This is a genomic window from Fervidicella metallireducens AeB (genome assembly GCF_000601455.1).
Taxonomy (GTDB): domain Bacteria; phylum Bacillota; class Clostridia; order Clostridiales; family Caloramatoraceae; genus Fervidicella; species Fervidicella metallireducens.
Genome location: NZ_AZQP01000022.1, coordinates 1 through 44,720 on the forward strand (window position 1 = coordinate 1; position 44,720 = coordinate 44,720).

The 44,720-nt window shown below is 32.9% G+C and carries 46 protein-coding genes and 1 pseudogene; 4 read left to right on the forward strand and 43 right to left on the reverse strand.

What is annotated here, in order from left to right; all coding sequences use genetic code 11:
- The 8 genes from Q428_RS07795 to Q428_RS07830 form a co-directional block, all read right to left on the reverse strand.
- The coding region (locus Q428_RS07795; RefSeq protein WP_035379775.1) for a transposase at window positions 1-252 on the reverse strand (252 nt) is incomplete at its 3' end.
- A gap of 83 nt (window positions 253-335) precedes the next feature.
- On the reverse strand, window positions 336-2,708 hold the full coding sequence (locus tag Q428_RS07800; protein ID WP_051515046.1) for a Lon protease family protein: 2,373 nt from the start codon (window positions 2,706-2,708) through the stop codon (window positions 336-338).
- Window positions 2,709-3,052: 344 nt separating this feature from the next.
- Window positions 3,053-4,168 (reverse strand): ABC transporter ATP-binding protein, encoded by a 1,116-nt coding sequence (locus Q428_RS07805; protein WP_035379778.1) that lies wholly within the window; start codon window positions 4,166-4,168, stop codon window positions 3,053-3,055.
- Window positions 4,169-4,199: 31 nt separating this feature from the next.
- Window positions 4,200-6,137, reverse strand: a complete 1,938-nt coding sequence (locus Q428_RS07810; protein WP_035379780.1) for a glycoside hydrolase family 15 protein — start codon at window positions 6,135-6,137, stop codon at window positions 4,200-4,202.
- Between the two features lie 24 nt (window positions 6,138-6,161).
- On the reverse strand, window positions 6,162-7,004 hold the full coding sequence (locus tag Q428_RS07815; protein ID WP_035379782.1) for a sugar ABC transporter permease: 843 nt from the start codon (window positions 7,002-7,004) through the stop codon (window positions 6,162-6,164).
- Window positions 7,005-7,967: a carbohydrate ABC transporter permease gene (locus tag Q428_RS07820; RefSeq protein ID WP_161633608.1), complete on the reverse strand. Its 963-nt coding sequence runs from the start codon at window positions 7,965-7,967 to the stop codon at window positions 7,005-7,007.
- A 78-nt stretch (window positions 7,968-8,045) separates the two neighbouring features.
- On the reverse strand, window positions 8,046-9,266 hold the full coding sequence (locus Q428_RS07825) for a sugar ABC transporter substrate-binding protein (protein WP_035379783.1): 1,221 nt from the start codon (window positions 9,264-9,266) through the stop codon (window positions 8,046-8,048).
- Between the two features lie 211 nt (window positions 9,267-9,477).
- A complete protein-coding gene (locus tag Q428_RS07830; protein WP_035379784.1) occupies window positions 9,478-10,485 on the reverse strand; it encodes a LacI family DNA-binding transcriptional regulator in 1,008 nt (335 codons plus the stop codon).
- Window positions 10,486-10,772: 287 nt separating this feature from the next.
- Between Q428_RS07830 and glgP the strand changes: the two genes are divergently transcribed.
- The gene (gene glgP, locus Q428_RS07835; RefSeq protein WP_035379785.1) at window positions 10,773-12,389 is read left to right on the forward strand and encodes an alpha-glucan family phosphorylase; all 1,617 of its coding nucleotides are present in this window, start codon (window positions 10,773-10,775) and stop codon (window positions 12,387-12,389) included.
- A gap of 137 nt (window positions 12,390-12,526) precedes the next feature.
- Here the strand turns inward: glgP and Q428_RS14500 are convergent, their stop codons facing one another.
- From Q428_RS14500 to hypF, 20 genes are all read right to left on the reverse strand, one after another.
- On the reverse strand, window positions 12,527-13,015 hold the full coding sequence (locus tag Q428_RS14500; protein WP_051515048.1) for a 4Fe-4S dicluster domain-containing protein: 489 nt from the start codon (window positions 13,013-13,015) through the stop codon (window positions 12,527-12,529).
- On the reverse strand, window positions 13,015-13,455 hold the full coding sequence (locus Q428_RS07845; protein WP_035379787.1) for an NADH-quinone oxidoreductase subunit B family protein: 441 nt from the start codon (window positions 13,453-13,455) through the stop codon (window positions 13,015-13,017). Before Q428_RS07845 ends, Q428_RS14500 begins: the two co-directional genes overlap by 1 nt.
- 18 nt (window positions 13,456-13,473) lie before the next feature.
- Window positions 13,474-14,439 carry a respiratory chain complex I subunit 1 family protein gene (locus Q428_RS07850; RefSeq protein WP_035379790.1) on the reverse strand — a complete coding sequence of 322 codons (966 nt, stop codon included), beginning with the start codon at window positions 14,437-14,439 and terminating at the stop codon, window positions 13,474-13,476.
- A 13-nt stretch (window positions 14,440-14,452) separates the two neighbouring features.
- Window positions 14,453-16,369, reverse strand: coding sequence for a proton-conducting transporter transmembrane domain-containing protein (locus Q428_RS07855; RefSeq protein ID WP_051515049.1), 1,917 nt, complete (start codon window positions 16,367-16,369; stop codon window positions 14,453-14,455).
- Entirely contained in the window at window positions 16,366-16,713 is a 348-nt protein-coding gene (locus tag Q428_RS07860; protein WP_035379792.1) for a sodium:proton antiporter, read from the reverse strand. Before Q428_RS07860 ends, Q428_RS07855 begins: the two co-directional genes overlap by 4 nt.
- Before the next feature lie 15 nt (window positions 16,714-16,728).
- Window positions 16,729-17,190: an MnhB domain-containing protein gene (locus Q428_RS07865; RefSeq protein ID WP_051515050.1), complete on the reverse strand. Its 462-nt coding sequence runs from the start codon at window positions 17,188-17,190 to the stop codon at window positions 16,729-16,731.
- A 7-nt stretch (window positions 17,191-17,197) separates the two neighbouring features.
- Window positions 17,198-17,467 (reverse strand): Na(+)/H(+) antiporter subunit B, encoded by a 270-nt coding sequence (locus Q428_RS14505; protein ID WP_051515051.1) that lies wholly within the window; start codon window positions 17,465-17,467, stop codon window positions 17,198-17,200.
- Window positions 17,467-17,715: a hydrogenase subunit MbhD domain-containing protein gene (locus tag Q428_RS07875; protein WP_035379794.1), complete on the reverse strand. Its 249-nt coding sequence runs from the start codon at window positions 17,713-17,715 to the stop codon at window positions 17,467-17,469. The genes Q428_RS14505 and Q428_RS07875 overlap by 1 nt, the downstream gene beginning before the upstream one ends.
- On the reverse strand, window positions 17,708-18,049 hold the full coding sequence (gene mnhG, locus Q428_RS07880) for a monovalent cation/H(+) antiporter subunit G (RefSeq protein WP_035379796.1): 342 nt from the start codon (window positions 18,047-18,049) through the stop codon (window positions 17,708-17,710). Before mnhG ends, Q428_RS07875 begins: the two co-directional genes overlap by 8 nt.
- On the reverse strand, window positions 18,046-18,300 hold the full coding sequence (locus Q428_RS07885; RefSeq protein ID WP_035379798.1) for an MrpF/PhaF family protein: 255 nt from the start codon (window positions 18,298-18,300) through the stop codon (window positions 18,046-18,048). The genes mnhG and Q428_RS07885 overlap by 4 nt, the downstream gene beginning before the upstream one ends.
- Entirely contained in the window at window positions 18,300-18,824 is a 525-nt protein-coding gene (locus Q428_RS07890) for a Na+/H+ antiporter subunit E (protein WP_051515052.1), read from the reverse strand. The genes Q428_RS07885 and Q428_RS07890 overlap by 1 nt, the downstream gene beginning before the upstream one ends.
- Window positions 18,825-18,843: 19 nt before the next feature.
- Window positions 18,844-19,503, reverse strand: a complete 660-nt coding sequence (hypB, locus tag Q428_RS07895; RefSeq protein ID WP_035379800.1) for a hydrogenase nickel incorporation protein HypB — start codon at window positions 19,501-19,503, stop codon at window positions 18,844-18,846.
- Window positions 19,503-19,844: a hydrogenase maturation nickel metallochaperone HypA gene (gene hypA / locus Q428_RS07900; protein ID WP_035379802.1), complete on the reverse strand. Its 342-nt coding sequence runs from the start codon at window positions 19,842-19,844 to the stop codon at window positions 19,503-19,505. Before hypA ends, hypB begins: the two co-directional genes overlap by 1 nt.
- 8 nt (window positions 19,845-19,852) lie before the next feature.
- Entirely contained in the window at window positions 19,853-20,953 is a 1,101-nt protein-coding gene (locus tag Q428_RS07905) for a hydrogenase large subunit (RefSeq protein ID WP_242847801.1), read from the reverse strand.
- Window positions 20,946-21,329, reverse strand: a complete 384-nt coding sequence (locus tag Q428_RS07910; RefSeq protein WP_035379804.1) for an NADH-quinone oxidoreductase subunit C — start codon at window positions 21,327-21,329, stop codon at window positions 20,946-20,948. The genes Q428_RS07905 and Q428_RS07910 overlap by 8 nt, the downstream gene beginning before the upstream one ends.
- A gap of 143 nt (window positions 21,330-21,472) precedes the next feature.
- On the reverse strand, window positions 21,473-22,267 hold the full coding sequence (hypE, locus tag Q428_RS07915) for a hydrogenase expression/formation protein HypE (RefSeq protein WP_242847802.1): 795 nt from the start codon (window positions 22,265-22,267) through the stop codon (window positions 21,473-21,475).
- A gap of 5 nt (window positions 22,268-22,272) precedes the next feature.
- On the reverse strand, window positions 22,273-22,473 hold the full coding sequence (locus Q428_RS15980; protein ID WP_242847803.1) for a hypothetical protein: 201 nt from the start codon (window positions 22,471-22,473) through the stop codon (window positions 22,273-22,275).
- A 10-nt stretch (window positions 22,474-22,483) separates the two neighbouring features.
- Complete coding sequence (gene hypD / locus Q428_RS07920; RefSeq protein ID WP_035379806.1) at window positions 22,484-23,572, reverse strand: hydrogenase formation protein HypD; 1,089 nt, start codon at window positions 23,570-23,572, stop codon at window positions 22,484-22,486.
- The gene (locus tag Q428_RS07925; protein WP_035379807.1) at window positions 23,553-23,780 is read right to left on the reverse strand and encodes a HypC/HybG/HupF family hydrogenase formation chaperone; all 228 of its coding nucleotides are present in this window, start codon (window positions 23,778-23,780) and stop codon (window positions 23,553-23,555) included. Before Q428_RS07925 ends, hypD begins: the two co-directional genes overlap by 20 nt.
- Window positions 23,771-26,032 carry a carbamoyltransferase HypF gene (hypF, locus tag Q428_RS07930; RefSeq protein ID WP_035379809.1) on the reverse strand — a complete coding sequence of 754 codons (2,262 nt, stop codon included), beginning with the start codon at window positions 26,030-26,032 and terminating at the stop codon, window positions 23,771-23,773. The genes Q428_RS07925 and hypF overlap by 10 nt, the downstream gene beginning before the upstream one ends.
- Window positions 26,033-26,604: 572 nt before the next feature.
- Between hypF and Q428_RS07935 the strand changes: the two genes are divergently transcribed.
- Window positions 26,605-27,009, forward strand: coding sequence for a hypothetical protein (locus Q428_RS07935; protein ID WP_035379811.1), 405 nt, complete (start codon window positions 26,605-26,607; stop codon window positions 27,007-27,009).
- Window positions 27,010-27,053: 44 nt separating this feature from the next.
- Here the strand turns inward: Q428_RS07935 and Q428_RS15985 are convergent.
- Window positions 27,054-29,695: pseudogene (locus tag Q428_RS15985) on the reverse strand (calcium-translocating P-type ATPase, SERCA-type).
- 173 nt (window positions 29,696-29,868) lie between these two features.
- Here Q428_RS15985 and Q428_RS07950 point away from each other — a divergent pair.
- Window positions 29,869-31,500: a putative manganese-dependent inorganic diphosphatase gene (locus Q428_RS07950; RefSeq protein ID WP_035379815.1), complete on the forward strand. Its 1,632-nt coding sequence runs from the start codon at window positions 29,869-29,871 to the stop codon at window positions 31,498-31,500.
- A 120-nt stretch (window positions 31,501-31,620) separates the two neighbouring features.
- Here the strand turns inward: Q428_RS07950 and Q428_RS07955 are convergent, their stop codons facing one another.
- From Q428_RS07955 to surE, 13 genes are all read right to left on the reverse strand, one after another.
- Window positions 31,621-33,558 (reverse strand): bifunctional 4-hydroxy-3-methylbut-2-enyl diphosphate reductase/30S ribosomal protein S1, encoded by a 1,938-nt coding sequence (locus Q428_RS07955; protein ID WP_035379817.1) that lies wholly within the window; start codon window positions 33,556-33,558, stop codon window positions 31,621-31,623.
- Window positions 33,559-33,650: 92 nt separating this feature from the next.
- Complete coding sequence (cmk, locus tag Q428_RS07960) at window positions 33,651-34,304, reverse strand: (d)CMP kinase (protein WP_035379819.1); 654 nt, start codon at window positions 34,302-34,304, stop codon at window positions 33,651-33,653.
- Window positions 34,305-34,340: 36 nt separating this feature from the next.
- Window positions 34,341-34,706, reverse strand: a complete 366-nt coding sequence (gene aroH / locus Q428_RS07965; protein ID WP_035379821.1) for a chorismate mutase — start codon at window positions 34,704-34,706, stop codon at window positions 34,341-34,343.
- Between the two features lie 12 nt (window positions 34,707-34,718).
- The gene (locus Q428_RS07970) at window positions 34,719-35,942 is read right to left on the reverse strand and encodes a BaiN/RdsA family NAD(P)/FAD-dependent oxidoreductase (protein ID WP_035379823.1); all 1,224 of its coding nucleotides are present in this window, start codon (window positions 35,940-35,942) and stop codon (window positions 34,719-34,721) included.
- 10 nt (window positions 35,943-35,952) lie between these two features.
- Window positions 35,953-36,564 carry a histidine phosphatase family protein gene (locus tag Q428_RS07975; protein ID WP_035379825.1) on the reverse strand — a complete coding sequence of 204 codons (612 nt, stop codon included), beginning with the start codon at window positions 36,562-36,564 and terminating at the stop codon, window positions 35,953-35,955.
- A gap of 272 nt (window positions 36,565-36,836) precedes the next feature.
- Entirely contained in the window at window positions 36,837-38,204 is a 1,368-nt protein-coding gene (gdhA, locus tag Q428_RS07980; RefSeq protein WP_035379827.1) for an NADP-specific glutamate dehydrogenase, read from the reverse strand.
- Window positions 38,205-38,753: 549 nt separating this feature from the next.
- Complete coding sequence (locus Q428_RS07985) at window positions 38,754-39,635, reverse strand: MurR/RpiR family transcriptional regulator (RefSeq protein ID WP_035379829.1); 882 nt, start codon at window positions 39,633-39,635, stop codon at window positions 38,754-38,756.
- A 7-nt stretch (window positions 39,636-39,642) separates the two neighbouring features.
- On the reverse strand, window positions 39,643-40,179 hold the full coding sequence (locus Q428_RS07990; protein WP_035379831.1) for a 2-oxoacid:acceptor oxidoreductase family protein: 537 nt from the start codon (window positions 40,177-40,179) through the stop codon (window positions 39,643-39,645).
- Window positions 40,172-40,954 carry a 2-oxoacid:ferredoxin oxidoreductase subunit beta gene (locus tag Q428_RS07995; protein WP_035379856.1) on the reverse strand — a complete coding sequence of 261 codons (783 nt, stop codon included), beginning with the start codon at window positions 40,952-40,954 and terminating at the stop codon, window positions 40,172-40,174. Before Q428_RS07995 ends, Q428_RS07990 begins: the two co-directional genes overlap by 8 nt.
- 8 nt (window positions 40,955-40,962) lie before the next feature.
- Complete coding sequence (locus Q428_RS08000) at window positions 40,963-42,087, reverse strand: 2-oxoacid:acceptor oxidoreductase subunit alpha (protein ID WP_035379833.1); 1,125 nt, start codon at window positions 42,085-42,087, stop codon at window positions 40,963-40,965.
- Window positions 42,084-42,293, reverse strand: a complete 210-nt coding sequence (locus Q428_RS08005; protein WP_035379835.1) for an indolepyruvate ferredoxin oxidoreductase subunit alpha — start codon at window positions 42,291-42,293, stop codon at window positions 42,084-42,086. Before Q428_RS08005 ends, Q428_RS08000 begins: the two co-directional genes overlap by 4 nt.
- Window positions 42,294-42,465: 172 nt before the next feature.
- Window positions 42,466-42,528: a DUF4264 family protein gene (locus Q428_RS16660; RefSeq protein WP_152539091.1), complete on the reverse strand. Its 63-nt coding sequence runs from the start codon at window positions 42,526-42,528 to the stop codon at window positions 42,466-42,468.
- A 74-nt stretch (window positions 42,529-42,602) separates the two neighbouring features.
- Window positions 42,603-43,355, reverse strand: a complete 753-nt coding sequence (surE, locus tag Q428_RS08010) for a 5'/3'-nucleotidase SurE (RefSeq protein WP_035379837.1) — start codon at window positions 43,353-43,355, stop codon at window positions 42,603-42,605.
- 160 nt (window positions 43,356-43,515) lie between these two features.
- Here surE and Q428_RS08015 point away from each other — a divergent pair, with 160 nt between their 5' ends.
- Window positions 43,516-44,166, forward strand: a complete 651-nt coding sequence (locus Q428_RS08015) for a hypothetical protein (RefSeq protein WP_035379839.1) — start codon at window positions 43,516-43,518, stop codon at window positions 44,164-44,166.
- Here the strand turns inward: Q428_RS08015 and mnmM are convergent.
- Window positions 44,129-44,720, reverse strand: a 592-nt coding sequence (gene mnmM, locus Q428_RS08020; protein ID WP_341349018.1) for a tRNA 5-(aminomethyl)-2-thiouridylate-methyltransferase MnmM, incomplete at its 5' end; no start/stop codon positions are given. The genes Q428_RS08015 and mnmM overlap by 38 nt on opposite strands.

The following is a 44,720-nucleotide window of genomic DNA, read 5'->3' on the forward strand; positions in this document are numbered from 1 at the left end:
GGCATAGGAGAAATTTATGCTGTGCATAATCCTTGAAATATCAGCTCCGTTGGCATCTATTATCAGATGTAGATGGTTATCCATAAGGCAGTAGCCATATACTCTGAATTCATAGGTTTTTTGATATTTTTTAACTAAGGATAAATAGTTAAGCTTATCCTCATCATCTTTAAACAAATCAACTTCACTTATACTCCTTGCCATTACATGAAAAATGGCATCTTCTTTTTTCTGACGTGCAATCCTTGGCATAAGAAAACATCTCCCTTCAAAGTTTACTCTGAGAATAGTATTTCCTTTGAAGGGAGATGTTATTCATTGGCTCAAAACAACACTTATATGTCCCTGTTCTTCTTTTTTGAAGGGTTACCACCTTTATATTTTTCGAGTTTTTGATTTATTTTTTCATTTATAATCTCCATAATATCTTTTTTTGATGCTTTCATCAGATTAGGATTACACAATATCTCGAAACAATCTTCAATTCTTTCAACGGTATAAATATGAAATTTTCCATTTCTTACAGCATCAATAATTTCGTCTTTTATTATTAATTCATCTCTATTAGAATAAGGTATAATCACTCCATGGGTGCCATCCAAACCATAAATTTTACATATATCATAAAAACCTTCTACCTTTTCATTTATACCCCCAACAGGTTGAATTTCACCCCTTTGATTAATTGAACCAGTAACAGCTATACTTTGCTTAATTTCTATATCACCAAGGCTTGACATTAAAGCTATTAACTCAGCAGCTGAGGCACTATCACCATCTATTCCTCCATAAAGCTGTTCGAAACAGATACTAGCATTAAATGCAATTGGGCTGCTTTGTGCATAATTCTCATACATATAACCCGATAATATCATAACACCTTTGTCATGAATGTTTCCACTCATATTAGTTTCTCTTTCAATATTAACTACTCCTTCTTTTCCAGCATAAGTGACAGCCGTAATCCTGTTTTGCTTGCCAAAAACAAAATCACCATAATCAATAACTGATAATGCATTAATCTCTCCTATTCTGTATCCACTTACATTAACTAAATATTTTCCCTCTTTATACATATTCAGCATATAATCCCTATATAAACTATGTCTTTTATTTAAAGCAATGAGACTTGCCTTAATATGCCTTTTATCAATGACACTTTCACCGTTATTTTTTGAAAAGCAATTTGCCTGATTTATTATGTCAACTATTTTATCCATATTTGCAGTAAAATAATTTTTATTTTCTGCAAGTCTCAAAGAATATTTTAAAATTTCAATAAAACCATCTCTGGTGATATGATTAATGGAATTTTCCGTACAATAATTACTTACAAACCCCAGGGTTTTCATTATCACATTATTATCGTTTTTAAAATCATTTTCAAAATCTGCCTTTATTTTGAATAGTTCCTTAAATTCATCATCATGTTCATATAACAGATAATATAGCTCTGGGCTCCCTAATAAAACTATTTTTACAGTGAGTGGTATTTCCTCAGGTTTTAGGGCTACAAGTGGAATTATATCAAACTGATTTTTCAAATTTTCTATAAAAATTTTTTTACATTTTAAACATTTTTTCAATGCTTCCCAACCTTGATAACTTAGAAGCAACTGCATGACATCAATAACAATAAATCCTCCATTTGCCCTGTGCAGACTTCCTGGTTGTATCATCGTAAAATCAGTTACTAAAGTTCCCTGTTTATTTTCATATTCAATTATTCCAATAAGTTTATGGTATTCAGGTGTATCTTCGTAAACTACTGGTGCTCCGGTTAACTCTTTATTGTTAATTAATATGTTAACTGAATATCTCTTATAAAAATTCTCATCATATCTTTCTTCTGGTTCCTCATAGTCCATAAAAGCTTCTATATTTTCAATTAAATCCATTTTAAAATCATCTATATATTCTGATATTTTAGAGTTGTAGCTATATTTATCTTTCAATTTTTTTATTTTCCTGTTAATTACATAACCTGCAAGCCCCTTATCCATATCATCTAATTTTTTATTCATGTCTTTTTTAATCAATTTAGTTTTCCTGATAACTTCCAGTGCTAATATCTTTAACTCTGAAACCCTCGAATTTATTTCCTCTTTTTCTTCACTTGAAAGTTCATTATAATCCTTTTCGGTCATTTCCTCATCGTCTTTTAAAGGAATAAATGCAAAACCATCGTTTGTACTCTTTACATTAAATCCTTTTTTCTTTGCCTCATCGTAAAGAACTTCTACAGAGTCTAATAATTCCTTTTGATATCTATCTATTACATCACTGCGTTCTCTTTCATATTTATCTCCTGCAAAATATTTAGGTACATCTTCAAATAAACTCTCCACTAACATTTCTATATCATTTTTAAATTCTTCAGCAGTACCTGGATTTAACCTTAATGCAATTGGCTTATTAGCATCTTTAAAATTATAAACATAACACCAATCTTCAGGTGTGTTCATTTTTGCTGCATATTCTTTTAGTTTTCCCATTATATAGCTCTTTTTACCCGTGCCACTTTTCCCAGAAACAAAAATATTATATCCATAACTATCTATTGCTAATCCTAATTCTATGGCTTCCATAGCCCTATCCTGGCCAATCATTTCTTTAAAGGGTGCTATCTCTGAAGTATTTTCGAAGTTAGGTAAAATATCAAATTTTATCTCTAAATCTTCAGCTTTTAATTCCATAATATGTGACATCATATCCCCTCCTTTGCCTTAATATATAATATTCGAATCAAAGCGTTTTAAATAATACTTTTAATAAAAATTTTGCAATAAATATCTTTCAAAACAAAAAAACTATTGGATTACCCAATAGTCAGATTGTTGACAAACTCACTTGTTAGTTAAAGTATGAAAAAGCCCCTTGAAAGGATTTCAAAAAGGCATATTTCATGAGCTCTAGCAATTCTTAGGTTTTGGACTTTAAAAAGCTTAAAATTGCTTACGAAATGAAGGTCTGCCCAAGAAATCCTTCATGGGGCTAATCAATATATTACTTTTCCAACAGCCTAATACATATATGATATGTATACTAACGTTTAAAATGAAATAGCTCTTTCTGTATCCTTATCAAATAAAAGCATCTTATCATAATGAAAATGAAGAGTCACATCATCAAACAATTTTGTTTCTGTCTTTGAATTTACTCTGGCAATTGAAGGAGCTGTGTCTATTTTTACATGTAAATATATCTCTGCTCCCATTAACTCTGTAACTTCTACCTTGGTTTTAATTGAATTGAAGTTACTTGAAAGAGCATCTATACTGGCATCATGCAAATGTTCTGGTCTTATCCCCAAAACAACAGTTTTATTTAAATATTTCCCTTCCCTTAATGCCCTTTGGTGTTTATCTGAAACCTTAAGCTTTGTTCCGTTTTTCATCAATAACACAAGATTTCCTTCATCCTCTACAACAGTAACATCTATAAAGTTAATCTGAGGACTTCCAATAAAACCAGCAACAAACATATTTACAGGATTATCATACAAATTTTTAGGTGTATCTACTTGTTGAATTACCCCATCCTTCATAACTACAATTCTTGTTCCCATTGTCATCGCTTCCGTTTGGTCATGTGTAACATATATAAATGTCGTTTTTAATCTTTGATGAAGCTTCGAAATCTCTGTTCTCATCTGAACTCTAAGTTTTGCATCAAGATTAGATAATGGTTCATCCATTAAAAATACTTTAGGTTCTCTAACCATTGCACGTCCTAATGCAACTCTTTGTCTTTGTCCACCTGATAATGCCTTAGGTTTTCTATCAAGCAAATGTTCAATACCTAAGATTTCCGCAGCTTCTTTCACCTTTTTTTCAATTTCATCTTTAGGAACTTTTTTTAACTTTAAACCAAAAGCCATGTTTTCAAAAACACTCATATGAGGATACAGTGCGTAATTTTGAAAAACCATCGCAATATCCCTGTCTTTTGGAGCTACATCATTAACTAATCTGTCTCCTATATATAACTCACCTGAAGAAATCTCTTCAAGCCCAGCAATCATTCTTAAAGTTGTTGATTTACCACAACCTGAGGGGCCTACTAAAACAATAAATTCCCTATCTTCTACCTCTAGATTAAAATTGTCTACAGCTTTTACTCCACCAGCATAAACTTTATTAATATTTTTCAGCAATAACTTTGCCATTTTATATCCTCCCAACCAATCAGTTTGTTAACTACTGTAATTTTCCTTTTTCTATTAATTTTAAAACCGTTAAAACATACATTGCATGTGACCAAGTTAAAGGTATAATCCAGGCTGGTTCTCCTGTAATTTTATCAACTTGTTCTGGCAAAAGTCCAAGATCAGTAGAATGCTCTGTTGCCCATTCCAATAACCTAACAGCATCATCGTACTGCTCTAATCGTATTTTATACATAGCTAGCCAAAGTGTTGTTAATATCCATGGATTTCCACCAATATAGTTATCATCCTCGTACCTCTTTAATCCACCAACCTCTTTAACCCATAAAGCCTCTTCAACCTTCTTTGCAGTAGATTTCATTTTATCATCAAATGCATCTATCACATTAAATGGCTCTGAAATACCTAAAAGACTAATATCCATGATATCATCTTCAAACTGATAGTATTTTCTATATCCTTTTACTCCTGTTTCAACTGAAACTTTTTTGTTCTCATTTTTTAACTTGTCAAAGGTTTCTTTATCAATTTCTCTTTTGATAATTCTTAAAAAGGATTTATTTTCCTCTTTCCATCCAATTTCCAATATTGATTTTTTCAAAGCTTCAGCTGCCTTTAAATAAATCTCATAATGTTTATCCTTATTTAAAGCCAAGGCTGACTTAGCTGCTGCAAGTAATCCTCCATATACAGAGGCTGCTGAATAAATATGTTCCCCTTTTCTTTCCTCCCATAAATCCATAGACGGTCTGGGAAGTCCTGTTTCTTTATCAATAAATTCAATTAAGAAGTCAGCCCCTTTTTCAATGGCAGGCCACATCTCTTGTATGAATTCTATATCCTTTGTAGCATCATAATGTTCGTACATTCCCCAAATAATTGCACCTGTTTCATCAATTTGAAGACCCCATACCGGTGCAAGACTCCCATCCATATGATATCTTTGTTCCCAGCTTCCATTTTTAAGTTGTGCTTCCTTTGCCCATCTATAAAACTTTTTTGACATATCCGTATATCCTGATTTATCAAATGCTGTTACTATAAATGCTGCATCTCTTCCCCAACAGTAGCCATATCCCCCGCATTTTTCAAACTTCTCATCTACCTCAGGGGCTGCAGCTATAGAACCATAAGTATCATCTGTTAATAATTTAAATACTAATAGTGACCTTTTGTATATTTCTTCTATTCGTTTGTTTTCCAAGTTAATCTTTTTGCCATTTTCTAAATGCGATTTCCAATGTTCTTTTGTTAAATTAAACAATTGCATATAGTCAATTTTTCTAATCCTGTTTAGTTCTTCAATAGCTCTATCATAACCGTCCCCAGCAGAAATAAAAATAGAAATATCTTTAAAATCCCCTGAGTTAATTAATCCTAAATCAAAAATTATACATCCATTATTAGATAAGGATACCTCTACACCATCCAGATTTCCATCACATGCGTCTTGAAAAGCCTTTGAAGTAGTAAATTGACTAATCTCAACGTCGCTGCCTATTGCAAATGCATATCTATGTTTAAAGTGAACTATACAATCATTTGTAAAATCAAAATTTGCTGAACTAAATAATTTAGTATCATGACTTTGAAAAGAAGAATAATATATAAATTTAAAATGTTTATCTTTATTATCCATGTTGTAAATTCTATATTTTCTTACTATTGTATCTCCATCAGGTACTGCAAAGTCAATCAATTCACTTGTGAATTTATATTTTTTTGATTCAGTCCTTGTTAACAGAATATTTGTATCATCAATATATTTCTGTTCACTTAATAACTCATCATCATTGAACCATACAGTATTTTCTGTTTGACCATCTATGAATATACCACCAAAACTTTTATCTATATGTTGTGGATAAGTAATCTGAGGCCACCACAATCTTACTATATCACCTTCTTTATTAAGTGCAGCCAGTAATTTTGAATTTCCTATTAGTGCATTTGTTAAGTATGGTTTCATAAATTTAACTAACCTCCTATAGAATTAACCCTTGACTCCTCCTACTGTTAATCCATTTATAATGTATTTTTGGAACACAAGATATAAAACAGTTAATGGTAATGCCATTATTATTGAGCCTGCGCAAAAAACTCCCCATGAAACAGTTTTAAAATCAGCTGCCCAACCAAATAGTCCCTGTGCAAGGGTATATTTAGATGCATCAGTTAAGAACAGATAAGAAGTTGCATAGTCTGTCCATGGTGCAGTGAAAATAAATATTGCAGTTATAGCCAATGCAGGCTTTGCAAGTGGAAGCATTATCATTGTAAAGACCTGAAACTTACTTGCTCCATCAATAATCGCTGCTTCTTCAATTGACTTAGGTATTGTATCAAAATATCCTTTTAAATTCCAAACTGCAAAGGCCATATTTGCCGCAGACCAAATTAAAATTAAGCTTAAATATGAATTTTTAATTCCAAGATACTTAACAATCAAAAGCTGTGGAACAAGGGCCGCAGTTGTTGGAAGCATCATATATATAACATAGGATGCCAAACCAGCTTTTTTCCCAGGAAAATCAAACCTTGAATAAGCATATGCTGAGAGCGTTGCTAAAGTCAATGAAAATATAGTAGTTCCTGCTGCAAATATAAAACTGTTTTTAAGCCATGTTACAAAGCTAGGATGGCTTAAAACCTGGATAAAATTATCTACCGTTGGATTTCTCGGATAAATTAAAAATTCTGTACTAACAAGAGAAACTCTTTTATCAAAAGCTGTTAATAAAACCCACCAGATAGGAATAAAAGTTAATAAACATACTATAATCAAAAACAAATGAGTAAAGAAATAGCTTACCCTCTCTTTAGTTTTACCCTTCATTTATTCTACCCCCTCGTCAGACAATGCCTTTGTCACTTTCATATTTATTAGTGTAATGATTATCAATATTATAGAAACAATAACAGAGTAAGTTGCTGCCATTGAATAAGCATTTTGTCTTGTTAAAACATTAAACTGATAAGTAGATACTATTTCTGTAGCTTTAGATGGTCCACCGCCAGTTACCATATAGATAACATTAAAATTGGTAAAGGTCCATATTGTTCCTAATATTGTTGCAGGAAGCATTGCCGGTTTTAATAGTGGCAGGGTTATATAACGCAGTTTTTGCATTGCTGTTGCACCGTCAATATCTGCTGCCTCATAATATTCCCTTGAAATACTTTGAAGGGCACCAGTAGCAACCATAGTCATAAAGGGGAACCCTAACCATATATTAACAATAATTACAGCTATAAATGCAATTTTACCATTAGACAGCCAATGTATCGGTTCTATTCCCAATAGCCCTAAAAATTGATTAAAAAATCCAAACTGCTCATGATACATCATTTTCCATACCAGTGCAGTTACAAATTGAGGAACTGCCCATGGAAGAATTATTAAAGTCCTATAGATACCTTTAAACTTCAAATTTTGTCTATTTAATGCCAATGCTATAATTAAACCTAAGGTAACGTGTGCAAAAACATTGACAATAGTCCAAATAAAAGTTCTCAAAAGAACCACGAAAAACTCAGCATCTATACTACCTAAAGCTTTAACATAATTTTTCAGCCCGATAAACTTTACTGTACCATTTCCCATTGTATATAAATTTGCATTAAAGAATGATAAACCAATTCCATATATTATAGGAAAAATGGAGACAGTGAACACTACTAACATGGCAGGTAATATATATAAATAAGCCATTCTGTTTTTTTTCATTCTGTAAAACAACGAATTTCTATTCTTTTTAGTAAGTACAGTGTCATTTATATTGCTAACATCAGTATGCAAAAACATCACATCCTCATAAAAGTTTTAAAAATTAAGTCCGAGGAAATCCTCAGACTTAATAAATGTCTTATTCACCCTTCATCTGTTTAATAGCACTAACAACGGCTTCATTTGCTTCTTAGCTTCTTGCTCAGCTGACTTTCCTGAATCAACTACAGCTGAGATTGAATCCTTAGCAGGCTGCCAAACTTGATTCATTTCTGGTACTACTGGCATTGGTACTCCTAAAGTCGCTGCATCACTGATTAACTTGTCTGTCCACTTTGCTAGCTCAACGCCTTTATTAGCTGGAACTGTTCCAACTTTTTCATTAAACATTTTTTCGATTTCAGCACTTGTCAGGAACTTTGCAAAATCTGCTGCTACTTCTTTGTTTTGTGATGACTTTGGAAGGAATGCCATCTTTCCACCAACGAAAGGTCTTGAGTCCTTTCCTGTTATATCGTTCTTTGGAAGAACTACAGCTCCCCAATTAATGTTTGATTTTTCAATATCAGCAAAACACCATGGTCCATTAATCCAGAATGCTGCTTTTCCCTCAAGGAATAATGCCTGAGCTGTTCCATAGTCAAGTTGCTTTGGAATAACTTTATCTACATTGATTAACTTATTTAAGAATTTTAAATAATCTACATATCCTTGTGCATCTAAATTAGGTGTAACACCATCTTCTTTTAAAGCGCTACCACCAAAACTTTGCAGGAATCCATAAGTATTGTAGAAAGTATTGTTTAAATCAACTGCAATACCACTTTTACCCTTCTTTACATTTTCCTTTGCTATATTTATCATTTCAGTTATCGTTGTTGGTGGAGTACTTACTAAGTCCTTATTGTATATAAGTACTACAGCTTCCATTGATAATGGGAAACCATAATGTTTTCCATTTAATGATGCAATATTATAAGTACTTTCGATGTAATTATCCTTAACGTCAGCTACATAATCATCAATAGGATCTATTAGATTTCCTGTAGCTAAAACTCCTACCCAGTCATGAGCCCCAAAGAAAAGGTCTGGTCCATCACCAGTTTGAAGTGATGCTACTACCTTATCCTTAAAGTTATCATTTGGAGTATAAAGTAATTCAAAATTTACATTTGGATGTGCCTCAGTATATTTTGTAGTTGTTTCCTTTAATGCTTCTTCCTCAGCGCCTGTCCAAGAATGCCATACCTTTAATGTAACTTTTTTGTCTGCATCTCCATTTGTTGATTTTGAACCACATCCTGAAAAAACTCCCAGCATGAGCAGTGCGATTAACACAACACCTAAAATCCTTTTAAAATTCTTTCTCATTAATGACCCCCCTTGATTTTCATTATGCACTTAGTGCAAACGTTTGCATTATCTTCAATTTAAGTATATATTTTATTTACTATAAATGTCAATACTGTTTTTTAATAATTTATATATTTTAAAATTTTTTGATAATTAAAATTACATAAAATCTAGAATAACTTATATTTGTATCTTTGTAACAATTAATCGTTAATCACCTTTTAATCTTTTAACAGGATTCTCTAATAATCAGTTTCGTTGGGACTATTCTCGCCTGTGGAAGCAATTTTTTATTTTGCAGTTTCTGAAATAACAATTCCGTAGCCTCAACTCCCAATTCATATGGGTTAATATCTACTGATGTCAATGAAGGTGAAAGATATTCAGCAGTTGTTATATTGTTAAAACTTAATATACCAATATCATCCGGTATTTTAAGTCCTGCATCCTTTATAGCTTCCATGGCCCCAACTGCCAAAAGATCATCTACAGCCAGGATTGCGTCAGGTAATTTACCTATTTTTATTAAATTTTCCACCGCCCCATAACCGTTTTCTTTAGAAAATTCAGCTGATATAACCAAATCAGGGTTAAATTCAATTCTATTATCCATTAATGCTCTTTTATATCCTTCAAGTCTATCTAAAGAAACTACCATGTTTAATGGTCCAGTTATTATTGCAATTGATTTTCTGCCTTTGTTTATCAAGTGGGTTGTTGCTTCGTATGAAGCTCCTATATTATCGTTGTCAACATAACTTACTTTAGTTCCATTTATAGGCTTTCCAACCATAACAAAGGGGAAATTTTTATCAATAAGCATTCTTAGAGTTTCATCCTCTAATTTTGAGTAAAGCATAATTACACCATCAACCATGCCAGTTTTAACTATTTTATCTATTGTATTGACCTTTCCGATGCCGTCATCTTCTATGGATAAAAGTATATAAAAACCATTTTCATTTGCACTTGCCGATATACCCCTTAGCACCTCAGGAAAAAAAGGATTTGCTAAGGACAAGTGGGCAGATTTTGGCATTATTACACCAATAGTATTCGTTGACTTACTAACTAAGCTTCTTGCTATTGCATTTGGATGATATCCAAGTTCTTTCATTGCTTCATTTACTTTTAATTTAGTCTCTTCACTGATTCTTGGGTCATCAGATATTACCCTTGAAACTGTGGAGGGTGATACCATAGCCATTTTAGCAACATCCTTTATCGTTACTGTCATATACCTCACTCCTTCAATTAAATTCTCATTTTCTCAAAAATCACAAACACAAATAAGATTTTTTATAAAATGCAACGTGATAAATTCAAAATAATAAATAATTACAGGCTTACTTTCAATCATATCATACAAAAATCAACAAAAATAGTCAGAATCTACTAAAGAAAAATATCTAAATTCTGATATTAATTTAATTATACATGAGAACAATTTTTTGTGCAAACGGTTGCACTATTTTCTGATTTATCTTATAATTTGAATTAACAATCTTAATGAGGAGGGTTCCTATGGGGAATAATATGAAATATCCAAGAGTAGCTTATTTTTGTATGGAATATGGTCTTCAATCTGAATTTAAACAATATGCAGGAGGCCTTGGAATACTAGCTGGAGATCATATGAAAGGAGCAAAGGATCTTGATTTACCGATAATAGGAATAGGTATCAAATGGAAACAAGGTTACACAGATCAGATGATTGGTAAAGATGGAAAACCTTACGATAGCTATCACAATTATGAATACGATTTCTTAGAAGATACAGGAGTTAAGGTAACTGTAAAAATCCGTCAGAGAGATGTAGTTTGTAAAGTATGGAAAGTTGAAAAATTCAACAATGCAACTATATATATGCTAGATACAGATATACCAGAAAATGAAGATACATGGATTACTGGCCAACTTTATGGATGGTTTGGAGAAGAAAGAATTGCTCAAGAAATGGTACTAGGAATAGGTGGCGTTCGAGCTTTAAGAAAGCTTGGCATTGATATAGATGTATATCATTTCAATGAAGGACATGCAGTTTTTGCTGCTTTAGAACTTATAAGAGAAAAAATGTCAGAGGGAGAATCCTTTGAAAAAGCATTGGAGTTAACAAGAAAACAAGTTGTTTTCACAACTCATACGCCAATTAAGCAGGGTAATGAAGAACATCCATTAGATAGACTTCAGTATATGGGAGCTTTTAATGGATTAACACTTGAACAAATGGTTTATATCGGCGGAGCTCCATTTAATATGACAGTTGCAGCATTAAGAGTATGTAAGAAAGCAAATGCAGTAGCAAAACTTCATGCAGAAACAGCAAATGCTATGTGGAGCCATGTAGACTACCCTGCTCCAATAATCCCAATTACAAATGCAATACATAAACCGACATGGGTAGATGCTAATATTTTAGCCGATTACAATAATCCTGAAAAACTATGGTCAGCCCATATGGAAAATAAGAAAAACTTAATTAAATTTATCAAAGAACGAAATGGAGTTGAACTGGATCCAGATGTTTTATTAATAGGCTTCTCTAGAAGAGCTGCTCCATATAAGCGAAGCGATTTTATATTCAGTGATGAAAGTATTATACGTCCCCTACTTGAAAATAAAAAATTACAAATAGTATTTTCAGGTAAAGCTCATCCTCTAGATGACACAGGTAAAAATATTGTTTCAAACTTGGTAAAAATGTCAAAGGAATATCCAAATTCAGTAGTTTTCCTTGAGAACTATGATATGGAGATAGGAATGATGCTAACCAGGGGTGCAGACATTTGGCTTAACAATCCTAGAAAACCTCTTGAGGCAAGTGGTACTTCTGGAATGAAAGCTGCTATGAACGGTGTCCTCAATTTAAGTATACTAGATGGTTGGTGGCCTGAAGCATGTAACCATGGTATAAATGGATGGCAAATCGGAGATGGCTTTGAAAGTAAAGATACTAAAGAGCAGGATGCCCATGATTTAAAATCCTTGTATAAAGTGTTGTTAGAAGAGGTTATACCTACTTATTACAATAACAGAAGTAAATGGATTGAAATGATGCAGGAAAGTATTAAATCAACAAAAGATGCCTTCAGCATCGAAAGAATGTTAAAGGAATACTATGAAAAACTTTATATGGCTTAAAAAACATAGCTGTAGCACTAAGAAATTAGTGCTCAGCCTTTCTGATTATTGACATAGATTATTTATAATAAGCCTACGAAAAAGGGCTATCACCTCAGCAAGTGTTACATGCTAAGGCGACAGCCCTTTTATTTATTTTACTTTTCTTCTTTTTTATCCTCAGCCTTTTCTGCTGGCTTTTCTGTAGCAGCTGGTGCTGCCGCAGGAGCCTTTGCTGCAGCAGGAGCTGCGCCTGCAGGTGGTACTGGTGGTTTTGGAGGTAGCTTCTTTATAAACGTGCCTCTAACCATAAAATCTTCTTCATCAGTTCCAACCATAGAATAATCCTTTGTTAGTTCAATTGCCTTTTTAGCACAGAAATCAGCACACATCTGACAGAAAGTACATTGTCCAAGGTAGAATTGGAAAGTAATTTTATCTCCTTCTTCAGTCTTCTCAATTGTTCTTGTTATAGCATCAGGAGCACAAACTCTAATACACATTCCGCAGTTTATGCACTTATCTGCATGAAACTTTATTCTTCCCCTATAGCCCTCTGGAGCTTCCTTTTTAACTAAAGGATAAAGTTCAGTACTTGGCTTTTTTGTTAAAGACGTAATTGCTTCTTTAAGGAAAGGAAATTTCATTATTTACCCCTCCTTTTTGTCTTTAATATTTCTACAGCCTTTGCCAATCCATCTATAATAGCTTCTGGCTTTGGAGGACATCCAGCAATAGAAACGTCAACATCACAATATCTATCAAGTGGACCTTCAACAGAATAGCTTCCGTGGAAGACATTACATGAACGTGGGCAAGAACCAATTGAAACAACAACCTTAGGATCTGGAACCTGTGCTAAAGTTCTTACAAGTCTTTCCTTAGATTGTGAAGTTATTGGACCTGATACCACTACAATATCAGCATGTCTTGGAGTTCCTGCAAGTTTAAAACCCATTCTCTCAGCATCATATCTTGGTGTAATAACTGAAACTAATTCAATATCACATCCGTTACATGAACCTGTATTTATGTGTAACAGCCATGGTGACTTTTCAATACCTTTTTCGATTAACTTTTTGAACATTAAAATCTGCACCTCCTATTACAGTCCTAGCCATACAAGCACAAGACTTAGTAAGGCAAGAGCTGTTGGGTAAGTCCAATAGAACTTAAAAGTTTGTTCAACTCTTAATCTTGCGGTAATAGCTTTAAGAACTGATATTGAAATAAATGTTACAACAACTGCTAAAGCAAATTGTATTAAAACATTTAAAGCAACAAAATTTGTTCCAGCACCGCTTAAGAATAGCGTAACGAACAATGACGTCATAATAAACATCTTAATTGCATGGTTTAATTTAAATATTCCCAATGGAGGTCCACTATATTCAACTAATGGTCCTTCACATATTTCAATTTCAGCTTCAGCTATATCAAAGGGTAAACTTCCTACTTTACAAGGTATTACCAGTAATAAAGCTATAGCTGCTGGAATCATGCTCCATTGTGCTATCATTGGCCCATATTGAGCTTGATAGTCTACAATTGCCTTTAAAGAAAAAGTTATATTTCCATCAAGAGCCATACCTACTTTTCTTCCGATAGTTAAAAGAACTATAACGAGTGGTAACTCATATGAAAGTATTGCAACCATTTCTCTTGATATACCTACTCCTGCATATGGAGAACCTGAAGCAGATCCCCCTATTATCAATGCAACCCCTGGAATAGTTAATAAATATATTATAACTATTAAATCAGCAACAGGTTTATCAAATATGCTGAAATTAAAAATTGGAATGAAAAGTGAAACAGTTACTAAGCTTAATAAACCTACTACTGGTGCTGCTAAATACACCTTTCTGGCTGCATGTCTTGGAATAATTGTTTCTTTACCTAATAATTTAAGAAAATCATATGTCGGCTGAAGAATTGGAGGTCCAATTCTCTTTTGCATTCTTGCTACAAGTTTTCTATCTATACCAGCAATAAGAAGACCTGCAACTACACAGAATGCAAACCCTGGGAAAATTAGTATATAGAATAAAAATTGTAATATATTATTCAAACCGTGTCCCTCCTTATTTCACAAGTAAGAACAGATAAAGCATTACTAATGCTGTAGTAGACACAACCATCAATGCATAATCATTTACTACACCATTGTGTACATCATGCATAAAGTGGAAGTATCCCTTTAGATTATGCTTTAATCCCCAGAATAAGTCATTTCCTGCTACATGTGAATGTTCTGCAGCTTCACCGCTGAAGAAAACATCAAATTTAGCATTGTTATTTTCTGCACCTACTATGTGTCTTGGGTTAAATCCTCCAGTTAAAGCAACTAGAGCAAAAGCTATTAATAGCACACCAAATAGTATCAGCCATGATGTTGGATTCCATCCAGCCATAGCATAGTCATATTTTGGTATAGCAATTCCTTCTGTATAAATCTTTGTAGCATATTCTTGACCCATCATTACTGCTACATAATTACCAGCACTCTTTATAGCTAGAACTGCTGGTTTTATTAAGTAATCAATTACTGCAGTTGGCAGAATACCTGCTACAAGACATAGAGCTGCTAATATCCACATTGGTATTCTCATTGATAGTGGAACTTCTTCAGCATTTTCAAATTCCTTTGGTAATTGTCCAAAGAAAACTGATTGTGTTACCTTTATAAATGACGCTAGAGTCATTACGCTGACAATCAATGCAACGATAGTAACAAATACATATCCTGGATTATTAGTTTCCATTGATTTTGCAAAAGTTCCCTGGTAAACTAACCACTTTGAAACAAAGCCGTTGAATGGAGGAATACCACTGATTGCAAAGGCCCCAACAAGGAATAGTCCTGCAGTTTGAGGCATCTTCTTTGCAAGACCCCCAAGCTTATTTAAATCAGTTGTTCCTGTTGAGTATAGTACTGCACCAGCACAAAGGAATAATAATCCCTTAAATAAAGTGTGGTTTAAAGCATGGTACAATCCACCTGTAAGTCCTAAAATCGTTGACAAACCGATTGCAGTTAATACATAACCTATTTGTGAAATACTATGGAATGCTAACAGTCTCTTAAAATCACTTTGAGCAAGAGCCATAGTAACTCCAATGAACATTGTTATTGTACCTAAAAATACTAGCAGGAACTGCATTGAAGGTAAGTTCATACTTGCAAATACAACGAAAACAAGTCTTATCATACCGTATATACCTGCTTTGTTTACAATACCTGAGAAAAGCATTGAAACAGATGATGGTGCAGCAGCATAAGCATCGGGTGCAACAACGTGGCAAGGAACTATAAAGGCCTTTACCGCGTAACCACCAATCATTAAAGCAAAAGCAAACAATATTACTGGTGTATGCTGTGCATTATTAAGTAGTGCTGTAATTTGAGCTAAATTTAATGTCTTAAACTGTGCATACATTACAACAGTACCAAGTAATATTAAAGAAGAACCAATAGAACCTACAACAAGGTATTTAAAAGCTGCTTCAATTGATTCAGCTTTGTGATTTCTAAAGGCAGTTAATCCCACTGCAGCAAAAGTCATGATTTCTATCATAACGTACATGTTAAAAAGGTCACCTGTAAATACAAAACCTAACACGCTGCCAGCAAGCATCATAAATACAACATAGTATTTATCCTGTCCATTGTCTTTACTCATATATTTAAATGAGTAAATTGCACCTAGGAAAACTGTTACAGTTACTATTAATCCAAAGAATAAACTTAATTGATCTACTTCAAGACCTATTCCAATGGCCCAATCAGAAACTGGAACCCAATTACCCATCCAGTAAGAAATGATTTGTCCCTCCATCATAACTGGCTTGAATAACATCAATGTAAGAACTAATGAAGTACCTGTAGCTAAGAAAATTACAAATTTTCTTAAACTATTTGATTTATATCCTACTAAACCTGAGATAAAGGCACCCAGGAATAAAACCTGTATAGCTATTATAGGTAAATGGTTTGTCATCCGTTTAACCTCCTTACCTTGTCAGTATCTAAAGTGCCGTAGTGTTCTTTTATTTTTACAACAAGAGATAATGCTAATGCTGTTACACAGGCACCAATAACGATAGATGTTAGTGTTAATGCTTGTGGTACTGGATCTACAAAGAAATACTGTGTTTGAGTTGGAGCATCAAATATTGGTGCTGTTCCATTAACTCTAAAGCCTGCACTTACAAGCATTAAGTTTATACCGTAATCAACTAAACCCATTCCTATTACTATCTTAAATGCATTTTTCTTAGTTATTATTGCATAAAGTCCTAAAACAATAAGAACTATTGAGCATAGATAATTTTCTAATAACAAGGTGCTCACCTCTCTTTATTTGCTTTCATTATTTTTTTCTTTAAGTAGTCCAAAGAAAATAAGTGATAGGAAACCTATACCAGTAAGAACCTTAAATCCAACTGAAAAGTTCATCCAGAAAATTGTTCCTGAACTAAATAGCTCCCCTGCAGCTCCCATCTTATCAGCTAGAACATTTCTACAGAAATTCGCTCCGTAAAATATTCCAAGAAATGCAAAACCAGCATACATTATAGCTGCAAATGTCTCTGATTTCTTAAGCAGATTTTCGTTGAATACATTTTCAGTTGTTTCATGTCCATATCCTAAATATACTAAAACAACTGCAGCTGCAACAATTACACCACCTTGGAATCCTCCTCCTGGGCTTAAATGTCCATGAAGAATAACATAAAGACCAAAGATTAACGCAATAGGCATAAAAAAATCTGCTGCTGTTTTTACGATTACATTTTTAACTTTAATATTTTTGTCCATATCTATCTTACCTACCTTTCAGCCCTTTTCTTAATATAGCAGCTGAGCATGAAATTGCTGTAAATAGAACAAATGATTCTCCAAGGGTATCATAACCTCTTGAGTCAAATACCACAGCAGTAACAGCATTTAACGCACGAGTTCTTTCAATTGTAGTATCAACTAAAATTTTTGCAACACCGTCATAAGTTGCTGGAAGTACTGCCATACTCTTCATAACAAACAATCCTGTTACTAATATAACCGTTAATGAAAAAAATGTCATAAACTTCTTCATTATTGTCTTCCCTCCCTAACTTTATTTAGGGCAACTATACAGATTATTGGAGAAAGAACTGCTCCAACTGCTGCTTCTGCGATAGCAACGTCTGGTGCATGTAAAAGTATAAACTCAAGTGCTACAAATGAACCTGTTGCACCAAGAGCTATAATCTGTGATAGTATGTCATCAAGATATATTACCAAAAATGCAGAAACTAATATACCTATAATTATCAAAGTGTTAAGTATAAATATATTATTCATTAGGAATATCCCTCCCGTACTCATCACAAACCAACTTCTTATCTGGTCTTATTCCTGCTTTATATGCTGCCTTAGCAATAGCATGTCCAGAAATAGGGTTTGTAATTAAAATAAACACTCCAACAAGAATTGCCTTTATACCCATTGATGTTTCACCAATTCCAAAAGCATAAAGTGCGGCACCAATTGTAACTCCTAAAGCACCTAATGTACCAATATTTGTACTTGATTGCATTCTACAGAAAGGATCTGGCATTCTTAAAATACCAACAGTACCTGCAAATGCAAAGAAGCAGCCAATAACTAGCAAGACATTTGCAATTATATTTATCATAGTTTTCCCTCCAAATATCTTGAAATTAAAATAGTTCCAATGAAACCTAAAATTGCAAGTGTTAAAGCTATATCAAGATAAATAGCTCTTTTACTGAATACAGCAAACAGTACAAGTGCTACAGAGGCTAAAATATCAACACTATCAGCTGCCACTACTCTGTCAGCAACAGTTGGACCCTCAGCAACCCTGTAAAGTAACACTAAAGCTAATGCCATTAAAAATATACCTGTAATAATTAAAGTGTTCATTAATCAAAAACCCTCCTTATCCATTTTTCAAGGGTACCCTTTATTGCTTCACCAGCTTCAACTGAATCTGTTGTAGCAACATCAATCCAATGGATATAGTAGTAAAGATTACCTTCTTCTTCTGTAATATCCATGGTAATAGTTCCAGGTGTTAAAGTTATTGAGTTTGCCAATAGGGCTAAACCATATTCTGACTTCATATTAACAGGAATTTTAACTATACCTGGATTAATTGGTAAACTTGGACTTAGTGCCCTCTTAGCGACATCTATATTCGCTTTAAAAAGCTCTTTTACAAATATAACTATTGAATAGTATATTAAGTTAAAAAGCTTAACTGGATTAAAGAAATATAGTGCCTTTTCATGAATAAAGAATCTTGCAGTAAATGCAGCTACTAAAACACTCACAAGAGCGCCAACTAACAGTTCCTGTGTATTAAATGCAGGATATACGAATAACATCCAGCAAATAAAACAAAAAACTGCTGTTGAAATTAATGACATAAAGTTTGTCTTTTTCATATTAAACCCCCTTTACTTCTTACTTTTTTATTTTATCGTATATGTTTTTACATAGCCAATCTGTAAATTCTTCAAGTCCTGTTTGATTTTTAGTTGATATCCTAAATATCTCAATGTTAGGATTTAAATCCTTAGTAACTTCTTCAACTTTTTTATCATCAAAGTCAAAATGTTCTATCATATCATACTTATTTAGAACAAGACTCTCTGAAGTAGAGAACATTAGAGGGTATTTTTCAATCTTATCATCTCCCTCAGGTATACTTAATATAGCCACTCTTATGTCCTCTCCAATGTTAAACTCTGCTGGACACACTAGATTCCCTATGTTTTCAACGATTATGATATCGATATTGTCTAAATCAAAGTATTGGAGTATATGCTTTATTGACATAGCCTCTATATGGCAGGCTCCATCAGTATTAAGTTGCACCACAGGAATTCCTAAAGAATCTATTTTTTCAGCATCTATCTGTCCAGCTATATCACCTTCAATTACAGCAACTCTATACTTAGTAGAAAGTCTCTTTATCATTTCCACAATTAAACTTGTTTTGCCTGCTCCAGGTGAACCCATAACGTTTATCATGTAAATTCCTTTTTGAGCAAAAATCCCTTTTATTTCATTACTGCAATCTTCATTCCACTCAAGTATTTGCTTTACAACTTTAATTTCCATTATTCTACCTCCAGGCTTTCAACATAAAACTCTCTTCCAGTTAAAATTTTAATGTCGTAGCTATTACATTCTGGGCATTTTCGCTTCATCTTATCCATACCGCCCTCATAACCACAGTTTAAGCATTTTATTGTAATTGGTATCCTGTCGATTATCAACTTTGCACCTTCAACCAATGTTTCATTGCTGGCAATATTGAAATATTCCTGTATCAATGTAGGCACAACCCCTGACAGTTCCCCAACTTTTAATTTAATGCTTAAAACTCTGCTTGCATTATGCTTCTCAGCTTCACTCTTTGCAATTCTTAAGATACTTTCGGTTATAGCTAATTCATGCATAATTCACACTACCTGTCTAAGCAAGAGAAGCATGGATCTATACTTGCTATTATAAGCCCAGCATCAGCAATGGTGTTGTTCTTAAGCATAAATGGCACTGTTGATGCAGTCTTGAATGTCGGTACGTGAATACTGATTCTGTAGTTTGTTTGACCTCCATCAGTATTCACATAATAGATAACTTCTCCTCTTGGAGCTTCGTGTCTTGCTGTAAATTCTCCAGCTGGTACTTTAGGAAGTTTATTTCCTAGGTTTATTGGTCCCTCTGGCAGGTTTTCAAGCGCTTGTCTTATTATCTTTATACTCTCTACAGATTCAAGAACTCTAATTACAACCCTGGCAAATACGTCCCCGTCCTGAACTACAGGAACTTCAAAATCAAATTCATCATAGCATGAATATGGAGCATCTTTTCTTACATCTACATTTACACCTGACGCTCTTCCATGAGGTCCAATAGTACCAATTCTAATAGCATCCTCATAAGGAAGAACACCAACGTTTTTAGTTCTCATTGCTATTGTCTTATCTGCAAGAAGCATATCCCTCATCTTAATAATATCAACTTCAAGAGAATCAAGCATTTCATTAACTTTTCTTCTCATATCGTCGTTAATATCCCTTCTTGAACCACCTATAATTATCATTCCATAGTTAACTCTATTTCCTGAAATTTCTTCTAGTATATCCATTATTTTTTCTCTAAAATCCCATATATGCATGAACATACTGTCAAAACCTATTAAATGGCATGCAAGACCAAGCCAAAGTGTGTGGGAATGAAGTCTTTCAAGCTCTGCCATTATTACTCTTATATATTGACCTCTCTTTGGGACTTCCATTTGTGCAATATTTTCTATTGCCATTGCATATGTAAATGGGTGGGAGTGTGAACAAATTCCACATACTCTCTCAACAAGCGCTAATGTTTGTATAAAATTCTTTTGTGTTGCTAATTTTTCTATACCTCTGTGATTATATCCTATAAAAACCTCAGCATCCTTTATTATTTCACCTTCGGTATATAGTTTTGCATGTATTGGTTCCTCTAAAGATGATGATACGGTCCTATTGGTATTACGTAACTCATTATTTAACCTCCTATTCACCTAGCATCTTCTTCTTTAATTCAGAAAGTGGTGTAACTAATATTTGTCCTCTACCTTCTAAAGTTGTATCAGGCATGAACAATCTTCCTCTCATCTCCAAGCCTTGGAAATTAACTCCCATCAATTCATAAAGTTCTTCTTCAGGCCAAGCCGCTGCCAAATCATAAATATGTGAAATTGATGGTAGCTCAGCTTCACCTGTTATCTTGTATGACTCAATACAATTTCCAACTTCGTATTGGTAACATACAACTACCTGGCCTTCCTTATCTACATAACCCTGTATCATAAGGAGTCTTATTCCTTCTTTTTTCTTTTTTTCTGCAAGTGGAACTATTTCTTCCTTTTTAATCTCAAAAGATTTAAATTCTTGCATGAAGTCACCTCCTAAAATTTTAACACACATTTAATACTTTATAACATTTTTGTCAAAATGTCATCATTATATTTAAAAAAATTGATTTTTGTGTCACTTTTAATATCAATTTGTTACTCAAATTAGCATTTAATCTAATTTTTTTAACAAATTCTTGGAAGCTGGGCTCCAGCTAACTTTCCAAGTATTCTGTTTCCACCAATTTGGGTTTTTATAATAACTTTTCCTGGATAGTTTGAAGTCACTCTCCCTATGATCGCAGAATCTCTTCCCTCTGGAAGCTTTTTCATTGACTCAATCAATCTCTCAGCAACTTCCTCAGCAACTACAGCAACTATTTTCCCCTCATTAGCTGCATAGAGAGGATCTAATCCTATTATTTCACAGGCATTAGCAACAGAATTTTTTATTGGTATCCTATCCTCTTCCAGTTCTATTGTCATATCAGTACCCTCAACAAACTCATTTAAGGTTGTTGCAAGTCCTCCTCGAGTGGGATCCCTTAATATCTTTACCTTATCCCCATAACTTAAAATCTCTTCAGCTAAATTGTTCAAAGGAGCACAATCGGAAAACAATTCTATCCCTGTAATCAAATTATTCCTTGCAGCCATGATAGCAGTGCCATGATCTCCCATTGTGCCTGAAACAATAATTACATCACCTTTTTGAATCCTTTCCTTTCCCAGGTTTTCATGTTTTAAAAATCCTATACCTGCGGTGTTTATATAAATACCGTCACCTTTACCCCTTTCAACAACTTTAGTATCTCCAGTTGCAATAATAACATTACATTCCTCTGAAACTTTTTTTATTGAATTAACAATTTGTCGTAAATCTTCTGTTTTAAAACCCTCTTCAATAATAAAACTTAAACTTAAATACTTCGGTTCTCCTCCGCACATACATATATCATTGATAGTTCCACAAACAGCCAACTTACCTATATCCCTCCAGGGAAAAAAAGTGGACTTACAACAAAGCTGTCTGTTGAAAAAACCAATTTTTCATTGCCATTGAGGATAGCTCCATCACTTAGTTTTGATAGCTGATAATTATCAAAAGCAGGTAAAATAATTTCATCTATTAATTGAGAGGTCTTTCTCCCTCCGCTTCCATAGGCTAAAGTTATAATATCATCCATTTACTCCACCTCATATAACTTGATATTTGTAATAAGCAGCACATGCTCCCTCACTTGAAACCATACATGGACCAACTGGGTTCTCAGGTGTACATGTTTTCCCAAACAAAGGACATCCAGTTGGCTGCTGTTTACCTTTGATAACTTCACCACATTTACAAGCTGTTTCCTTATCTGTATTATCAAGTTTTATTTTAAAATGTTCTATAGCATCATATTCACTGAACTCTTCTTTTAATTTTAAACCACTCATTGGGACTAGGCCTATTCCCCTCCACAAATCGTCACAAGGCTCAAAATATTCAAATATACTTTGGAAAGCCTTCCTATTTCCTTCATATGAAACGGCCCTCATATATTCGTTTTCAAGCTTTGCATTACCTTCCTTTATCTGTAGCATTATCTTGTAAATGGATGTCAAAATATCTCCAGCCTCGAATCCACAAATAACAGAAGGAATTTTATACTCCTTCACCAGAAATTCAAGTCCACGTTCTCCTAAAATAACCGATACATGTCCTGGACAAATAAATCCATTTATATCGAAATCAGGCATTTCAATTAAGCCCCTTAAAATTGGTTCTACAAGCTTATGCATAGAAAAAACAAAAAAATTCTTTATCCCAGCTTTTTTGGCTGCCTGAATAGCAAGGGATGTTCCTGGGGTTGTAGTTTCAAAACCTATTCCAAGGAATACAACCTTTTTATCTTTATTGTGCTTTGCTAATTCAACTGCATCAATTGCTGAATATACCATCTCCACATTAGCACCTATTGCCTTTAATCTTTCTAAACTTTCACCATATTTTGACCCAGGAACCTTTAACATATCGCCATAGGTTGCAATAACTACATCTCTGTTTTTAGCAAGCTCTATAATTGAATCTATTCTTTCAATTGGGGTTACACATACTGGACACCCTGGTCCTGAAATTAGTTTTACATTTTGAGGTAACAGGCTTCTTATACCTGACTTTGCAATTGCCATTGTATGTGTTCCACATATTTCCATAATCTTTATAGGCGGAATATCCATTTCATTTATAGCCTTTACAATTCTTTGTATATCCTGAGGATTTTTAAATTGATTCCAAAGCATCTGTAACCTCCTTTATTAATTTTAAATTTTCAAGGGCATGTTCCTCTTCAAGCTTTTCTATAGCAAAACCAGCATGAACTATAACATAATCTCCCACACTAGGATTTTCTATAAAATCAACACGTATCTTCCTTTTAACACCTTCAATTTCAGCTAAAGCATCATTGCCATTAATTTCTGTAATTTTTAAAGGAACTGCTAAACACATTTAACTTCACCTCCATTTGCTGCAATAACAATCTGTCCAAGGGAAATCCCTTCATCGTTGGTTGATACCCTTTTATGAACAAAAACATTAAATCCTTCAGCAGTAAACCTTTTTGTTAGTCTGTCTAGTAAATACATATTTTGAAACACTCCACCAGATAAAACTATGTCAGTAATACTAGTTTCCATTTTTATTTCCTTAGAGATTTTAACTGCTGCCTCAACAAGAGTATTCATAAATTTTGATGCAATTTTTCCATTTTGGACACCATTTTCTTTATCTTCTACAATATTTCTAATAATCTCTCTCCAGTCTAAAACTGAAATTACATTGTCCTTATTAATACTGAAATTATATATTTCATCATCATTAGTAGCTAAGCTTTCAAGCATTACAGCTCCCTGACCTTCATAGGATGCCTTATGCTTTATATCGAGGATTGAAGCAACCCCATCAAATAACCTTCCTATACTGCTGGCGCGTGGTGTATTTAATTTTTTATCAATCATAGTTTCAATAGTTTTTACATCATTAGTTAAGATGAATTTTTCAGGGATATTACCTAAAGAATCGTATAGTAAGGAATAGCCTACCCTATATATTTCCTTTACAGCTTTATCTCCACCTGGCAGAGCTATTGGCATTATACTTCCATGTCGTTTAAATTCTTTGGCATCTCCAACTAAAAATTCCCCTCCCCAGATAGTATCATCAATTCCATATCCAGTTCCATCCCATACTATCCCTATAACCTTTTGTTCAAGATTGTTATCTGCCATACATGAAACCATATGGGCATGGTGGTGCTGAATCATGGCAACTGAAATATTTGAGTTTTTCCCCCTGTCTATAGCATAATTAGTAGACATATAATCAGGATGTAAATCGCAGGCGATTTTTTTAGGAACAATACCAAATAATTTTTCAAAATGCCTTATCTGATTTTCATAATGTTCTAAAGTTTCGATATTCTTCAAATCTCCAATATGCTGACTTGGAAAAACATATTCATCTTTAGATAAAGCAAATGACGCCTTCTGCTCTGCTCCACAAGCTAATATTTCCTGGATATTACAATTTAATTTAATGGGAAACGGAACATATCCTCTAGACCTTCTTAAAGGATATTCCTTACCGTTGTAAATTCTCATCAGTGAATCATCACATCTTACATGAATATCTCTATTATTCATTAAAAAACCATCTGCTATGTCCTTTAATTCACTAACTGCAGCCTCATTATCTTTAATTATTGGCAAATCAGAAACATTTCCACTGGTCATAACAACAGTGTCAATATCTTTCTCTAAAAGCAAATAATGAACTGGAGTGTATGGCAGCATTATCCCTACATATTTATTATCCATAGAAACATGCTCTAATAAGTTATTTTTTTTGTTCAAAAGAACAATAGGCCTTCTAAAGCTTTCTAGTAAATCTTTTTCATCTTTATTTACCATACACCACTTTTCAACGGCAGATATATCTTTACACATTATGGCAAATGGTTTTTCATCTCTCTTTTTTCTCACCCTGAGCTTATAAACTGCCTCTGAATTCTCAGCATCACAAACAAGATGAAAACCACCTAAACCCTTAACAGCAATAATTTTTCCTTCCTTAATATAATTCCTAGCAATTTCAATTGCATTGTTTGTTGTTTTTTTCCCAGATTCATCAATAAAAAACAACTCCGGCCCGCACTCAAAACAGCAATCTGGTTGTGCATGATATCGTCGATCTTCTATGTCTTTATATTCTTCTTCACAACTACTGCACATTGGGAATTTTGCCATTGTAGTCTTATCCCTGTCATATGGTATATCCTTTATAATACTAAACCTAGGTCCACAATTCGTACAATTAATAAATGGAAACCTATATCTCCTATCTTTTTCATCAAATAACTCTCTCAAACAATCTTCACATATACACACATCTGGTGAAATCAAAGTAAATTTCTCTTGACTATGTGTACTTTTAATGATATCAAACCCCTTATAACCCTTTATGTCATCAAATATTTCATATGATACCTTTTCTATAACGGCTAATTTAGGGTATTTAGTTTTAATATCTTGTACAAAATTTATCAATACATCATAATTGCCTTCTACTTCAATGGTTACACCCGTAGTAGAATTTTTTACCCATCCATTTAAACCTGAATCCTTAACAAGTTTATGTATAAATGGCCTGAATCCTACGCCCTGCACTATTCCATTAACTTCAATCAACATTCTTTTCAACATAATCACCTACATAATTCTGTATTACAACACAACATATCTGTTATACATTTTTATCATCTCTGTTATAGTATCTAAACGTTATAGTTTTAACAAAATCTCCATTGCATTTCCCTGTAAAACTCATTGATTTAAATAAAATCATAAACCTATTCCAATATTATTTCTTTACTGTTATCATTATAATACATATTAAATTAAAATTCAAATAATTAAATTGAATTCTATCAATATAAGCAGAATTAAGATATTTTACGCGATTTAGTTAATTAGTTATTAAGGGATAATAATTATTTATGCATAACAGAATAACTTAAATGTATTTCATATTCTGCTTAAAATATATATAATTATACAAGTCAACTAAATATGGAAAACAAAAGATATGCCTGATAAAAAGAATGATGAGATAATTTCAGATTTCTTTTTAATTTTTTTATTAAACTGTAATAATATTTTACTATCAAAAATAAAATTATTAAAAATAGTATTCCTTGGGAATGCTAAAGTATGATATAATTTACAATGTGCTTTTATACCTATTTTTTATTAACAAATGAAAGGAGTCTTAAGCTATGAGTTTTAAAGAAACATTAGCTAAAAAATACGCTGACACATATTTTAAAAAATATGGAGATAGATTAACACAAGTTCAAGGTCATGTTTTAAGTGTTAAGGTAACAACAAAGACTATATTATGGATATATAATATCCTAAAGGTTGACGTTCTTGTTAAGCCCGAAAGAAGCAAGGCTGTAGTGAGATGCCAATACGTTAGAAAGAAATGGTTTAAGAAACCGATATTTATGGACATTAAGCAAGGAAATATAGTAATCATCCAAGGATTAAAGGGTAAAAAAGGCAAGGATAGTAATGAGGCTATTAGCATACTAAATATTAAAAATTTAACAACTAAAAAGGATTTAATCCCAGTAGATCAAAAAATTCAAAAGGTTCAACAGAAACAATTTATAAAATAAGCATATGTTCAACATATGCTTATTTTATCTGATTTTTTTAATTCTCACCTGTTATACCAAAATAAACTGGATACCAATGAAATAGTCCCTGAAAAACATAAGACTATTACCCACTGGATCAAACTTAGTCCTTGGGTCTTAAAAACATTCTGAAACCAGGGAATATATACTGTAATAAGTAACATACATACAGATGACATAACCGCAAGCAGAAGATAGATGTTAGTCAAAAAGCCTATTTTAAATATAGAATGCCTTTCAGATCTACATTCGAAAACATGAAACAATTGAGACATAACCAAAGTACAAAGAGCCACTGTCCTTGCCAGTCTTAAGTTCTCTTCAAAATAAACCAAGGTCATAGCATATGAAACAACTGTGCACAGCCCAATCAGAACACCTCTTAAAATAATTTTATTCCATAGACCATCTGCAAAAATACTCTCATTTTTTTTCCTCGGTTTTCTATTCATTACATCATCTTCGCCTTTTTCAAGACTTAAAGCCATAGCTGGAAGCCCATCAGTTGCTAAATTAACGAAAAGTATCTGAATAGGTAGTAATGGAACTCCTAGATTGAATAATGAAGCCAGGAACATCGTTAGAACCTCTCCAATATTGCAGGATAGTAGATATCTTATAAATTTTCTAATATTATCATAAATTATTCTTCCTTCCTTGACTGCTGCAACTATGGTAGTAAAATTATCATCTAATAACACCATTGAAGATGCCTCTTTTGTTACATCAGTTCCTGTTATCCCCATAGCAACTCCAATATCCGCCTCTTTTATAGCTGGAGCATCGTTTACTCCATCACCTGTCATTGCTACAACAAGTCCCTTACTTTTAAAGGACTTAACAATTCTATGTTTGTGAGATGGACTAACCCTGGCAAAAACCCTCACCCTGTCTATAATTTTATCCAATTGAGAATCACTCATTTTATTTAACTCTTCACCTGTTAAAACAATCCCATCTTTATCAAGCATATTTAATTCCTTGGCAATTGCCTGTGCAGTCAGTTTATGATCTCCTGTAATCATTACTGGACTTATTCCTGCTATCCTGCATTCTATGATAGCATCCTTTACTTCCTCCCTAGGAGGATCTATCATACCTGCTAATCCTAAAAATATCAGATTATCCTCTGATGATGTTTCATTACCCTCAACCTTTTTGTAAGCAGCTCCTATTACCCTTAAGGCTCTTTGGGCCATATTATCATTGCTTTGAATAATTCTATTTTGTATGTCCTTTGTTAAGGGAACTTCATTACCATTTACCTGAAGCCATTTACACTTTTTTAAAATACTCTCTGGAGCACCCTTTACATATAAATACTTTTTATTGTTATAGCTGCATAAAACAGACATCATCTTTCTATCTGAATCAAAGGGGTTTTCCTTAAGAATTTTAATATTTTTGGTTAAATTATTTTTATAAATACCTGCCTTGGCTCCCATAACAAGAAGCGCTATCTCTGTTGGGTCCCCTATATAATTCTTTTTACTCTTATTAATCATTCTAGTCAATCCATAATCTGATATTTCTGCATTATTACAAATAACAGAGCACTCTATAAATGACTTTAAATCTATATCCTTTGATATAGACTTTTTTACCCCTGAAAGGTAATATTACCTGTTAAATCATAACCATAACCGGAAACTTCTAAATAGTTGTCTCGTATGTAAAGTTGTTTTACCGTCATTATATTCTGTGTCAATGTACCAGTTTTATCTGAACAGATGACATTTGTACAGCCAAGTGTTTCTACTGCTGGCAATTTTCTAACCAAAGCATTTTTTTTCATCATTCTCTGTACACCAGTAGCTAAAGAAACAGTTACTATTGCAGGCAGTCCCTCAGGAATTGCAGCAACCGCAAGACTTACCCCAACCAGGAACATCCTATATGCATTTTCACCTCTTAGAATCCCCGTAATTGTAACTATTGCACAAATTATTATACATCCATATACTAGTAATTTACCTAGATGATCTAGTTTTTGCTGAAGAGGTGTCTGCTTATTATCTATTTCCTGAAGCATATCCGCTATTTTCCCCATCTCTGTATCCATGCCAGTTGCATAAACTCTGCATCTTCCCCTGCCGCTTGTTATACTGCAACCCATATAAACTGTATTTATATTTGAAGCCTTCCCAGAAAATAAACGCTTTTCAACAGGTACAGATTCTCCAGTTAAAATTGACTCGTCACTAAAAATTCCATCCCCACTGATAATAATACAATCTGCAGGTACTCTGTCTCCAGCCTCTATTTCAATTATATCTCCAACAACCAGTTCCCTTGCCTTTATTATCATAAGTTTTCCGTCCCTTATAACCTTAGCTGTAGGTGCCGTTAATTCTTTTAAAGCTTCCAAGGATTTTTCCGTCTTAAATTCTTGAAAAAATCCAAGTAATGCATTTATTATGACAATTATTATTATGGTTATTGCATCAGCCTTTTCACCCATAAATGCTGAAATAGCAGTAGCAACTATTAAAATCCAAGTGATAAAATCATTAAACTGTGAAAGCAAAATTCCTATTGGAGATATCTTTTTCCTTTTAACAAGCTCATTGTATCCATATTTATCTAATCTCCTTTTAACCTCCCTAAGGCTCAGCCCCATATTAACATCAATTTTATCTTCTGTATATGAATTGATTACCCTCATAACACCATCCTCCTATTTATGCTTATAACTATTTATATTTGTTATATACTATAAGTATCACTTGGAAATGAAAGATTTTTAACGTAAACACTAACTTATTTTTCAAATAATTATTTACTTTCATTCATAATGCTTTATAATTAATTAATGTAACTTTATATGGAGGTGATATTGTGGGTGATGTAATTTACATAACTGGACACAGAAACCCTGATAGCGATTCAATATGCTCTGCACTAGCTTATGCGGATCTTAAAAAGAAATTAGGTTATAATGCAATTGCAGCAAGACTTGGTGAAATTAGTAGAGAAACAGAATTTATATTAGATTACTTTAATCTTAAAAAACCTGAATATCTACCTACTGTGAAAATCCAAGTTTGCGACCTGGAGATGGATAATGTTGAGCATGTATATCCTCATACTTCTATTAAAGAAGCTTGGACAATTATGAATAAAGGTAATTATAAGACACTACCTGTTGTGGATTCCCATAAAAAACTACTTGGTGTTGTCAGTCTTACTGACATTACCTTCAAGTATATGGATACCCAGGATGTTAACGTAATTGCAACAAGCAAAACTCCATTGAAAAATATCATTGAAACACTTAATGCAAAGATTTTATGTGGAAGCGAAGAAGACTTTAAAACCAGCGGTAAGGTGATTATTGCAGCATTAAAATACGAACAAATGAAATCCTATGTAAATGTTGGTGACATTGTTATAATAGGTAATAGAACTGATAGTCAAGTCACCGCAATTGAACAAGGAGCTAATCTTTTAATCGTTACAGGAGGCTGCGACGTTGAAGAAAACGTATTAAAACTATGCAAAGAAAAAAAATGCATAGTTATTTCTACTCCAAATGACACATTCACAACAGCAAGGCTTATTAATCAGAGTATACCTTTAAATTATGTTATGACCTCAAATGATATAATTAAGTTCGAATTAGATGATCTTGCAGATGAGGCAAAGGAAGTAATGACTAAAACAAGACACAGTAGTTATCCTGTTGTTGATACAAATAATCATATTAAAGGATTTATATCAAGATATCATTTAATCACACAGAAAAAGAAAAAAGTTATTTTAATGGATCACAACGAAACAGCTCAATCAGTACATGGAATTGAAGATGCAGAGGTTATAGAAATAATAGATCATCATAGAGTAGCTGATGTTCAAACCAGCAAGCCAATATATTTCAGAAACGAACCAGTTGGAAGTACTTCAACGATTGTAGCAAATATGTTTTTTGAAAATGGCTTAACTCCTGAAAAAGGAATTGCAGGTGCATTGTTAGGTGCTATAATCTCTGATACACTTAAATTTAAGTCTCCAACCTGTACAAATGTAGATAAAGTTACGGCTGAAAAATTGGCTTCTATTGCAGAAGTAGATATTGACACATTTGCCTATGAGATGTTTAAGGCAGGTACTTCACTCAAGGGTAAAACTCCTGAAGAGATATTCTATCAGGATTATAAAGATTTTAATTTAGGAGAATATAAGATAGGTGTCGGCCAGGTTAACACCATGGATCCTTCAAGTATTGAAGAAACAAAGTCTGACCTTCTTGCCTTTATGAACAACGTTTGCAAAACTGGAAATTATAATTTAGTAATTATAATGGTTACAGATATTGTTAATGAAGGGTCTGAGCTTTTATTTGTTGGTGAGAATAAAGAATTAATTTCAAAAGCCTTTAATGTAGAATTAGGTGAAAATAGTGTGTATCTTCCAGGGGTTGTTTCAAGAAAGAAACAAATAATCCCTCCACTTTCACAAGCTACAGAATAAAATAAGGGCTGTGGCATTAGCGTTTTTTAACTGCTAATACCACAGCCTCTTTTTAAATTTTTATATTAAAATTTAGACACCTTAATATACAGGTTTATGAAAAATTTCCCACACCTTCTTTTAATCTACATCCTTTAAAGATAATCCTATTCTTTTATTCTCAATATCAATACTTAATATTTTTACTCTGACTTTCTGACCAATTTTAACAACTTCCTGTGGTCTATTAACCCTTCTATCAGCAAGATTTGAAATATGAATCAATCCATCTACACCATCATTCAGCTCAACGAAAACCCCAAATTCAGCATACCTTACAACCTTACCCTCAACTATGTCATCAACCTTATATTTCTCTATAAAGTCTTCAAAAGGTTCTTTGCCAGTTCTCTTAATGCTTCCACTAATCCTCTTAAGCTCTTCATTTTTATTTATTATTAAAACGTCAACTCTTTGTCCTGGTTTTATAAAATCCTCAATTTTATTAACCCTTTTCCAAGAAATTTCAGATATTGGAACAAAAACATCCATGTCTCCAACATTAACAAAAGCTCCAGAACCAATAACTGATTTAACTATTCCATTTAACACCTGTCCTGGCTCAACTTTGTCTAAAAACATTTTCTCTTTTGTTTCCCTTTCCTCCTGAAGAATTTCCTTTCTTGATACAAGCAACTCTACTTCATCACGTTTTTCTTTTACTTCTATGATTTTAACATTTAATCTTTTACCTATGTATGTGTTTGCATCATCCTCTTTTCTTACTCCTGATAAAGAAAAAGGAAGAAAAGCCCTGATGCCATTGTATTGACAACTGAAACCACCATTATTCACTGCATTAACAGATACCTCAATAACTTTTCCGCTATCTTTATAATCCCTCAATCTATCATAAAATTCTTCTTTTTCAAGTGCCTTTCTACTTAACACAACATTCCCTTCTCCATCATTCATGCTAATAACTTCAACCTTTACTACATCATCAACCTTAAAATTTTCCTTTAAATTAATAACGTCATGGGAAGTCTCCTCAAGTGGAATAACTCCATCTGCCTTATACCTGATGTCTAAGAAAACCTCCTTGTCTGTCACATGAACAACTTTACCTTCTACAACATTGCCAACTTGAATATCACTGTACCCCCTGAGATATTCTTCAAATTCTTGCTGAACATCATTTTTTACCATGTCATTCATCTCAAAATTCCCCTCACTTTTTGTATTTCCTTTTTCAATTTTTTTAATTACTTCTTTTATAACATAATCTGGAGTGGATGCTCCAGCTGTTATCCCTACTTTATCAACCCCAATCAGACAATCAAGATTCAGCTCTTGTGAATTCTCAATAAATATAGTATTCTTACAGTTTTTGCTGCATATTTCAAAAAGCTTTCTGGTATTTGAGCTGTTCTTTCCACCAACAACAATCATTGCTTCAACCTGCTTTGAAAGTTCAAATGCTTCCTTTTGCCTTAACTCAGTTGCACTGCATATTGTATTAAATATCAAAATTTCCTTAGCCAGATTTAACAAGCCACAAATTATTGAGTTCCATTTACTTTGATTAAATGTGGTTTGTGCAACAACACATATTTTCCCATACTTTTCTTCAACACTTGGTATATCCTCTTCGCCATTGATTATAATCCCTTTATTTTCACACCATCCATTTATCCCCTGTACCTCTGGGTGACTGGCATCACCAATAATAAATATCCTATAACCCTGTTTATGTTTGTCATTAACAATATTATGTATGTACTTTACATAGGGACACGTAGCATCTATAATCTGTGCTCCTTTTTGAATTGTTGCATCATAAATTTCCTTTGAAATTCCATGTGACCTTATTATTATCTTATCTCCATTTTTAATTTCGTCTATATCATTTATAACATCAATAGATTTAGACTTTAAATCCTTGACAACCTGTTCGTTATGAATAATAGGTCCCAAAGTAAAAACCTTGCCATGATCCTTTGCTGCAGTATTGGCCTTTTCAATTGCTTTTTGTACACCGAAACAAAAACCCGCATTTTTAGAAACAATGATTTTCATTTTTCCTTCTCTCCTTATGTTAAAAATAGAGCAAATTTCACTAGATTGTCCCAATAGTAAATTTAAATATACACTATTGAAATACATAGAAACTAATTGTTTTTAATAATTAGCAGTATTTCATCAACCACTTCATCGATTGATTTTCCAGTTGTATCTATAAGTATAGCATCCTCTGCTTTAACTAAAGGATTATAGCTGCGATTCATATCTATTCTATCTCTTTCCTTTATATCATTACAAATCTCCTGAAAGGTAACACTGCTGTTTTGCTGACAAAATTCCTTATATCTTCTTGCCGCCCTCTCTTCCACTGAAGCTGTCAAATATATTTTATAGTTTGCATCTTTAAGTACAACCGTTCCTATATCCCTTCCATCCATAATAACGTTTTTACTTAATGCCATTTTTCTTTGCAGCTCAACTAGCCTGTCTCTAACAACTTGTTTGGCTGCTATCTCTGAAACCCTGCCACTTACGTAAAGCTGCCTTATTTCTGTTGAAACATCTTCGCCATCTAAATAAACCTTCCCATTTTCTAATGTGATTTCAGTTGAATTAAGCATTTTCTCAAGGGTTACATCATCGCTAACATCTATTTTATTTCTGATAATTTTCAATGTTACTGCCCTATACATTGCACCAGTATCAATATATTCTATTCCTAGTTTTTGAGCTACCAGTTTTGAGATGGTACTTTTACCAGCTCCTGCTGGTCCATCAATTGCAACTACTATTTTTTTCATTCTTCAACCTCCAAATAAAATATATATTCAATAAAACTAAAAAAATTCCTTCATTAAATCTGGTCTTAATTTTTTCGCTTCTTTCAGAAAAACATGCTGAACTTCACTTTGTACCTTATTTTCATTTACAAACATCAAAATTCTAATACATTTTTCCATACTACCTTCTACGAACATCTCTTGAAGACAAAGTAAACTCGCATGTAGAATGCCCATTTTTCTAGCTGCTTCTGCAGGATATACAGATTTCAAGTCCTTTGTACAAGAAAATATAACTGATATAATATCCTTAATTTCAATTTTATTAAAATCTAATATATGTTTAAGCAATTCCTCTGTAGCATTTAATATTTCCTCTTTGGTGTCATTTTCAACAGTAATTGCACCTCTGACCGAATACATCACATCACTCCTTTAGCAGCTGATACCTGCACAATAACCAGTAGAAAAGGCTATCTGCAGGTTAAATCCTCCTGTTTCTGCGTCTACATCCAATAATTCTCCAACAACATATAAGTCTTTTATTATCTTTGATTCCATTGTTGAAGGATTTATTTCCTTAACATTAACCCCACCTCTGGTGATTATGGCTTCTTCTATTGGCCGAGTACCTATAACTGTAACTTTAAATTCCTTCAGCAATCTAACTAATTTTGACCTCTCTTCCTTTGAAATTGAATTCACAGGTTTTTCCGGTGAAATTTCAGAAAGGTCAACCACTACAGGTATAAGTTTGCTTGGAAGAAGCTCATCTAATGCATTTTTAAAATGTTTATTTTTAAACTTTTCAAAATCCTTTAATATTCTCTTGTCTAATTCGTTATAATCTAAAGCTGGCTTTAAATCAATAAAAATTTCTACTTCTTTAGGCAAAATATCGCTTACCTTTCTACTAGCAGATAATACCATAGGCCCAGATATACCAAAATGGGTAAATAACATTTCACCAAAATCGTTATATATAGTTTTATTATTGCTTTTAACCGTAAGTTCTACATTCTTTAAGGATAAGCCCATTAATTCTTTTATCCACTTTTCTTTAGCTACAAGGGGCACCAATGCTGGTTTTATAGGCATTATAGTATGACCAAGTCTTCGTAAAAATTCATACCCATCACCTGTGGAACCAGTAAGAGGATAGGACATACCACCCGTTGCCAGTATAACTGCATCACATTTTATACTGCGGTTTACATCTAATTCAACGCCTATAACCTTTCTATCCTCCGTTAAGATATCCTTAACAGCTGTATTCAGTAATATTTCAACATTATTTTCCTTTAGATATTTTTCAAAACATTTTATTATATCACTTGATTTATCGCTCTCTGGAAATACCCTGTCTCCTCTTTCTACCTTTAACTTAACGCCCTTATCCTCAATCATCTTCATCAAGTCCTGATTTGTAAATGTATAAAGGGAACTATACATAAAGCTTGAATTTCCAGGTATATGTTTAATAATGTCCTCAATGTCTTTATTAGTTGTAACATTGCAACGGCCCTTACCAGTGATGAAAAGTTTTTTCCCAAGCTTTTCGTTTTTTTCTATTAATATAACTCTATTTCCTCTTTCAGCAGCTTTAATGGCTGCCATCATACCAGCGGCTCCTCCACCAACAACTACAATTTTTCTCATACCTAACCTCCTATAATCCAATGTGGCATGTATCATTCAAATGTATAACACTAAATCCCCTGTCATTGTATTCAAAAAGATTTAACGAAGTATTATCTTGTCTTATTTTATGCATATTAGCAAGGTCTATCCCAAGCATTGCACATATCATCACTTTAATAGTTATTCCATGGGAAACTATTAATATATTTTTTTCTTTGTTATTATTTAAAATTTCAATAAGCTTTGTCATGCTTCTTTCTTTTAATGATAAAATATCTTCACCACCTGGAATTTTGGCAAGGTGAGGTTCATAATGCCAGATAGAATATACTTCTTTATACTTTTCCATTATCTCTTTGTATTGTAATCCTTCCCACACCCCAAAGTTTATTTCCTTAAAAGCCTCAACAATTTCTACTTTTTTGTTATGATAAGATGCTATAATATTAGCAGTTTCATATGCTCTTCCTAATTCACTTGAAAAAAACAAATCAATTTCTTTATTTTTAAGCCTTTCTCCTAAGGCTTTAGCCTGTTTTATCCCTTCCTCTGATAAGGGAATATTATTGCTGCAGCCTTGTGTTCTCTGAGCTTTATTCCATTCCGTTTCACCATGACGTACTAAATATATTTTCGACATTCAATAACCTCCAAAAACAATAAAATCATTAGAACCTGAATTAACATTTTTAAAAACAATCTTTATTAACATTAATACAATATCATAAAACAAAAAAAATAGAAGTTATGAAATATCATAACCTTAGGCTGTTTACAAAGTTATCTATTATAGAACATTATGAATAATTGCATAAGTTTAATGCAATTTATAAAGTTACTTATCTTAGGGCATCTTGGAAAAAATTTTTTCAAATAAAAAACAGAGAACCGTTGGTTCTCCGTTTTTTATTATTAATAATTTCCCTGTGCATGCATTGCTTCAGCAACTTTTAAGAAACCAGCAATGTTTGCTCCAGCAACAAGGTTGTATCCAAATCCGTATTCTTCAGCAGCTTTCTTAGCATTATTGTAGATGTTAACCATAATTTGATGTAACTTAGCATCTACTTCTTCAGCTGTCCAAGCCATTCTCATGCTGTTTTGTGACATTTCAAGAGCTGATGTAGCAACACCACCTGCATTAGCAGCCTTAGCTGGTCCTACAACTACTCCATTTGCTAAGAAGTATTCTATTGCTTCATTAGTACATGGCATGTTTGCTCCTTCACAAACATATTTTACTCCATTAGCAACTATTTGCTTAGCATGTTCTAAAGTGATATCATTTTGAACAGCACATGGCATTACGATATCAACCTTAACATTCCATGGTTTTTCTCCTTGGAAGAATTGAACTCCATATTTGTCAGCATAGTCTTTAACTCTAGCACCCTTGTTTTCTCTTAACATTTCAACTAGATAGTCTATCTTCTCACCAGTTACTCCATCTGGATCATAGATATATCCGTCTGGACCTGATAATGTAACAACTTTACCACCAAGATCTGCAACCTTCTTACATGCACCCCATGCAACGTTACCAAATCCTGATACTGCAACAGTCTTTCCTTCAAAATTTAATCCATCGTGTTTTAACATTTCATTACAGAAGTAAGTAACACCATACCCTGTAGCTTCTGGTCTTATTAAGCTTCCACCATATGATAATCCTTTTCCAGTTAAAACTCCATTTTCAAATGCAGCTCTGATTCTTCTGTATTGTCCATATAGGTAGCCTATTTCTCTTCCACCAACACCTATATCACCTGCAGGAACGTCAACATCTGGTCCTATGTGTCTGTAAAGTTCTGTCATAAAGCTTTGGCAGAATCTCATTATTTCTGCGTCTGACTTACCTCTTGGATCGAAGTCAGAACCACCTTTACCGCCACCTATTGGAAGTCCAGTTAATGCATTCTTAAGTATTTGTTCAAAACCTAAGAATTTAATTATTCCTATATAAACTGATGGATGGAATCTTAATCCTCCCTTATAAGGTCCTATAGCTCCATTAAATTGTACTCTGAAACCACGGTTAACATGTAGATTACCTTCATCATCAACCCATGGTACTCTGAACATTATTTGTCTTTCTGGTTCTGTAAATCTTTCAAGTAAATTTGCTTCTATGTATTCTGGGTGTTTTTCAAGAACTGGTTGTAATGAATGTAATACTTCTTCAACTGCTTGTATAAATTCTGGTTCATTTGAATTTCTTTGTTTTACCCTGTTAAGTACTTCTTCAATATAAGCTGATGGAGTAAGTTTTTCCTTTGCCATGTAAATGACCTCCTATAATTTAAGTTTATCTTAATATAAGTATGCAATATTTCTTTCACAATTGCAACTTTATTAAATCCAATTATTCATGATTTAATGATTTTATCGCTTGTCTATATGCCATATTCTTTATTTTCTGATTTTTTTCATAATTTCTCTTTTTATTTCAATGTTTGCTTTATTTATACCCTTATTAATATTATGGTATACTATTTATTTGATAAAAGTCAATTAAATAATATTTTATTAATTAAATATTGTATGATTTTTATGTTTTTTCACTTTATCTTACTAAATATAAAATTTTAGCTCCTATCAATTTTAAAGCACAACTTGAATTTTATATTATAAAATAAAGCTATTTCTTCATTATCATAAAAATTAACCACTTTCTAATTATTTTATATATAGGGACATCTAAGTATCCTTTTGTTTATACTATCTATTTATTTCATTATCTGATATTACTATCCCCTCAAATATATCTTCTTGTTCTAAACTATTCTTTACTGTCCCCAATTAAAAAGCCCCGCTGCTGCGGGGCTTTTATTATTCATTAGTTTGTTTTGCTTTATATGTATAGACGTTATATTCTTCCCAAATGTTTTCAAGATTTTTAAAGGTTTCTGAAATTCTATCCTTTTCTCTTAAACCAACAGCTACCACAAGTGCATTTATCACACTTAATGGTGCCACTAGCGAGTCAACAAATGAAGCCATATTACTTTGGGCAATAAGTGCAAAATCAGCATTAGATGCAAGTGGTGACAGAAGACTGTCAGTTATTGCTACAACAGAAGCATTCTTACTTTTAGCAAACTTTAGAGCTTCTATTGTTTTAATGGAATATCTTGGGAATCCTATTCCAATAACTAGATCACCCTCTCCTGCACGATACAGCTGTTCAAAAATATCGCTTACACCTGTTGATACAACCCTTACATTGTCAAGAATAAGGCTTAAATAAAAACCTAAGAAATCAGCCAATGCCAAGGAACTTCTAAGACCTATGATATATATTCTCTTAGCCTTGAATATTTCATTAACTACATCTTCAAAAGTATTATTATTTATTTTTTCAAGTGTTGATCTTAAATTCTCCATATCAGCCTTCAATACACTCTTAAGGGCATTTTCTTCACTTATATAGTCATGGGACAGCTCAATTCTTTGAACTGAAGTCAATTTCGTTTTTATTAATTCCTGTAACGCCTTTTGAAGCTTTGGATATCCACTGAATCCAAGCTCATTTGCAAATCTTACAACCGTTGATTCACTGACTCCAACAGTAACACCCAGCTTTGCTGCTGTCATGAAGGCTGCTTTGTCATAATGCTTTAATATGTATTCTGCAATAAGTTTTTGACCTTTACTTAGCCTTGGAAATCTCATCTGAATAAGCCTCATCAGGTCTTGTCTATTCCCTTCCATAATTAACCTACCACCTTTTTTCTTTTGTTTTTGCTAATTCATACCCTTTTTTGTATGCTAAATAGTTTATCTCAAAAGTTCCCCTTGGGACATTTTTTTCAATAGCCTTTTCAATAGAATCATTGGTTACAATATTTGTTAGTCCATTTATTATTCCAAGAGAAAATATATTTATAACCATTGGTTTCTTTAAATTATTATATACAAACTCAATAATATTAAATTTAAAATAATTTCCCAAATCAGCATTAATATTTTCGTCAAGTATTACAACAGTATCATCTTTAATATATTTTTTGTATTTATTATATGCTTCCTGGCTTAGAGCTAAAAAAATATCTGCATTTTTTACCTTAGGATAATGTATTTCATTGTCTGAAATTATTACATCACTTCTACTTGCTCCACCTCTGGATTCTGGTCCATAATTTTGAGCCTGAACAACATATTTTCCGTCAAACACAGCTGCCTCAGCTAAAATTAATCCTGATAAAATTATACCCTGACCGCCAGTTCCACCTATTATTATTTGCTTTTTACTCATATTTACCCACCTCAGCCTCTACTAACTTATGATATTCACTGGTGTATTCCGGTTCGCTTTCATTCTTAAAAACACCAATTTTTATCTTACTACTATCAGTTAATGAAACCGATTCCTTTAACTCTTTCATAATATCAGGTGGATTTCCTAATTTATTTCTTCTTCCATACTGAACTGGACAAGGTGTTAAAGCTTCAACTATAGAGAATCCTTTGTTTTTAAAAGCACCCTTTATCATGTCTGTAAGATGCCTATAATGATATACTGTACTTCTTGCAACATATGTAGCCCCTGCACTTCTTGATAAATCACATATATCAAACTGTCTTTCAACTGTTCCATGCCTAGATGTTGCAGTCTTTGCACTCTTTGGGGTTGTAGGCGAATACTGCCCTCCTGTCATACCATAAATATTGTTGTTAAACACAATAACATTAAGATCAATATTCCTTCTACATGCATGTATTAAGTGATTACCACCTATTGCTGTGCAGTCTCCATCTCCTGTAATAACTATTACGTTCATTTCAGGATTAGCCATCTTGACACCTGTAGCAAAGGCAATTGCCCTTCCATGTGTTGTATGTATAGAATCAAAATTCAAGTAACCTGAAGCCCTAGAAGAACATCCTATACCTGAAACTATACAAATCTTTTCTTTATCTAAATCAGAAGAATCAATAGCATCGACTATTGCAGCCAAGGCAATACCATTACCGCATCCCGGGCACCAGATATGGGGTAATTGTTCTTTTCTAAAATATTTCTCAATCATCTCTCTGTTCACTCTATCGCCTCCTCAATTTTTTTAGTTATATCTTCAGGAGTAAAGAGCTCACCATTATATTTATTTATTCCAATTACCCTGCAGGTATTACCAACTATTCTCCTAATCTCAAGTAAAAGTTGTCCTGTATTTAACTCAGCTACGAATATTCTCCTTATATTGTTATCCTTTATTAATTTTATAAGCTGTTCTTCTGGGAATGGCCACAATGTATAAGGAATAAATAATCCAATTCCTCTAACCTTCTCATTAAAAATTATTTCTTTGCATACCCTCGCCGACGAACCATAGCTTATTAACAAATCTCCTCCATTTGTTATATTTAATGCATCAAATAAAACTATTTCACTGGCTTTATCCTCAATTTTTTTATGTAATCTGGTTATAAGTTTTTCAGTAATATCAGGATTACTTGTTGGATAACCCTTTTCATTATGGACAAGACCTGTAACATGATATTTGTATCCCATACCAAAATCAGCCATATGAGGAACTCCATCATCTTCATTTCTATACGGTAGGTAACTTTCCTTTGTAGCAGGTCTTTTTCTGTTTACTATCTGTATTTCCTCATCTAGTTCAACACACTCTCTCATATGAGCTATAACTTCATCCAGCAACAAAACAACTGGAACCCTGAAGGCCTCAGCATAATTAAATGCCTTAATAGTCATATAATATATGTCTTTTACAGTTACTGGTGCTATCACAATAATAGGATGATCTCCATGGGTACCCCATCTACTTTGCATTACATCACTTTGAGATACACAAGTTGGAAGTCCAGTACTTGGGCCACCTCTCATAACATTAACAATTACACAGGGCACTTCAGTCATTGCTGCATATCCAATATTCTCCTGTTTTAATGAAAATCCTGGCCCACTCGTTGCTGTCATAGATTTTAAACCACAAAGGGAAGCACCTATTATAGCTGCCATACTTGAAATCTCATCTTCCATTTGAATGAATTTACCATTAACCTTTGGAAGCTTTATAGATAACAATTCTGCTATCTCTGTTGATGGTGTTATTGGATATCCTGCAAAAAATCTCATACCTGCTCTTAGGGCACCTTCAACACAAGCTGTATTTCCTTGCATAAGTAAACGCTTACTCATACTTGTCCCCTCCTAACATATATAACATAGTCGGGGCAAATTTGCTGACATAAGCCACACCTTATGCATTTATCTACATTTTGTACTTCAACCTTACCAATGTTTAAAGCAAGGACTCCTCTGGGGCAAAATTCGACACATAGTCCACAGCCTTTACACCATTCAATTTTAATGTCTAAAGGCATATCATAATTTTTTTCCCCCATTATATCCCTCTTTTCCATGCAATTTTAGAAAACGAAACTTCAATTTTCTAAAAATGCAAGATTATTTTAGCATTTAACCACCACTTTTGCAATATTTTATTCATTATTTTACATTTTTTTATTCATTTGAATCATAAATTGATTGTAAGTACATGTTTCTTATTTTTCTGTGTTAACCAAAAATAAGCCCATATGACTTTAAATTTTTATTGAGAAAGGTAATAATTTTATTCATCTAGCAATTTTTAGAAAATTCTGATTTTAATATTATTTGTAGCTCCTATTTAATCTTTTGCATTATTTCACACCTTAAAACCAGTTTTCTACATCTTTTATAATTTTAAAATTAGTCAAATCATAATGAAGGGGTGTTAATGTTACAAAACCTTTTTTTATATTATAAACATCAACTTCATCCTTTTCTTCATCAACAGCCTCACCTTTAAGCTGAAATCCTATACTCTTATCATCCATTAAAGTTTCAATGTAACAATTTGTATAAATTCTATTTCCAAGCTTACATACCTTTATTCCCTTTATTTTGTCTTTGGAAATTCGTGGAACATTTATATTAAGCACAATATCATTCCCAATAAAATTTTCTTTTGCTATCTTAAGTATTGTTTTCCCGTATTCTGCTGCTACCTTTAGTTCTTCCTCTGTACAGTTAAAATCCCCTGAAATGGCTATTGAAGGTATCTTGTAAATAGAGCTTTCTATTGCTGCTGAAACTGTACCAGAATATATTACATCAGTTCCAAGATTAAACCCATTATTTATTCCTGAAAGAACAAAATCAAACTTATCTTCTTGTAGTTTTTCAATTGCTATCTTAACACAATCAGCAGGGGTTCCATCAACCGTGAAACATCTTGAACTTATACCTTCTAATTTCACCTCCTTAACTAAAATTGGTCGGGTTATTGTTATTGAATGACCACAGGCACTTCTTTGGTTATCCGGTGCTACAACAATAATCTCATGTTCTAGTTCCAATTCCTTTACCAACATATGTAATCCAATCGAATTTATTCCATCATCATTTGTAATTAATATTTTCATCCTCAATCCTCCATTTTCTATTGATATTGTTTGTGTAACGCATAATGTTATTTGATGCAAATAAAAATTATTTTATTTTACATAATATAAATATAACTGTGTATTTGCTAAATTGAAATACTAATATTAATATATATTATACTAGAAGGGATGTAATTTTATGATTCAAATAGATGATGCAGGAAGTGGAAGCTTGGTTGGAGGTACAATGATTGGTGTTATGAGGGTTGAAACAAAAGATTTTTATTCTGATGTTATACCAATAAAATATTTTACTTCTCCGAACTTTGAAGAGAAAAAATACACTGATTTCTGTATTAGTATTATTGATGACTCATTTAAAGCACTTGGAGTTGAAAAAAATGAATTGATACAAATCTGTCAAGGCTATATATTCGATAAAGTAAGAAAATACTTAGCAGACAATGGTTATTCTGTTGTAAGCACTAAAATCAGTGAACCCCTTCAATCTATTATTGAAGAAAATTTCATGGATTATGTGATCGGACTTGGAATACCTCTTGATTATCTCCAGTATACAAAATATCCATTTCATTTCCATAGGCTGTTAAAATGGGTCTTTGCCGATATTAAAACCAGAGAAAAATTATGCAAAACAGGGTGGAAGAGCTGGAAGAAGTATAAAGATATTAAAATAAGCCACTATTCAGATGTTTTGCTTGGAGGTAACTATAGATGTTTAAAATGCGGAAACATTATAGAAACCCCCTGCAAAATAAAGATTATTAAATTTACAACTAATCATGATTATTTTATATATGTCCACGATAATTGTCATTCTTCTCAATGATAATTATAAATGGCGCATTATTGTCTTTGCTTGAATAGTTTATTTCCATTGCTGAAAATACTTTTCTATTTAGTTCCTTAACCAATTCTCTAAGTTGCACAGCTTCTTCCTTTCCATTCTCATGTCCAACATACACAATGAGTATCATTAATCCACCAGGAAGAAGCATTTCAAGTCCTTTTTTTACAGCAACAATGGTTGTATCAGCCTTTGTTGTTATGTCTTTATCTCCACCAGGTAAGTAACCTAAATTGAATATAATCGCCTTAGGCTTTTCTCTGACAAACTCCTCAATATGTTCGTGTCCGGAATTAATAAGTACCACATTTTTTATTATGTTCATATCTGTATCTTCAATAAATTTTTTAATTGCTCTTTCTTGTATATCAAAGGCATAGACTTTCCCATAAGGAACAAGTTGCGATAAAAAAATTGTATCTTTACCATTTCCCAACGTTGCATCAACAACTATGTCATCTTCATTTATTACATCTTTAAGAATATCTTGAATGAGTTCAGTGGCCTTTTTTACAACTTTATACATAATAAATACT

Excerpts from the sequence above, each read along its gene's own strand:
- Q428_RS07810 (WP_035379780.1), bottom strand. The coding sequence starts at position 6,137 with ATGAAACCATACTTAACAAATGCACTAATAGGAAATTCAAAATTACTG.
- gdhA (WP_035379827.1), bottom strand. The coding sequence starts at position 38,204 with ATGGCAAAGGAAAAACTTACTCCATCAGCTTATATTGAAGAAGTACTT.
- Q428_RS15980 (WP_242847803.1), bottom strand. The coding sequence starts at position 22,473 with ATGGATGATATTATAACTTTAGCCTATGGAAGCGGAGGGAGAAAGACC.
- Q428_RS08000 (WP_035379833.1), bottom strand. The coding sequence starts at position 42,087 with ATGAGTAAGCGTTTACTTATGCAAGGAAATACAGCTTGTGTTGAAGGT.
- hypF (WP_035379809.1), bottom strand. The coding sequence starts at position 26,032 with ATGTTGAAAAGAATGTTGATTGAAGTTAATGGAATAGTGCAGGGCGTA.
- Q428_RS07990 (WP_035379831.1), bottom strand. The coding sequence starts at position 40,179 with ATGAGTAAAAAGCAAATAATAATAGGTGGAACTGGCGGTCAGGGTATA.
- Q428_RS07825 (WP_035379783.1), bottom strand. The coding sequence starts at position 9,266 with ATGAGAAAGAATTTTAAAAGGATTTTAGGTGTTGTGTTAATCGCACTG.
- Q428_RS07885 (WP_035379798.1), bottom strand. The coding sequence starts at position 18,300 with ATGAACACTTTAATTATTACAGGTATATTTTTAATGGCATTAGCTTTA.
- Q428_RS07910 (WP_035379804.1), bottom strand. The coding sequence starts at position 21,329 with ATGCAAGAATTTAAATCTTTTGAGATTAAAAAGGAAGAAATAGTTCCA.
- aroH (WP_035379821.1), bottom strand. The coding sequence starts at position 34,706 with ATGTATTCGGTCAGAGGTGCAATTACTGTTGAAAATGACACCAAAGAG.
- Q428_RS07815 (WP_035379782.1), bottom strand. The coding sequence starts at position 7,004 with ATGAAGGGTAAAACTAAAGAGAGGGTAAGCTATTTCTTTACTCATTTG.
- Q428_RS08015 (WP_035379839.1), top strand. The coding sequence starts at position 43,516 with ATGATTCAAATAGATGATGCAGGAAGTGGAAGCTTGGTTGGAGGTACA.
- Q428_RS07955 (WP_035379817.1), bottom strand. The coding sequence starts at position 33,558 with ATGAAAATCATTGTTTCTAAAAATGCGGGTTTTTGTTTCGGTGTACAA.
- Q428_RS07935 (WP_035379811.1), top strand. The coding sequence starts at position 26,605 with ATGAGTTTTAAAGAAACATTAGCTAAAAAATACGCTGACACATATTTT.
- Q428_RS14500 (WP_051515048.1), bottom strand. The coding sequence starts at position 13,015 with ATGAAATTTCCTTTCCTTAAAGAAGCAATTACGTCTTTAACAAAAAAG.
- Q428_RS07805 (WP_035379778.1), bottom strand. The coding sequence starts at position 4,168 with ATGGCAAAGTTATTGCTGAAAAATATTAATAAAGTTTATGCTGGTGGA.
- Q428_RS07800 (WP_051515046.1), bottom strand. The coding sequence starts at position 2,708 with ATGTCACATATTATGGAATTAAAAGCTGAAGATTTAGAGATAAAATTT.
- Q428_RS07830 (WP_035379784.1), bottom strand. The coding sequence starts at position 10,485 with ATGACAGTAACGATAAAGGATGTTGCTAAAATGGCTATGGTATCACCC.
- Q428_RS14505 (WP_051515051.1), bottom strand. The coding sequence starts at position 17,467 with ATGAAGAAGTTTATGACATTTTTTTCATTAACGGTTATATTAGTAACA.
- Q428_RS07875 (WP_035379794.1), bottom strand. The coding sequence starts at position 17,715 with ATGAATAATATATTTATACTTAACACTTTGATAATTATAGGTATATTA.
- Q428_RS07995 (WP_035379856.1), bottom strand. The coding sequence starts at position 40,954 with ATGATTGAGAAATATTTTAGAAAAGAACAATTACCCCATATCTGGTGC.
- surE (WP_035379837.1), bottom strand. The coding sequence starts at position 43,355 with ATGAAAATATTAATTACAAATGATGATGGAATAAATTCGATTGGATTA.
- Q428_RS07925 (WP_035379807.1), bottom strand. The coding sequence starts at position 23,780 with ATGTGTTTAGCAGTTCCTTTAAAAATTACAGAAATTAATGGCAATGAT.
- hypB (WP_035379800.1), bottom strand. The coding sequence starts at position 19,503 with ATGGAAATTAAAGTTGTAAAGCAAATACTTGAGTGGAATGAAGATTGC.
- Q428_RS07970 (WP_035379823.1), bottom strand. The coding sequence starts at position 35,942 with ATGAGAAAAATTGTAGTTGTTGGTGGAGGAGCCGCTGGTATGATGGCA.
- Q428_RS07985 (WP_035379829.1), bottom strand. The coding sequence starts at position 39,635 with ATGGAAGGGAATAGACAAGACCTGATGAGGCTTATTCAGATGAGATTT.
- Q428_RS07975 (WP_035379825.1), bottom strand. The coding sequence starts at position 36,564 with ATGTCGAAAATATATTTAGTACGTCATGGTGAAACGGAATGGAATAAA.
- Q428_RS07865 (WP_051515050.1), bottom strand. The coding sequence starts at position 17,190 with ATGGACAAAAATATTAAAGTTAAAAATGTAATCGTAAAAACAGCAGCA.
- Q428_RS08005 (WP_035379835.1), bottom strand. The coding sequence starts at position 42,293 with ATGGGGGAAAAAAATTATGATATGCCTTTAGACATTAAAATTGAATGG.
- Q428_RS07845 (WP_035379787.1), bottom strand. The coding sequence starts at position 13,455 with ATGTTCAAAAAGTTAATCGAAAAAGGTATTGAAAAGTCACCATGGCTG.
- glgP (WP_035379785.1), top strand. The coding sequence starts at position 10,773 with ATGGGGAATAATATGAAATATCCAAGAGTAGCTTATTTTTGTATGGAA.
- cmk (WP_035379819.1), bottom strand. The coding sequence starts at position 34,304 with ATGAAAAAAATAGTAGTTGCAATTGATGGACCAGCAGGAGCTGGTAAA.
- hypD (WP_035379806.1), bottom strand. The coding sequence starts at position 23,572 with ATGCTTTGGAATCAATTTAAAAATCCTCAGGATATACAAAGAATTGTA.
- hypA (WP_035379802.1), bottom strand. The coding sequence starts at position 19,844 with ATGCATGAATTAGCTATAACCGAAAGTATCTTAAGAATTGCAAAGAGT.
- Q428_RS07890 (WP_051515052.1), bottom strand. The coding sequence starts at position 18,824 with ATGAAAAAGACAAACTTTATGTCATTAATTTCAACAGCAGTTTTTTGT.
- Q428_RS07855 (WP_051515049.1), bottom strand. The coding sequence starts at position 16,369 with ATGACAAACCATTTACCTATAATAGCTATACAGGTTTTATTCCTGGGT.
- mnhG (WP_035379796.1), bottom strand. The coding sequence starts at position 18,049 with ATGATAAATATAATTGCAAATGTCTTGCTAGTTATTGGCTGCTTCTTT.